The organism is Acinetobacter sp. IRS14, assembly GCF_034650275.1.
Taxonomy (GTDB): domain Bacteria; phylum Pseudomonadota; class Gammaproteobacteria; order Pseudomonadales; family Moraxellaceae; genus Acinetobacter; species Acinetobacter oleivorans.
Genome location: NZ_JAOVFN010000005.1, coordinates 200996 through 258666 on the forward strand (window position 1 = coordinate 200996; position 57671 = coordinate 258666).

Sequence of the window (57671 nt, forward strand, 5' to 3'; positions counted from 1 at the left end):
CTCAAAGCGGTGAATACATATTTTATAAAATAAGATATTCACTGCCCAAACGACCCAGCCTGTCCATAAGTTGTGGCTAAGGAAATGGGCGCCACGCATCATTTGTCCCCAGCCCATTAGAAAGCCTAAGATAATGCCAGCGATCAGATAAAAATAGGCGCGTTTAGGTTGCTCAAGGCGATAAACAAAAAAGCCTGTCATTAAAATAAAGCCTGCACTTGCGTGCCCCCCTGGAAAGCAATGACCATGCGTAGCGGTAAAGTCCCACACATAACTTAAAGCAGTCGGATGAACCATGTTCCAAGGGCAAGCGTGAGCAGATTGTGATTTTAATAGGCCAACTACACCACTACCAATCATGCTCACAAAAAACATATAGCCATATTGCCAGCGGGAAAGCTTCAATTTTTCTACTTTAAATGACGCAATCCACAGAAATAAAAAGATCACATAAACGGTGGTAATGATCTGTTTTACGATTTCATGGTTAACTCTGACAAGGTACCAATTGTCCCGATTAAAGAAATGACCCGTTGAATCCATCCAAGGCTGGATGAAATACATATCAATTTTCCCACCCACTGGAAATATAAATAAAAGCATAAAAAAACTAAGGGCAAGAAAAATAAGTTGAAGTTGAAAAAATTGTTTTTGTTGGTTCATTGCCATGCAACATCAATTTGAGTGTGAGTTGAAGGCATTACATAAAATAAAACTTAAATTGTTCTTAAACTAAACAAAATTTAATGTTGAAATAAAGTTGCGACTTAAAAAATAATATTGATGATTCATAGATATATATTATGTATTTAAAGAAATTTTTAATTAACTTGGGTAGTAAGGAATTTTAAGAAAATGATAAGCAGGACATTTTGGCCCTGCTTATCAGCTGTTGAGTTAGAACATACCTTCTTCAGAGTTTGCAGAAATTTTATGAATAGATAAATCTGCACCTCTAAACTCATCTTCTTGAGATAAACGAATGCCAATAGTTGCTTTGAGTAAGCCATAAACAATAAAGCCACCAGCGAGCGCAATCGCAATCGCAAGTACTGTACCAATGAGCTGTGAAGCAAAAGATACACCGCCTAAACCACCAAGCCATTTTTGACCAAATAAACCCACCGCAATACCACCAAAGGTGCCGCATACGCCGTGTAAAGGCCATACACCCAGCACATCATCCACTTTGAGCTTGTTTTGTGTGTAGGTAAATAGGTACACAAACATTGCACCAGCTGCACCACCAATAACCAGCGCACTGACTGGATGAACAATGTCAGAACCCGCACAGATTGCAACTAAGCCTGCAAGTGGACCGTTATGTAAGAAACCAGGGTCATTTTTCCCAATCGCATTTGCTGTAATGGTTCCACCGACCATAGCCATGAGTGAGTTAATGGCAACCAGACCTGAAATTGCATCAACACGTTGCGCGCTCATCACGTTAAAGCCAAACCAGCCTACAATTAAAATCCATGAACCGAGCGCTAAAAATGGAATAGAAGAAGGAGGGTGAGCACTTACGCGACCATCTTTCTTATAACGACCAGAACGTGCACCCAATAAAATCACGGCAGCAAGTGCAATCCAACCACCCATAGCATGTACCACGACCGAACCTGCAAAGTCGTGAAAGGCTGCACCAAAAGTTACTTCTAACCATTTTTGCAGACCGTAGTTACCATTCCAGACCATACCTTCGAAAAATGGATAAACCAGTGCAACTAAAGCGAGTGTCGCAATTGCTTGTGAACGCATTTTTGCACGTTCAGCAATACCACCCGAAATAATGGCAGGAATAGCCGCAGCAAACGTCAGTAAAAAGAAGCAACGCATTAAGTTGTAGCCATGATCACTTGCGAGGCTTGTACCATCATGGAAGAAGTGCTGACCATAGGAAATGTAATAGCCAACAAAGAAATATGCGATTGCAGAAAGGGCAAAGTCAGTCAGAATTTTACTTAGTGCGTTCACCTGATTTTTATGGCGAACTGTACCAAGTTCCAAGAATGCAAAACCTGCGTGCATGGCAAGAACCAAAACAGCACCAAGTAATAAGAAAAATAGATCTACATTTTGCATAGCATGCTCGAAAAAAGTGCTAAATTCCATTTTGGAACAAATCTGGGTCTGTAAATTGCACCAAAATAGATTTAAGGAATCTAAAAACCTAAGTTTGTCGAAACAAACTCAATTGCATAAAAGTGAATATGCAATAAGTGCACCAATTTGAATTGGAAAAGTGGTTTTTGGCGATAAATGGTGCGTTGATTTGGTTAAGATAGGGCAGTTATGGCGCTTTTTACGTTACAAGTCATCTAATGCGCTTATAAATTGACCTGAAAAAGTTCGTTATCAAATTCCTAAAAATTATTCGTAATCATTTAATGATTTGACCAAACCGATTGGGCAACTTCAATAAATGCTTTCACAGCGGGACTCATGTGCTTTTTATTTTTGACTGCGAGACCAATCGAACGTTTAAGGTTCGGTTTAAAAGGGCGTTTAACTACGTTTGGATAAAGTGAGAGTAATTCTTTGGTGATGACCATATCAGACACAATGGACACCCCTAATTGATTGTGTACCATGCTGACGATACTCAAAATTTGTGACACATAAAATTTGATGTCTGGTTTTACATTAAAGTTTTTTAAAATTAATTCGACCTGATATCGACTACCAGCCATTGTCATGATGAAAGGACAGTTTTCTAGCTGTGCTGGATCAATATAGAGTTGTTGTGCAAGTGGAAATTGATTGGGAATTAAGGCAACAAAACGATCTTCAATTAAAGGGAATGTATCGAATCGCTCATCTGGCATAATCAAAAAACCAACTTCTATGCGCCGTTCCAATAACCACTGAGCAACTTCTTTATCTTCACCTTCATCAATATAAATTTCGATTTTAGGATAGCGCTGCCGAAAGCTTTCTAAAATTTCAGGTAATAGATAAATAGAAGATGAAGCACCAAAAGAACCAATACGTAATGTTCCTTCATTTAAACCGTGGATGGCAGCCACTTCTTTTTCTAAGGTATTGGCAATACTCAATAGTTCCTTTACATGAGTCAATAACTGCTGACCTGTCGTGGTGAGCTCAATATCACTTTGATTTCTTGAAATCAGGTTAATGCCCCATTGTTGTTCTAATGATTTAAGCGCATGGGAAACTGCCGACTGTGAAATTCCCAGCTTTTCTGCTGTAGCAGTAAAGCTTTTTAGTTCAGCAATGAGTGCGAAAATTTCAAGCTGGGTAAATGTCATATTGTACTTATTATGAGTAAAAACTCATTTTATCATGAGTTTTCATTATCTTTAATATATGAGTAAGCCAAGGTAGTTGCCAAACAGCAAACCTCAACAAAACTCGAGTAAAGAAATGAATAGCATTGTTTTATCTCTTTTTCCCTTAGTTGCATTAATTGCATCGGGATACTTATTTAAAAAATATCGTTTTTTTAGTGATGAGTTTTGGGCTGGGGCAGAGAAGCTCAATTACTATATTTTATTTCCTGCTTTGCTTTTTAGTACGCTATCGACTGCAAAAATTAACTTACAAAGCTTGAGTACAGCCATCATTGCAATGTTGATTGTGGTCTTAGCTGTGACTATCTTTTTATACATACTCCGAATGTTTTGGCACATACCGCCTGCGCGTTTTGGTGTGCACGTACAAAGTATGGTTCGCTTTAATACCTATATTGGTTTGGCCTTAGTGACTTCGCTTTTTAAAAGTGAAGGAATGGCAATACTGGCAATTTTATTGGCGCTTTGCATTCCGCTCGTGAATGTTATTTCGGTGCTTGCTCTAACCTCTAAAGAACATATGGCAATTAAACCTGTTTTGATTGCACTCCTTAAAAATCCTTTAATTGCATCGTGTGTAGTCGGGGCAGCAGTCAATGCGCTTCATATCCCAATTTGGGAAGGCTTTACCCAGTTTATTAAGCTTTTTTCAGTGTCGAGTTTGCCACTAGGTTTGTTATGTGTTGGCGCAGCTTTACAGTTTATGCAAATTAAAAAGGACATTGTGGTATTGGCAGCAGACACGTTTGCTCGACTTTTAGCAGTGCCTGCCTTGGCTTACGCTGTCTGCATGTGGTTTGGTTTACCAAGTTTACAAACACAAATTTTAGTTATTTTCTTTGCGTTACCGACTGCTTCCGCATCATATATTTTAACTAAAGTTTTGGGTGGCGATAGTCAGCTCATGGCAGCCGTGATTAGCTTTCAAACTCTATGTGCCGCAGTAACCTTGCCATTAGTGATTTGGTGGATTTCTTAAGATATAAATCTTTAGGTTGAATCGTATTTAAAGAATGCTTTGCTACCTTCCTCATCTGATTATTGCTACACTTTTTTCTTTTTCGGGTGGATGAGTATGTCCTTTGATCTCAAAGTCAGCTTGCAGCAAAGGTCTGAGCCGTCTGCACAGCAGAAAAAACTGAATCACCTGATTGATAAAATAGAGCAGCAAAAAGTTAGCCTGAGCACATGGCAAAATGCACAAGCTGAGATTCAACAGCACATACGGCAAAAACTAATGCCTGTGTATAGCGATTTGCACGAATTGTTATTTCAACAGTTAGAGCAACTTTGGAATATGTTGCATAGCCATGAGTTTTCTAAAGCAGACATGCAACAACTCGATGAAAAAAATGCCCAGCTTGCACACATGTTGAAGCGCTCCAAAATGCTATCTGCTGAGCAGTTAGAGTTAGTGAAGGAAATCGATACCTTTTATCAGCAACATACACAAGAGTCGGTAAAAAAGAATAGAAAAGCTCATTCAATAAAATTTGAATACGAAGTAAGTGCTGAGCAAAGTGCAGAATTTGAAGAAGACTTTGAACAGTACGCTGCCGAGCAACAACAAGCGAGAGAGCAAGCCAAACAGCAAAGGCAGCAACAGAAACGTGAACAAGCCGAGCAAATGGCAGCCCAGTCACTCAAAACAGTTTATTTAAAAATTGCTGCAATGATTCACCCAGACCGTGAGCAAGATGAAACTAAAAAATTAGAAAAAACCGAGCTGTTTCAACAGGCAAGTCAGGCCTACGAAAAGCAGGATTTGTTTTATTTACTCAAACTCCAGTTACAGCTTGAACAGAATAAAGGGCTAGGCGCTAAAGAGTTATCTGCCGAGCAATTGCGGTTTTATAAGTTGGCTTTAGATGCACAAAGTCAGCAGCTTGAAAGCCAAATTGCTGAGATTTTGGATTCTTTTCAGTTAGCAAAAAACGTAAAAGTAGAGCATGTGCATATTAATGATGTTTATAAAGCTATAGATGCCGACTGTGCTGAATTAAAGCAGCAGACAAAGTGGGAAAAGGAACGTTTAAAGCATATGAAAAAGGTGAGTGGGGTAGAGATGCTGTTGGAGCATGGGGTGTTGTAAGTTTCCCTCACCCTCCTGAGAGGAGGAGGGAATTAGGGTATCAAGCAACAGTTAAAAGCAGAAAAGTATAGACTGATATATATGGGGAAAGAGAGAGGATTGAGAATATTATTTGAGCATGAAGTGCTTTAATTTTTTATATTTAAAAAATAGTACTTTGAAAATAATAAAGAATTAATTAGAATTCTGTTGCCTCTAGTAGTTGTTTTACTAGTGGTTTGCTTGTCAGAATATAGTCATATATTGCTGAGAAGGTTGTAGATGTAAACCTCGATATTAATGAATAGTTCGAACTATTCATCAATATCTCGATGATTGTTGTTATGTCGATGTTGATCCCACTGCTTTGATACAGCATGAGAGTGAAACTGATTAGTAGCATTCTACACATACTCCTTTGAAATGTTTAGACTGTACCGAAAAAGGAGGAAGGCATAGACAGGCTTGAGTTTATGTCTTCAGTAGACTTTGGGGGATGTCCTTTTGAAGGATACAGATAACAGTCGTCTAATCTCCCAAAGTTGGCAAAATGCAAAATATAAATACCAAATTTTTTGAAAAAAGAAATAAATTTCGTAATTACCTACATTTTGATAAAAAAATAAGTAATCAAAAAATTTTTGAGTATGTTGTGGATAAAGAGAAAATATCAGTGCATTCTTTTTTTCCAATGATTTCTTATAAACTTAATGATGAAAAAATTTGTAGAAAAATAAAAAAAAGAATTAAAACTGTAACCTTAGAAGGTAAGGTTAATAAGAGAAAAACTGAAATATCGAAGCTGGATTTTAAAGAAAAAGAACGACTTATTAATTTCCCTAGTCATATTGATGGTAATATTTATGCTTATTACGCACATTTATTATCTTTAAAATATGAAGATTTCTTAAACCATAATAATTTATCAAATAATATTATTGCATTTAGAAAAGTTAGTTGCAAAGATAATTATTTTAAAAAAATATCTATGTGTAATATACATTTTGCAAAACAAGTTTTTGATTATATACATGAAAAGAAAAATTGTTCTGTTTTGTGTTTAGATATTTCAGGTTTTTTTGATAATTTGAACCATGAGTTATTAAAAAAAATGTGGTTAGAGGTGCTTGGTGAATCACGATTACCTAAAGATCATTATCAAGTTTTTAAATCTTTAACTAATTTTGCTTATGTAAATAAAGAAGATTTATATAAAAATTTAAATTTATCATTAAACTCTCGAACTTTACATAAGCGTATGGATAGATTGTGTGATATTCAAACTTTCCGTAATGTAGTTAGAAAAAATCAGCTAATTAAAAGAAATCTAAAAGTTAAAGGAATTCCTCAAGGTTCTCCAATGAGTGGGATGTTATCAAATATTTATATGATGAATTTTGATAAGAATATGAAAAACAAAATAATAGGGATTAATGGGGAGTATTTTCGATATTGTGATGATATGATTTTTATTGTTGATAATGAACATATTGATGAGATTAAAAGTTTTATCTTTCAAGAAATTGATGCTTTGAAATTAAAGATTAATGATAAAAAAACTCAGTGTGTTGTTTTTGAAGATGGGCTGGTTAAGAAAAATGGCGTGCCAAGTTTTAATTATCCACATAAGCTACAATATTTAGGTTTATTATATGATGGGCAAGAAGTTTTCTTACGCGAAACTGGGTTGTCAAAATTTCATTATAAATTAAGAAAAGCTATTAGAATGAGAACTGCTCATTATAATAGGTTGCAAAGAACTAATTCACATAATAATCATAATATGTATATGAGAACTTTATATACTAGATTTACATATATAGGTAAGAGAAATTATGTGAGTTACGCTTACCGCGTTGCTGGTGAGTTTGATTCAAAAAACATCAAAAGACAAATTAAGGGACATTTTAACGTCTTTACAAATTATTTAGAAAAATGGAAATAAAAAATCCCCTCATTTGAGGGGATTTTTTGAATCAAATGACTGCATTAAAGCGCAGCAATCTGCTCCATATTCGCTTTAACTTTTTCTAACTGAGCAGCAAACTCAGCAAGCTTCGCTTTTTCACCTTCAACAACTGCTGCTGGTGCTTTAGATACAAAGCCTTCGTTTGCAAGTTTGCCCGCGATTTGGTCGTGTTGCTTTTGGATTTTATCCAAGTCTTTTTGCAAACGAGCAAGCTCAGCTTTAGGGTCAATTAAACCTTTCATTGGTACAAATACCGATGCATGACTTACAACGCTAGAGCAAGACAATGGTGGCTCTTGGTCTTTATTCAAGAATTCAATGCTTTCAACTTTAGCCAATGCTTTGAACAATGCTTCAATACGAATAATTTGTTCACGTTCAGCATCAGAAGTGTTTTGAAGTAATACTGGCAACAAGCGCGCATTACCTAAGCCTAACTCACCACGGATGTTACGTACCGCACCAATCAAACCTTGAAGCCATTGCATATCTGCTTCAGCTTGTTCATTGATTTTTGCTTGCTCAGGAATCGGGTATTGAGCAGTCATAATCGTTGGGCCGCCTTGACCAAGCATTGGTGCAAGAGTCTGCCAGATTTCTTCTGTCAAATACGGCATTAACGGATGAGCCAAACGTAAAGAAGCTTCCATGACTGCAAGCAATACACGGCGTACTTCAGCTTTACGCTCTTCTGAAACTTCTGCGTCGTTTAGAACCGGTTTAGTTAACTCAACATACCAGTCACAGTATTCATTCCAGATAAAGTCGTAAATTGCTTGAGCAGCAAGGTCTAAACGATATGTTGCAAACGCTTGATGTACAGCAGCTTCTGCTTTTTGCAGACGGCTGATAATCCATTGTTCTGGAAGCTCCCAAAGATCAGGGCGGGCCTCTTGACCAACAGTTTGACCTTCAACATTCATCAGAACGAAGCGAGTTGCGTTCCAGATTTTGTTACAGAAGTTACGGTAGCCTTCAACACGTTTTAAGTCGAACTTGATGTCACGACCCGTGTTTGCAAGTGCACAGAACGTGAAACGAACTGCGTCAGTACCATAAGCATTGATACCTTCTGGGAACTCTTTACGCGTTGATTTTTCAATCTTCGCTGCATCTTTAGGGTTCATGAGGCCAGTTGTACGTTTCGCAACTAAGCTTTCTAAATCAATACCGTCAATCAAGTCTAATGGGTCAAGTACGTTACCTTTAGACTTCGACATTTTTTGACCTTCACCATCACGTACCAAGCCGTGAACGTAAACAGTCTTAAATGGAACTTGAGATGAACCATCTTCATTTTTCATGAAGTGCAGAGTCATCATGATCATACGGGCAACCCAGAAGAAAATGATGTCAAAACCAGTCACCAATACATCTGTTGGGTGGAAAGTTTTTAAGAAATCATTCGCTGCATCTTTTTGTGCGTCGCCAGTCCAACCTAAAGTTGAGAATGTCCAAAGTGCAGATGAGAACCATGTATCAAGAACGTCTTCGTCTTGTTTAAGTTCAACGTCAGCAGCGATGTTATTTTTCGCGCGTACTTCTTCTTCGTTACGGCCAACATAGATGTTGCCATTTGCATCGTACCAAGCTGGAATACGGTGCCCCCACCAAAGCTGACGTGAAATACACCAGTCCTGAATGTCACGCATCCATGCCATGTACATGTTGCTGTACTGTTCTGGAACAAACTTAATGCGACCATCTTGAACTGCTTCAATTGCAGGCTCAGCAAGCGGGGCAATTTTTACGTACCATTGGTCAGTCAGTAATGGCTCAATGATTACGCCTGAACGGTCACCGCGTGGAGCTTTTAAGTCATATGGTTGGATTTGATCTAACCAGCCTTCAGCTTCAGCTTGAGCAACTAATTTTTTACGTGCTTCAAAACGCTCTAAACCAGCATATTCCGCAGGTGCAGTAATCGTTTTAGAAATTTGTTCGCCAGCTTTTGCAATATATTCAAACTCACCTAAAACTTCGGCGTTTTTGTTGAAGATATTAATGATTGGCAAGCTATTGCGTTTACCTAGATCATAGTCATTGAAGTCATGAGCAGGCGTGATTTTTACACAGCCAGTACCGAAGTCTTTTTCAACGTAGTCGTCAGCAACGATCGGGATTAAACGACCAGTAATTGGCAATACAATATTTTTACCAACAAGGTGTGCATAACGCTCATCTTCTGGGTGAACAGCTACAGCCGTATCGCCCAGTAATGTTTCAGGACGAGTCGTTGCAACGACTAAATAGTCTTTGCCATCTTGAGTTTTAACTGATTTGTCTTCAAAGAAATATTTAAAGTGCCAAAGTGAGCCTTTTTCTTCTTTGCTTTCAACTTCAAGGTCAGAAAGTGCTGTTTGAAGTTTAGGATCCCAGTTTACAAGACGCTTACCACGGTAAATTAAACCGTCTTCGTGCAAACGAACGAATACTTCTTTAACTGCGTTTGATAAACCTTCGTCCATTGTGAAGCGTTCACGTGACCAGTCTACAGATGAACCTAAGCGACGAATTTGTTTCGTAATTGTGCCGCCAGATTGTTCTTTCCATTCCCAAACTTTTTCGATGAACTTATCACGGCCTAAGTCATGACGAGTCACACCTTGTAAACCAAGTTGACGCTCAACAACCATTTGAGTTGCAATACCAGCGTGGTCAGTACCCGGTTGCCACAAAGTGTTTTTACCCATCATACGGTTATAACGGGTGAGGGCATCCATAATGGCATTGTTAAAGCCATGGCCCATGTGCAAACTACCTGTGACGTTTGGTGGTGGAATCATGATACAGAATGATTCACCGTGACCAGAAGGTTTGAAGTAACCTTGTTCTTCCCACGTTTGGTACCACTTCTTTTCGATCTCGGTTGGATCGTATGTGGTCGCAATATTTTGAGCGGTTTGAGCGTCAGTCATAGTAGCTTAGATCGAATATGCATAAAAAATTGCACCTATTGTAGCAAAAAAATGCCTCGAAATTAATGTGCTGAAAACAGATAAACGGTTTTGTATTTTTTTCAAAAAACGGTAGATTTATGAAAGATGGATCACAATTTAATCGTGTAGACACACGGCACAAAAATTACAAACGAATTGAAAAAGGATGTTGCTCATGAGTTATGAAGTTTTTTTGAAAATTTCCGATTCAACTTATACCCAATTCGAGACCATTCGGCAGAAACTGCATGATGGGGTAAGTCAAAGTCAGGCAAAACCTTTAGGCGATGTACTCTCTGATCTTTCTTGTGAAATTATTGAACAGGTTTTTTCTGTGCTTTTACAGTCAGGAAGTACAACCATGTCTCCAAAACAACAAGCTGAGTCTGAAAAAGTGGTTCAGCAAGTTTTAGAGACTTTTCGAAAATATATGCCTTGGTCAGTTTCATTCTTTGGAAATGAGCGTCTTTTGCCTTTAGTCGATTACATGACATCTCTGATGAAAGAACAGGGGCAACAAGTTTATATTACCTACCCAGTTACCCTGCAACTCGTACAACAAGCTCAAAACCTTACGCAGCAAATTCGTGACGGTAATATGCAAAGTATTACAGCGGCTTTTGAAACCTTAATACAAATTGTAGATTTAGGCGTAACAAGCCTAGTACGTGAGCCTAAAAAGCGTTTAAAATTTAATTTAGTTGTCGATAAAACTCTTAACGGAGTGATCAACATGACGACGCATTTGGGCTATAAACGTTTGGAAAAGTTAGGTACACAGGTTGATCAGACCACAGCAACTCATTATATCAACCACTTTTTGGCCTTCATGCATCAAGCAGCATAATTTAAAAAGATAATAGGAACATAAAGCATGGCCAAACTTGATACTTTACAAAATAAAGTGGTATGGATTACGGGAGCATCTTCTGGTTTGGGCAAGGCCTTAGCAGGGGAGTTGGCTTTGCAAGGGGCAGAAGTAATTTTGACTTCGCGTCGTTTTGAAGAATTAGAAGAGGTTCGAGTTGGTTTATTAAAACCAGAGCATCATTTGTCTGTAGTTGCCGATATTACTGATGAAAAACAAGTAGAAGAAGCTTACCAGCAGATTTTAAAAGCCAAAGGGCGAATTGACTGGCTCATTAATAATGCGGGCTTAAGCCAACGTGCTTTAATTGAAGACACAACAATGGCAACCGAACGGGCCATTATGGAAGTCGACTATTTCTCTCAAGTGGCATTAACCAAAACTGTGCTGCCGACCATGCTAAAACAAAAGTCTGGCCGAGTTGTATTTGTGTCGAGTGTGGCAGGTTTATTAGGAACTCAGTACCGCGCAAGCTACTCTGCTGCTAAAGCTGCAATTCACATGTGGGCAAATAGTTTACGTGCTGAGGTCTCAGATCAAGGTGTTGAAGTTTCTGTTATTTTCCCGGGCTTTGTAAAAACAAATGTGTCCTTTAATGCGTTAAATGGTGCTGGGCAACCTCAAGGTCATCAAGATGAAGCCATTGAGAATGGTTTAGAGGCAAACGTATTTGCTCAGCAATCAGTTAAAGCCTTAATGCATGGTCAAGAATATATTGTTATTGGGGGAAGCAAAGAAAAACTAGGCGTTATGGTTTCTCGGATGTCACCAAAACTTCTCTATAAAATGATTCGGAAAACAAAAGTAAAATAAAAAAGTGATTTCGCCGTGCTAAATTGATGGAAAACCCGCATAGAAGGTTCACCATGGATCAAGATTATCACCGTATTTTAGACGTCATTACGCGTTTTCAATTGGTCTTTGACCAGAAAAATTGGGACGCTTTTGATGATTTATTGGCAGATCAACTTGAGGTGGACTATTTCCAGTTTAGGGGAGAGCCTTTATGTGTCGTGTCTTGTCATGAATATAAAGGTTCTCGGCAACAAGCTTTATCGCATTTACGACTACAGCATAACCTAAGTAATCCACTTATCCGTATTGAACAAGATCAAGCATGGTTAGAATGTAATTATCAAATTTATCGTTTTTCGGAAAATGATTATTTTCATTCGTTTGGTCGTTATTATTTTACTTTGGCAAAACAACAAGAGAGTTGGAAAATTACCGGAATTTGCCAACACTTAACTAAAAATATTGGCAATCCGCGTATACATTTTTCTGCTATGGGGCAGTGCTAGTCTTTTACTGCTGTACCATAAGCAAATACTTCAACCATGCCACCTTGCATACCAAGTTCGGTTGTACTCAGCCGAACTCCCATAATATGGTTAGCTCCTGCGGTATGGGCTTGTTGTTTTAAACGAACAATGGCTTCACGGCGAGCACGCTCAACTACACTTTCATAACTGGTAAGTCTTCCACCTAAAACATTCTTAATGGATGCCAATACGTATTTAAAGTAGTCATGAGAAATCACGACATTACTACTAATAAAATGACCTAGCTGATCACTCGTTGCAAAACGATTGGTATCAATTCTGATATGGGCAAATTGCTGTTCTTTTTCTTGAAGTTCTTTCAAATGTTTTTGTTCAATATGGCGGCCAAAACCCCAACCAATACTGAAAAGAATCAGAAAAATAACAAGCTGAAAAATAAGATTGTCCATTTTCTACCTATGCACTAAATGGATCTGGTAGATGGGGCGCTTGAGGTTGAACAAACACAGCCGTACCATATACGAATAATTCAGAAGCACCTTGGGCAATATTTGAAGTTGAAAACCGAATACCAACAATTGCATTCGCACCAAGTTGCTGAGCTTTGACAATCATACGATCCATGGCTTCTTGGCGGGATTCTTCTAATAATTCGGTATAGCCTGTAAGTTCACCACCTACAATATTTTTTAAACTTGCCATCAAATCACGGCCAACATGTTTACTACGGACGGTACTTCCATAAACAACATCAAGTTGCTTTACAATCTGGTGGCCCGGAACACTTTCTAAATTACTCAGTAACATTGTTTTTTATCAATCTAAATTCTTAAGGTTTCAAGATAAAAAATATTCACATCAGATGCAATAAAAAAGCCCACCGAAGTGAGCTTTTATAAATTAAGTTATTTAAAACTTATTGCTTTTTAAGTTCAGCACTTGATGGTTGATTAACCACTGTATCTGAAGTATTTGCTTTTAAACCACCGCCTAGAGTTTTATATAACTCGATTTGGTTATTTAAGTTAGCTTGTTGAAGCAACAATAAACCTTGTTCTGCTGAATAAGATGAACGCTGTGCATCAAGAACTGTCAAGTAACTGTCAATACCAGCACGGAAGCGGGCATTTGACAGTGTGTAGTTGCGGTTAGTTGCTTCTACTAGACGTTGTTGAGCTGTTAAACGCTCACCAATATTGGCACGAGTTGCAAGCGCATCATTAACTTCGCGGAACGCAGACTGAACTGATTTTTCATAATCAGACAATGCAATTTTCTGATCGGTTTCAGAAATTTTCACATTGGCTTTACGTGTACCCCAGTCAAAGATTGGTAAGTCTAAGCTTGGACCAATTGACCAAACAAAACCACCAGACTTAAATAGATCACTTAAGTCAGTTGATGCATAACCTGCAGAACCCGTTAAGCTAATTGTTGGGAATAAACGTGCTTTTGCAGCACCAATATTCGCACCAGCAGCGCTTAAGTTATATTCAGCAGCTTTCACATCTGGACGGTTGTTAAGCAAGTCACTCGGTAAACCAGCTGTATATACATTTTGTTGAGTAATGCGTTTTACAGGTTGGTTTGGCAACAAGTTTTGTGGAACTGATTGGCCCACTAACAAGTTCAACAAGTTTTGTGCTTGAGCAATCTGTGTTTTGTAGTTCGCTACATCATTACGCGCAGTTTCTACAGAAATCTGTGCCTGACGTAGTGGAACTTCACTGTCGATGCCCACATCAAAACGTTTTTTGTTGAGATTGTAAGAGTCTTGTTGTGCTTTAAGCGTTTGCTCTGCAAGTCTTAAATTCGCTGTTGCGAAAGAATAGTTTAACCATGCTTGAGCAACTTGGCTGATCAGACTGATTTGAGTCGAATCACGTGCACTTTGCGTTGAAAGATAACTATCTAGTGCAGCATCTTTTAAGCTACGTACACGGCCCCAAAAATCGAGTTCATAGGCAGTTACACCCAAACCTACTTGATAAGTAGAGTAGGGATTATTCGGATCACGGCTTTGAGAAACCTGACGAATTGCACTACCACTTGCTCCGATTGTTGGAAGCTGGTTGTTTTGCGTAATTCGATATTGCTGTTGGGCACGTTCAATATTGAGCGTTGCTGTACGTAAGTCGCGGTTGTTGGCAAGCGCCAAATCAATCACTCCGAGCAAACGAGAGTCAGCAAAGAACTGTTTGTAACCCTGTTCAGCAATAGACGTACCAGAAGCGCTGTTATATGCATAGCTTTCTGGAATATCGGTTTTCACGACTGGTTCTGGGCCGCGCATGCTTTGACAAGCTGACAAAGCAAGCGCAAGTGCAGATACCGCAATGCTACGACCTGAAATAGACCATACTTTTTGCATCACGATTTATGCTCCTGAGTGTTTATGGTTTTTGGTTTGTACTTAAAGATACTACGAATCCATACATAGAATACAGGGATAAAGAAGATACCTAAGAACGTTGCACTGAGTACGCCACCGAGTACACCGAAACCGACTGAGTGCTGACTTCCTGCACCGGCACCTGTTGAAAGGGCAAGTGGAAGTACACCGAAACCGAAGGCAAGGGTAGTCATGATAATTGGACGTAAACGCATTTTTGAAGCATGTAAAGTTGCCTCAAGTAGGTCTTCACCTTTTTCCTGCAACTCTTTTGCGAACTCAACAATCAAGATCGCATTTTTTGCAGAAAGACCAATGACCGCGATCATTGCTACTTGGAAGTAAATGTTATTTGAGAGATTTGGATCTCCTTTAATAATCATACCCAAGTAAGTCAATACGATTGCACCAATAATACCAAGTGGTACTACAAGTAAAACCGAAAACGGAATAGACCAGCTTTCATATAATGCAGCTAAGCAAAGGAAAACGATTAACAATGAAAGCGCATATAAGAATGGAGCTTGAGCACCAGACTCACGTTCTTCAAGTGATAAACCTGTCCATTCATAGTCGAAACCTTGTAAGCCCATAGATGGTAACTTAGCAATAATTTCTTCCATGGCTTTCATAGAGTCACCAGAGCTCACGCCAGGTGCAGGTGTACCTTGAATGTTAACCGATGATACGCCGTTATAACGTTCAAGACGAGGAGAACCATATGTCCATTTGCCTGTAGCAAATGCAGAGAACGGTACCATTTCGCCTTTGCTATTACGTACATACCACTTGTTTAAGTCCTCAGGCATCATACGGCTATCCGAATCACCTTGAACATAAACTTTTTTCACACGACCACGGTCAACGAAGTCGTTAATGTATGAGCCACCCCATGCAATACGCATAGTGTTGTTAATGTCAGCAATGCTAACGCCCATAGCACCAGCTTGAGCCTGATCTACATCAATTTGATACTGAGGTGTATCTTCTTGACCATTAGGACGTACCCCTACAAGACGTTTATCTTGTGAAGCCAAACCTAAGATCGTATTACGTGCTGCAATAAGTTTCTCATGGCCTTGACCACTTGAATCTTTAAGTTGCAAGTTAAATCCAGCTGTTACACCAAGTTCAGGCATTGCAGGAAGCTGTAATGGCATGATGTAAGATGCGTCTTTGACGATCATGTTTAATGCCATACCGCGCTGAATTAAAGCACCGATTTGAGACTCTGGTGAAGTACGTTCACTCCAGTCTTTCAACTTAACGAAGCCAATACCAGCATTTTGACCAACACCCGTGAATGAGAAGCCTGAAACGGTGAAAATAGATTCCACAGTATCTTTTTCATTCATGAAGAAGTTTGTCATGGTGTCAATCACTTTACCCGTACGGTCAAGCGTTGCGTTTGGTGGTAATTGAACAAGTGTCATAACCACACCCTGATCTTCTTCTGGTAAGAATGAAGATGGGAGTTTTTGGAACAAGAACACTAGTAGGCCAATCACTACAGCGTAAAGTACCCCAGAGAAGATTTTGCCTTTAAGCATGCGGCTAACACCATTTTGGTAGCTATGCGACATGCGGTCAAAGCCGTTGTTAAATCCTCTGAAGAAACGAGCAAAAATATTATTGCTTGGTTCTTTGTTAGGATCATGCTGTTTTAAAATGGTTGCACAAAGTGCAGGGGTAAAGGTTAACGCTACAATTAACGATAGAACCATTGCTGTTACAAGGGTAATCGAGAATTGACGGTAAATTACACCTGTTGTACCACCAAAGAATGCCATTGGTACGAATACCGCTGTCAATACGCTTGTGATACCAATTAACGCACCAGAAATCTGTTGCATTGATCGTGAAGTCGCCGTGACCGGATCGGTATGCTCTTCACTCATCACACGCTCAACGTTTTCCACTACAACAATGGCGTCATCGACCAGAAGACCAATTGCCAATACCATAGCGAACATGGTTAAGGTGTTAATTGAGAAACCAAAGATATTAATAACAGCAAATGTACCTAATACAACAACAGGTACAGCAAGTGTTGGAATAATCGTTGCACGCCAGTTCTGCAAGAACAAGAACATAACAATGAACACTAAAATTACCGCTTCAATTAATGTGTGTACAACACTTTCAATTGAAAGACGAATAAATGGAGTCGTGTCATAAGCCAGTTTATCTGCAAGGCCTGTTGGATAGTTCTTACGTAATTCTGCTAAACGGTGTTCAACAGCGTCAGCGGTGTCAAGTGCGTTAGCACCAGTTGCAATTTTAATTGCAAGACCACCAGCAGGTTTACCATTAAACTTCGAATCGAACTGGTAGTTATCAGAACCTAACTCTACACGAGCAACATCTTTTAAACGAACCTCAGCACCTGATGCTGTGTTCTTTAAGAAGATATTTTTAAATTGTTCAGGTGTCTGTAACAAGCTTTGCGCATTTACTGTTGCGTTAAGCACTTGACCTTGAACCGCTGGTGCACCACCTAACTGACCTACAGCAACTTGTGAGTTTTGCGCTTGTAAAGCAGTCGCAATATCACTTGGTGTTAACTGATAGTTAGTAAGTTTTGCAGGGTCGAGCCAGATACGCATTGCGTATGAACCACCAAAGACTTGTACCTCACCAACACCAGCAACACGGCTAAGTGGTTCTTTAATTGACGAGTTTACGTAATCTTTAATGTCTGAGTCTGACAGAGTATTGTCTGGTGAATAGAATGCAATAACTTGCAAGAAGCTTGCACCAGATTTAGTAACCGTCACACCTTGGCGTTGAACGTCTTCAGGCAAAAGAGCAGTTGCAGATTGCAGTTTGTTTTGAACCTGAACCTGTGCAATATCCGGATCAATACCTTGTTCAAAGTTTAATTGAATAGAAGCTTGACCGTTACCCGCACTGTTAGATGAAATATAACGTAAACCATCTAGACCATTCATTTGTTGTTCAATGATCTGGGTTACAGTATTTTCAACAGTCTCAGCCGATGCACCAGGATAAGTTGCAGCAATTGTAACTGTCGGTGGTGCAATCGTCGGATACTGTGCAATAGGCATTTTAGTTAGCGTGAGAATACCCGCCAACATAATGACTAATGCAATCACCCACGCAAAAATGGGGCGATGAATAAAAAATTGTGCCATTCAATCTACCCCTTATGCATTAGATGCTTTCTGTTCTGCTTGAGGTTTACCTGATTGAGCCGGTTTTGTAGCATTTGGAGCTGCACCTTGAGGATTCGCTGGTTGAGCTTGGTAAGGTTTTGCTGAAACTTCTTGCCCTTCTTTAACTTTGGCAACACCATCAACAATCACTTTTTCACCAGCTTTGAGACCATTAGTCACAATCCAGTTTTGTCCTTGAACACCAGAGGTTTCAACAGGACGACTCTCAACAGCGCCTTTAGCATTAACAAGCATTGCTACAGCTTGACCTGTCGGTAAACGCGTAATTGCGGCTTGAGGAATCAGATAAGCATTTGGAACTACACCTTGAACAATCTGCGCAGTTGTATACATACCTGGAAGTAACAGATGGTTCGGGTTTGAGAATACGGCACGTAAAGTAATCGTTCCTGTATCCTGATTTACAGAAGCATCAGAGAAAGCAAGTTGTCCTTCGATTGGATAAGTCGAACCATCTTCAAGCTTCAACTTCACTTTCGTGTTGTTACTGTTGTTTAAACTGCCTTTGCTGAGTTGTTGGCGTAAACGTAATAACTCGGCACTAGACTGGTTAATATCAACATAGATTGGATCTAACTGTTGAATCGTCACTAAAGGATCAGTTTGATTTGCCGTAACTAAAGCACCAGCTGTTACAGAAGAACGTCCAGATTGACCAGAAATTGGTGAGCGGATTGTAGAATAACCAAGATCTACATTTGCATTCGTTACTTGAGCTTTCGCAGCAGAAACTTGTGCTTCAGCAACATTAACCTGACCAAGTAAGTCGTCATATTCTTGTTTAGATACAGCATTACTCGAAACAAGTTGCTTATAACGGTTTAGCTTGGTACGTAGTGAAGCTAGATTTGCCTGTTGTTGTAAAAGAGATGCTTTTGCATTTTCAAGCGTTGCACGGTTTGTTCGAGAGTCCAGTTCATAAAGAGCCTGACCTTCACGTACATAACTTCCTTCAGCAAACAAGCGTTTTAAAATTACACCACTTGTTTGAGGACGAACTTCAGAAATTTGATATGCTGAAGTACGGCCAGAAAGCTCAACGCTTTGTTCAACACTTTGTGGTTGAGCAACAATAACACCTACCTCAGCAGGCGGCATTTTCTGAGCAGCAGCAGCTTGCTGTTTCTCATCGGAGCCTTTGCCACAACCAACAAGTGCGATACTTGTTGCTAATGCGCAAGCAGTAAGGGCAGGAGCCCAAAGCTTAGCCGACATCATTGTTCCACCTCGTTAGATAAAATCTAAAAATATATTTGTTTTTTACTTAACCTACTTTGTGTTTGTAATAACCAGAGCCAAAGCAGTGCAATCCAAATAAAACCTATGCCCCAACCGGCGAGTACATCTGTTGGAAAATGAACTCCAGCATATATTCTTGAAAGCCCCATGCAGATAAACCAAAGGCAAGAAATCAAAATGATATAAGGAGAGTTAATGTTGGGCTTATGGCATAACATTATCATTGCCAGACAAGCCAGTGTTGATGCATAAACACTGTGTGCACTTGGGAACGATGCACCGTAACTTTCGACAATATGATATACCTGTGGAGGTCTTGGGCGATCAACACACCACTTGAGCAGCCAACCCATGGTGATACTGCCAAGAACTCCCACGCTAATGAAAATAACAGTAATATATTTTTTATACCATGCCTGATATATACACACCAGAAAGGATAAAAAAAGTACAAAAGGCATACCACCTATCCGTGCTAGGAAGATCGTAATAGAGTTAAGATAATCTGAACGATATTCACTCAATATTTGAACGCTGAGAAGATCCAAAGACTGAAGTCTTGGTACAAACAAACCAAGAACACCTAATCCTAAAAAAATACAACCAATAAAAAGCAACAAATAGGGCATATAAATACCTTTGCTTATTCAAGCAGTGTCCACTACTGAAAGCCGTTAAAAGTGTACTTGCCAGTACACTTTTTTTCAAGCCTGATAGATCATCGTAAATTCATTTTGAAAAATTTTTAACATTTGGAAAAACAATCACAACAAAATTGACGGAATTCACATTTTGTGTACAAAGCAAAATTTTTAATGTTCTATCTTTTTTCCATTATTTGTAGTCGTATTTTCTTCAAGTTCTAGCGGCTGTTTTGGGGGCCAGAAAAAATCGCTTGGGCGAGTCAGAAAATGGGTCATAACGAGTTTGGCTAAAGGTTTCCATTGTTCGAAGCGAACACGACGTGCACGTAGAGCCACAATAATCGTTAAGGTGAAACTAACGAATAAGTTAGTGAGACCAATACATAACACACCTAGAAAGGACACGATAATCAGTCCGATGTCTGGACTGCCGTTAATGGTCATTAAACCTTGAATAAAGTTAGCCGAAGCAAAGGCAATATGACGGATATCTAAAGGTAAACCTAAAATAAACCCTATGGTACCCATACTTCCTAACATAATCCCAAATAAGAAGTTACCTGCTAACGCTCCTAAGTTACGTTCAATATACTCAGCAAAACGGTTAAGGCGATCTTGCCCAAACCAGTTTGCTAAGCGGTGATGCGCTCTTAGGCGTGGACCGACTTTTCGGTAAACAGCTAGGTTATCGAAGTATCCAGCAATGAGACCCGACAAAAATAAACACACTCCGGCAATCGCTGCATGTGGAACTGCTAATGAAGTGAAGGGGTTTAAGCTGTGCAACAAATACGTTGCTTTAGTATGAGTCAACAAGGGCTCATCAAGATAGAACTGCCAAGCAAAAGTAATGAGTGCGGCAGTAGGAATCGCAATTGAAATATTGCCTAAAATAGCAATGAATTGTGTTCGAATAATATTAATAATCAGGGCAGCTAACTCTGCAATTTGAGCTGTTTTAGAGCCTTTGCGCTGTTGTACAGTGGCTGCGAGGGCCGCAGCTGTCATTGCAGGTTGTTTGGTTGCAACTGTGAAATGCAGTACATGAATCAGAATGAATCCTAGAGAATAATTCATACTGAAAGTAAAGGCCTGCATGAGCGGAGCCATTGTCATTCTTGCTGCAAGAATTTTTAAAGATGCCATACAGGCAATAATGACGCCCGCTCCAGCAGCAGCTTTATACATGCCCCAAAAGCCTTTTGTATCAGTACTTACATAATGTTCACCTGTTCGGCTGGCATTTTCAGTCACTTGAAAGGCAATAAGTTCACTTGTTGTACTTAATAAAGAGCGAACACTTTTTTCACTATAGTGCGCTTTGGTTAAATCGGAAATCAGATGTCCTAAAGAGACATATTTTCCTTTAGTGTTATCTACAACCAAATAAAGCAGTAATTCAATTCGATCGAGGCACTGCTCAAGTAACGATAATAAATAAGTTAAGCTTAAGCTGACACCAATTCTTTTGGTGGCACGGCGAATCTTTAAAACCACATCTCGACACTGTTCCAGCATAACAAATGCTTGTGAAGCATCTGGAGGGGAGGTCACCGCAATTTCATGTTCAAAAAGTTCTTGTTTTTTGTATTTCTCGATAAATTCAACAATTTCACGGTTTTGAACTAAAAATGGTGATTCATATTCAGTTAATTCTGGTTGAGCATTAATAAATTCGGGGTAAAGACCAATTCCACTAATTCGATAAGATAAAACGGTAATTGCTTTAATCATTTCACTTTGAATGACAAGCTTTTCATTTACATTACTTTGGCTTTGTCCAATAAGACCAAATAGATTTGCCCAATCTTCCTCATCAATATTATTGAGCCAAATTTTGTCACTTTCTAAATAGAAAATTCTACCAATTAATATTTTGAGTTGGCTTGAATCTTCGATTAACGGTAAAAAATGTGCTCCGAGTCTTTGTCCTAGCTGGTTCCAAAAACCATCTAAAGACAAAATTCCGCTATCAGCATATAGGCTGACTTGTTTATAGCGATTAATTAGACGTAATAAAAAAGTTTGTAGCAGGAAGGGAGCTGTGGGTGTGCGTAATAGGCTTTCAATTAAAGCCTGAATTTTTTGCTTTATCTCATCCGTATTTTGAGGATCGGATGGACGAATTGCATTGACTAACTCAATGAGTAGATTTTCGTCAATGACAGCTTGAGAATCCTCAAGCTGTTTCTGTATTTTTAAAAAAAGATCTGAATAATTTATATGCATAGGCAAAATAATATCTATTGTATTCGATGTAACGCAAGCTGAGTTAAGTTAATCAAAGCCTGACGATACGGTGTATCAGGTAGGTTTGATAAAGCTTGCAGTGCTGCTTCTGTTTCTTCTTGGGCACGTTGGTGACAATAATCTAAAGCACCAGACTTCTGTACAATTTCTATGACCTGAGATAATTGGTCCACTCCACCAGTTGCAATGCTGCGACGAATAATCGCATGCTCTTCACCTGTTGAGTGTGCTAATGCAGAAATTAACGGTAAAGTTGGCTTACCTTCCATTAAATCATCACCAATATTTTTACCTAATGTTTCAGCATCTGAAGTGTAGTCTAAAATATCATCAATAATTTGGAATGCATTACCAAAATGACCGGCAAACAATCTTAAAGGTTCACGATATGCTTCTTGTCCAGCCAGAATAGCAGCGCCTTCTGTAGCCAACTCAAACAGGCGAGACGTTTTACCGTGAATAATTTTTAAATATGTTTCTTCTGTTGTATCGGGTTGATGCTGTGATTGAAGTTGTAATACTTCACCTTCAGCAATTTCACATGTACCTGTTGAAAAGTCTTTCAATAAAGTCATGTTATTTAAATCGACCAGCAAATCAAACGCACGGGCAATCAGGAAGTCACCGACTAATACAGCTGTTTGATTGTTCCATGTCGCATTTGCTGTAGGTCGACCACGACGAAGCCCAGATTCATCTACCACATCATCATGGACTAATGTCGCGGTATGCAACATTTCAATGATTGCAGCCAGACGTTGAGCATTTTGCATGTGGTCTAGACCACAAGCGCGAGCCGCCAGTAAACACATAATCGGACGCATACGCTTTCCGCCAGCTTCAACTACATGTTTGCTGACAGACATGACTAAACCGACTTTTGAGCTAATTCCTTCATTAATCAAGTGATCCATCGCAGCAAAGTCTGAGGCAACAGGCGCAAGAATGTCTTGCTTGAAATCGATGACCATATGAAGAAAAACCCCGTATTGGTAGATAAGTGGCGTTAGTGTAACAATTAAAGATGTGTTGCACAGGTAAACAAGTGGCTGATATTAATCATTTCTATTGTCTTTATGCGTTCTTTGTTCTTTATTTAAGCAAAACATGATATTTCCGGCAAAACAATAAATTTAATGACATCAGCATTAATACAACTTGTTCTTGTCGCAATTTGTGTTTGGAACTGTATTTTAATTTTCATTCAGAATCAATGAAAACTGCTAAATTCCACTCGAAGCTGTCTGTTGATTTTGTAAAAAGAGGGGAATAGGAGCCACTGATAAATAGAAAATACTTGTCGTTTGATCAAATTTCACTTAAAATCTGTCGCCTTATATAACCCCAGTGGCGAGCGTTTTAAGATCGATATATCCCTTATCGGCACGACGACACGGGCTAATTGGAGTACATTATGTACGCAGTAATCCAAAGCGGTGGTAAACAGCACCGTGTAGTTGAGGGTGAAACCCTTAAAGTTGAATTATTGAAAGCTGAATCTGGCGCGACTATTACATTTGATGATGTATTAATGGTTGTAAACGGTGACAGCATTCAAATCGGTGCTCCAGTTGTAGCTGGCGCTAAAGTAACTGCAGAAGTGGTTGGCCATGGTCGTCACGACAAAATCCGCATTATCAAAATGCGTCGTCGTAAACACTACCGTAAACAACAAGGTCACCGTCAATGGTTCACTGAGTTGAAAATTACTGGTATTTCAGGCTAATCACGAGGAGTAAGAGACATGGCAACTAAAAAAGCCGGTGGATCGACGAAGAACGGTCGTGATTCAAACCCAAAAATGTTAGGTGTTAAAGTTTACGGCGGTCAAGCTGTAACTGCTGGTAACATCATCGTTCGTCAACGTGGTACTGAGTTCCACGCTGGTGCAAATGTTGGTATGGGCCGTGACCATACTTTATTTGCTACTGCTGACGGCGTAGTAAAATTCGAAGTGAAAGGTCAATTTGGCCGTCGCTACGTAAAAGTTGAAACTGTATAAGTTTTAGCTTCAAAAAAAGCCCACATTTTGTGGGCTTTTTTTATGGAATTTAATCTAGTGTATCTTCATCATGATGAATGAAATTCTACAAACAACATGAATAACATAACAAAATATCTTATTTTCTCAATGATTAGCACAGAGTTTGTCGGTTAATATGAGTCTTGAATTAAGAGCTTGCTAAGTTTCATAACTTTGGAAGATGGCAAGTTGTCTTACAGCAACTAAAAAGGTGATGACATGAATATGCTTCGTAAAACTATGTGTGCTATTACACTCAGCGCGTCAGTGCTTGCTCCTGTAATGAGTACTACAGTGTTTGCTGCGCCTGTAGCAGCACCGGAGCAACAGGCAATTGGGAACCTGGTTAATCAGTTATCAGGATTACAGCGTTTGACTGCCGATTTTGAACAAACAACGAAAGCCAATACAAAAACTGTGGCACAGAAAAAGAGTTTAAGTGCACAGCATATGAACCAGACATTCAAAGGCTCAATGAAAGTTGAACGTCCGGGGAAATTTTATTGGGAAACAGTAAGTCCTGCTAAACAAACGATTGTAACGAGCGGGAAAACAGTTTGGATCTATGATCCAGATTTACAACAAGCGGTCCGCCAAAGCTTAGATGATCAGGTTGCAGACACACCCGCATTATTACTTTCTGGTAATACCAATCAAATCATGAAATCTTATCGTGTAACGCAACCCGATAAATCAAAACTTTATTTCACATTATTCCCTAAAAAAGAAGATGGCGCTTTCCAAAGCTTAACAATTAGTTTTGGAGCAAATAAAGCACCTACGCTTATGGTGTTACAAGACTCATTAGGTCAGACCACCTATGTGCGCTTTAAGAACGTGAAAGTAAATGCTTCAATTCCAGCATCTGTCTTTAACTTTACGCCACCAAAAGGCACAGATATTATTGACCAATAATTAAAGCCTCTTCAAAAAAGCTACCTTTCACGGTAGCTTTTTTTATATAAGAGAGATAGATACATTTTTTAACCCCACCTCGATCGGACGCTTTGTATAGTGATAGAGGTAAATTCATGGGGATTATTATGCGACTTTACGATAAAAAAATTATTTGTATTCTTCCATTAATGGCTGCAATGGCAATTGTGAGTGGTTGCCAACCAAAGTCGACAGCCAAAGAAGAGCAGGCTGCTTCGACTGCAAAAGTTAAAGAAACTAAAGAGGCTGGTGTTCCTGTAATTCAGGCAAAAGTAATCCCAGTAAAATTGCCAAAATCAAAAGTTTGTTTAGAAGATGGTTGTACTGAGTATGACTTTCAAACAGTACAAACCAATCAGAAGTGGATAAATGATTACTTCACTAATCGAATAAAGAAAGCAGATCCGAATGCTTTTGCAAATTTGGCTGATCAGCCACTCGAAGTGCCTGAAGGCGAGCCTCGTTCGAGTCAAAGTGCAATTTATGTTCGCTATTTAGGGCAAAATTATAATCTTGCAACCTTTGCATTACAGACCTATTCGTATTCTGTTGGTGCAGCACATGGCATGTCACATCAAGAGTTCGTGACTTTTGATTTATTAAATAAAAAACATATTACTGTTGCCGAACTCATTCAGCCAGATGTCGAAAAACAATTAGTTGATGCACTTTTTGATGCGAATACAAATTGGCTTCAAGAGCACAATATCAGCCGTGAAAAACTGCAATTAAGTGATAATTTCTACTATGGCGCAAATGGGATTGTTTTTGTCTATCCAATTTATGAGTTGGCTTCTTATGCCGAAGGAATGTCTGAATTAACGCTGCCATATTTTGAAGCGAGTAAATTCATTAAACCTGAGTATTTACCGAGTGTGCCAAAGTATAAGTTCTAAAATAGGTGATCTATTCTAACAATTGTGTGAAAGCTATTCGTTATGAAGATGATCACTATATTTTTTAGTGTGAAGGCCTTACACTATAGCCAGTTTTTTACCCATATTATGATTGATTATGATCGACCCTAAGTTACTCAGAAATAATATTGAAGCTGTTAATGCGGCTTTGGCAAAACGTGGTGTTCAATTAGATGTTCAAGAATGGGCTTCTTTAGAAACTCGCCGTAAAGACTTGCAATCAAAAACTGAAAAATTGCAGGCAGAACGTAATGCCGGTGCAAAACAAGTGGGTCAGATTAAAAAATCCGGTGGTGATGCTTCTGAAATCATGGCGCGTATGCAAGCGATTGGTGATGAAATCAAAGCTGCTGAAGTGGCTTTGTCAGAGCTCCAAAACGAGATTGAACAAAAAGCGCTTAGCATCCCTAACTTACCAGATGAGTCTGTTCCTGCTGGTAAAGATGAAGATGATAACGTTGAAATTTCAAAATGGGGTACGCCTCGTCAGTTTGATTTTGAAATCAAAGATCATACTGACTTAGGTGAGTGGATGGGCGGTTTAGAGTTTGAAACTGCGACTAAATTGACTGGTTCACGTTTTAGTGTGTTGAAAGGTTCTTTAGCGCGCCTACAACGTGCTTTAACTCAGTTCATGCTTGATACTCATACTTTAAAGAATGGTTATACAGAAGCTTATGTGCCTTATTTGGTAAATGCTGATTCACTTCGTGGTACGGGTCAGTTACCAAAATTTGAAGAAGATTTGTTCAAACTTCAAGGTGAAAAAGAATATTACCTTATCCCTACAGCAGAAGTTCCTGTTACTAACTTCGTTCGTGATGAGATTATTGATACCGAACGCTTGCCATTAAAATATGCAGCGCATACACCGTGTTTCCGTAGTGAAGCTGGTTCTTATGGTCGCGATACCCGTGGTTTAATTCGTCAGCATCAATTTGATAAAGTTGAGATGGTGCAAATCGTTAAACCTGAAACTTCTATGCAGGCACTTGAAGACCTTACTGCACATGCTGAGGGCATTTTGCAGGCACTTGGTTTGCCATACCGCAAAATTTTGCTCTGTGGTGGGGATATGGGTTTCGGTGCGACTAAAACTTACGACCTAGAAGTTTGGGTTCCAAGTCAAAATACTTACCGTGAAATCTCAAGCTGCTCTAATATGGGTGATTTTCAAGCACGCCGTATGAAAGCACGCTACAGAATGGATCAAAAGAAGACCGAATTGGTGCACACATTAAATGGTTCTGGTCTAGCAGTTGGACGTACTTTGCTTGCAGTAATGGAAAATTACCAACGTGAAGATGGTTCTATCGAGGTTCCAGAAGTATTACGCCCATATATGGGTGGTTTAACATTTATTGATTAAGCTTTGCATCTAAATTGTGCACGGTTTTTGCTTAAACATAATCAGATGATTAATGTAGAGGTTTAAGGTGGATATTTTTCCAATCTCTTTAAAGTTGCAAGAGCAACGTTGTCTGATTGTGGGTGGTGGGCATATTGCGTTGCGCAAAGCAAACTTATTAGCGAAAGCGGGAGCAGTAATTGATATTATTGCTCCTGCGATTGAAGAGCAGCTTTTACAGTTAGTCAAAACGACAGGTGGGCAGTATTTTGTCGAGTCCTTTGTCGAAAAAATATTAAATACCCCTTATCGCTTAGTGATCGCTGCGACTAATGATGCCCAAGTGAACAAAGCCGTTTTTGAACACTGTGAAGCGCGTAATTTGTTGGTTAATAGTGTAGATGATATTCCACACTGCCGTTTTATGGTTCCAGCGATTATTGACCGTTCTCCATTGATCATTTCTGTGGCTTCAAATGGTGCATCGCCAGTCTTATCTAGACAACTTCGTACTCAAATAGAAACAATAGTTCCACATGGTATGGGGAAACTCGCTGAGTTTTCAGGTCAATGGCGTAAGCAGGTAAAAGAAAAGATTACAAACCCCGATGAGCGCCGAATCTTTTGGGAAAACTTATATGCCAGTCCATTAAAAGAACAAGTTTTTAATGACAATCTGGACGTGGCAAATGATTTAATTCAGCAAGCCTTAACAGAATGGACCGCGCCTAAAGGTGAGGTTTACTTGGTAGGTGCTGGGCCGGGTGACCCTGAGCTACTGACATTAAAAGCATTACGTCTTATGCAACAAGCAGATGTTGTGATTTATGATCGTTTGGTGTCTGAACCCATCTTAGAACTTTGCCGCCGTGATGCGACTAAGATTTATGTCGGTAAAGCCCGTTCAAATCACTCGGTTCCACAAGACGGTATTAATGCTTTACTGGTTGAATATGCTCAACAGGGAAAACGTGTTTGTCGTTTGAAGGGTGGTGATCCGTTTATCTTTGGCCGTGGTGGTGAAGAGATTCAAGAGCTTGTTGAAGCAAATGTCACTTTCCAAGTAGTACCGGGCATAACAGCAGCATCAGGCTGTTCCGCTTATGCGGGTATTCCGCTAACACATCGTGACTATGCACAAAGTGTTCGTTTCTTAACTGGGCATTTAAAGGAAGGTTCACCTGAACTCCCTTGGAATGAACTGGTTTATGAAAATCAAACTTTAGTTTTATATATGGGATTGGTTGGATTGGAGCGTATTTGTGAGCAACTTATTGCTCATGGTCAACGTGCTGATATGCCAGTGGCTTTAATCTCTAAAGGAACCACACCAGAACAGAAAGTTATCGTTGGAACATTAGCCGATATTGCGACTAAAGTGTCTGAACATCATATCGTAGCGCCGACTTTAACCATTATTGGTGAAGTAGTGAGTTTACGTGAACAGTTAAAATGGCAATAAGTTCATCTGAATTTATTGTTTGTTATTAAAGTCGAGAAAATTTGTGATTCATGTTGTCCTATACGAGCCTGAAATTCCTGCCAATACAGGCAATATCATTCGTTTATGTGCTAATACGGGCGCACAGTTGCATTTAGTCAAACCCTTGGGTTTCGAGCTAGATGATAAAAAGCTCAAGCGTGCAGGATTGGACTATCATGAATGGGCGCGTATGCAGATTTGGGACAATATTGAACTATGTCTTGCAGACTTAAAAGCTAAAGGTGTTGAGCATGTTTTTCCGCTCACTACTAAAGGTTCTGCAACCCCGCATACAGTTGATTTAAATCGATCTGTGGCTTTATTGATGGGGCCGGAAACGCGTGGTTTGCCCGAGCATGTTCGCTTAATGTTTCCGCAAGAACAATGGATTCGATTGCCGATGGCTGAAAATTCAAGAAGTTTAAATTTGTCTAATGCCACAGCCGTCATTGTTTATGAAGCATGGCGTCAGCAAGGTTTCAAAAACTTAGGATAAATAACTAAGTTTTAAATAAAAATAAGGCCACAGTTGTGGCCTTATTTTTGTCTAAATCTATTTAAGCCTGTTCTAGTATTTTTTCATCATAAGTTATTTGGGCTGCTAAAACTTGCTCAATATTGGTTTCGGCCCATTCCTTTAATTGGAATGCCATTGAAGCAACATTTTGCCCTAAAGAAGTAAGTGAGTAATCAACACGAATTGGGGAGGTATTCTGAATTTTACGTTCGATGAAACCGTCTCTCTCCAACATTTTTAACTTCTGTGATAAGACTTTAGGAGAAATACCTTGAATATTCTTTTTGAGCAAATTGAAGTGTTGAGTTTCTTCCTCAAGAACATTTAAAATCAATAAAACCCATTTATCTGCAATTTTTTCAAAAAATAAACGAGCAGGGCAATGTTGTTGAAAAATATTATATTTTAGACATTCATTCATACCATTTACCTATAATTTTTTGAAAAATTACCCTAGTTACCAATTAGTAACTAATTGACACCTAGTTTCTAAAATATATCATAAAGTGGAATTTAATAAAACAAAGGTTTTCTCCCATGTCTAACTCTAATATCGCGGTTGTATATTTCTCTGGTTATGGCCATACAAAAGTAGTTGCTGAAACGTTTGCAAACGAGATTAATGCTCAGCTCGTTCAAATTGATCAGGAAGGTAATATTACTGATCAAGATTGGCAGACATTAAATGATGCAAAGGGGATTGTTTTTGGTGCGCCTACTTATATGGGAACAGCGCCATGGCAGTTTAAAAAGTTCGCTGATGCAACTTCAAAAGTATGGTTTACACGTGGTTGGCAAGATAAAGTATTTGCTGGCTTCACAAACAGCGCGAGCTTAAATGGGGATAAGCAAGTAACTCTTATCCAATTACAAACTTTAGCATCACAGCATGGTGGAATTTGGGTGAGCCTTGGTTTATCACCAGCAAATACGAAAGATGCAACACGTGAAGATGTAAACAACTTAGGTGGTTCAGTTGGGCTTTTAGTTCAATCACCTTCTGATGCAAGTGCGCAAGAGGTTCCAACGGGTGATCTCGAAACAGCAAAACTTTATGCTCAACGTGTACAAAGCATTGTGAATAAAATTTACGGTTAATTTGACCATAAAAAAGGCGCTTTAAGCGCCTTTTTTATTACTCATGCTCGTTATGTTGCGGAGCATTATATTTGAAGCCTTTAGTTTTATAGGCAAGATAACCTACACCAATAACGGCCCAAGCTAAGCCAATTTGTAAGGCAAGCTTATCAATCTCTAACCACATCATAAACACACTGGCAAAACCAAGCGTTGGTACAATAATATAATTAATGATGTCTTTAGGTGTTTTGTTTTTGCCATCTCTTAATGCATAGCGAGAAATCACAGAGAAGTTAACAAAACTAAAAGCAGTTAAAGCACCAAAACTAATTAAGTTAACAATATGCTCAAGATCTAAAAAGCCAGCAGATAAAGCAACCACACCAACAATAAGAATATTGTAAGTTGGAGTGTGCAGTTTTGGACTGATATGACCAAATAATTTCTTATTGATGACACCATCGCGTCCCATCACATACATTAAACGTGATACACCCGCATGGGCAGAAATACCTGATGCCATCACAGCGACTACAGCAAAATATAAAACCAAAGTTTTAAACATCAAGCTACCAATCGCAGCGACCATCACAGGTTGTGATTCATCTAAAGGATTAAAGTAAGTGTTTGGGTTACTTGGGAAATATAATTGGATGAAGTAAGTACTTACAATGAAAATAATACCTGCAAGTAATGCTGTAGAAAAGATAGCTTTTGGTAGCGTTTTTTCTGCATCTTTTGTTTCTTCAGCAAGAGAAGATAAAGCATCAAATCCGGTAAAAGAGAAGCAGAGTACAGTCGCGCCAGCAATTAAAGAACTGACAGACGTTATATCGTTCCAAAAAGGAGTTAATGACCACAATGCTGCTTTATCTGGATTTAAAGTTCCATCTGCATATACACCTTGAGTAAGTAAAGTATATACCTGATAAACAAAGTAAAAAATTACGCCAAGCTGAATAACAACAATCGTACTGTTAAAACGTGCAACGAACCGTGCACCAAATAAATTAATAACAGTCATGAGTGTTGTTAAACCAATCACCCATAACCAGTTATTTACTTCTGGAAAAAGAGCTCTTAGGTAAATATCTGCCAAGATAATATTAACAAGCGGTGACAGTAGATAGTCTAACCAAGAAGACCAACCCACCATAAAGCCAACATTAGGGTGAATTGATTTTTGAGCATACGTATAGGCCGACCCAGAAGAAGGGTAGCGCTTAATCATATGTCCATAACTGATCGATGTTAATAAGATTGCGACTAATGCAAAAATGTAGGAAGTTGGTACATGACCGCCACTTCGTTCTGACACTAAACCAAAAGTATCAAATAACGTTAATGGCTGAATGTAAGCTAAACCAATAATAACAATATGCCAAAGTACAAGATTCTTTTGAAGCTTGCCTGTTGGTTTAGTCCCAGATAAATTTGTCAACGGCGTTATCCTCATAATCGTTGATCAAGGATCAGCTTGGTGTTAAGGATCGTTTGAGACGAACGATCCCCCCTACAGAAAAAGATAAAGTGCGCCAATCTATCCTAAATTGATATAAATTGTCAGTACTTTCATCTATTTTTTAGCAAATTTTTTGCCACATATTTCAAATAAAATAATGAATAAAAATTCTTAGTCATAAAAAAGGTCTGATTTAATATATAAATCAGACCTTCATAAGATTTTTTGAGTTTAACTTATCGAATTACCAAGCTTTTTCTAAGATATCTCGGATATCTTTTAAGCTTGCTTCTTTCGGGTTATAAATAATTGAGCCATCATTTAGTGCTTTTTCTGCAACTTCATCAAGCTGTGCTTCAGTTACTTTACCTGTTTCACGTAGAGTGCGTGGTAGCTTTGTTAAAGTAAATAGGCGATCACGCATTGCTAAGATTGTCGTAATTGCTCTATCTGCGCGCTGGGTTGCAGGCGTTTGTGCGTAAATATCTGCACCAGCGAGTGGTAACAGTAACTCACCAATTTTCTGACCATTTACTTGTTTATTGTATTCAAGTACGTAAGGTAAGAATAAGTTCATGCATAAACCGTGAGGTAGGTGAGCAACAGCACCTAAAGCATGTCCTAAAGAGTGAACTAGGCCGACCATTGAATTAGAAAATGCGATACCCGCCATTGTGGAAGCTTGAGCTAACTCTAAACGGCCTTGCGAGTCATTTGGGTTTTCTAAGACATTAAAGAGATTTTCACTAATCTTTTTAATTCCTGCACTTGCATAAGCATCGCTCAATGGATTGGCAGCCAGACATGTATAGGCTTCAACACAATGTGTTAAGGCATCCATACCTGTCATTGCTGTTAAATGAGGAGGTAATGTAAGCGTCATGCGTGGATCTAAAATCGCTGCATGTGGCATTAAATAATAAGAAGCAAATGCTAACTTAACATTCTTTTGAGTATCTGAAACCACGGCAACCATTGTTACTTCAGAACCAGTGCCAGAGGTTGTTGGGATCACAAAAAATGGTTTTAATGGTTTCGGTAGGTTGTGAGCACCTGCATATTGCAATAAGTCATTTCCACCTTCAGACACTAAAATGTTAGTTGCTTTAGAAGTGTCTATGACTGAACCGCCACCTACAGCAATAATCGCATCACATTTGTTTGCGCGATAAGCTTCTGCTGCAAGACGGACGACTTCTAAACTTGAGTCGGGTGGTACATCGTCAAAAACATGACCAATAACAGCATCGGTTGTACTAAATGCAGCTTCAATCGGATTTAATAAGCCATTTGCGCGAACACCCTTGTCTGTAATGATAAGAGGGCGTTTTGCACCTAAAGTTGCAAGCTCAAATGGAATGTGTTCTAGCGCAGCATTACCAGCAATGACTTTTACAGGACAAAAGAATTCGTAATATGGTTTGGCCATGTTATGCGCTCCGCTTGAAATAGGACTTGGCTACTTTTAAGTAAATATTTGCAGCCTCGTTGAATTTTTCTTTTAGGGTAAGTTCGGTTGGGTATTCTTTGACTGCTAGTGAAGCAACCAATTTAGGTAAGATAAGAGATTCCATTTTATTTAGGCAGCGTACCAAGCGGATAGCAGCAGATACATCACCATCGGCAATCATTCGGTCATTGGCAAATGCCTGAGCGGTACTTTCTTGAAAAGAAAACACTAAAAAGGCATGAGTGACATGTTTGAAGGTAATCGTTAAGTCTGGTTTTTTTTCAGCTCTTTGAAGTAGTTCTAGCTGTTTGTCCTCTGTCACTCGAGCAAAAAATGCTGGTCCATTCGGGAAAACATTCATTGAAAGTACAAAGTGAACAGGAAATTTAGATACTTCCTCTTGTATTTCAGAGTCCACTTGACTTGCCATGACTAAGCCACGACCAATAACATCCATCATGAGCTTAACGTAGGCAAGCTGCAGCGTCGGCTTTACCGCTTTTGTCGAAATCACTCGCGTATCCCTTGTTAAAATTATGCGAAAGCAAATTTAGAGTAATTACTCTAATCCATTTTTATTTCATCGCAAAGCGATTTATTCATATTTGACTTTAGGGTCATTAAAGTACCCAGTGCTATTAATATACTCAATAAAGTCCTGACAAAGTTGACCAAATGATGGATAAGGAGTCACTAAATCTTGTATACGGACCATTTCCAAGCCTGCATAGCCGCAAGGATTGATGGTCTGGAATCCATCTAAGGCACAGTCCAGATTGAGTGCTAATCCATGGTAACTACGGCCACGGCGAATTTTAAAACCTAAGGAACCAATCTTGCGGCCATCTACATATACTCCAGGTGCATCTGGCTTGGCATAAGCTTCAATTCCATACTTTTTCAAAACATCTATCATAAATTGTTCAGCAAAACTGACCAAAGTACGTACGTTCCATTTTAACCGATTAAGATCAAACATAAAGTAAGCCACCAGTTGACCAGGTCCATGCCAAGTTACTTGCCCGCCACGGTCGGTTTGTACTACCGGAATGTCTGATGAAATTAAAATGTGCTCTGGTTTGCCAGCTTGGCCTTGTGTTAAGACATTATGATGTTGAAGTAACCATAACTCATCAGGCGTATCTTGATCACGCTCATTTGTTAAGAGTTTCATGGTTTCAAACTTGCTTTGATAATCTTGTAAATCGTTCCATTGGCGAATGATCAAGTTAGGTTTATCAAGGCTCATCACAATATATTCCTATAAGTTAGTTTATGCGGCCCGTTAATATCTGCAAGATAGAAGCCGAAAACCCTGTAATTTTAAAGGATTTTATAGTAGGAGTTCTAAATATTTGTATTGTTTTTTCATTGTTGAATGGCTTAAAAATTTCCAAAAAAATACCACAGTAAGAATGTCTAACTGTGGTATTGATTGAAGAACTTAAAATTAAAGCGCAGTTCTAATCTGCGGACAAGCAGCCAAGTCAGCATAAAGTGCATGAACTTGTTCTAATTCTTCAAAGCGCAATTGTGCTGTTAAAGAATGATACTTGCCGGTGCGAGATTCTTGAACTTTTAGTGTTGAGTGGTCGAAGTCTGGGAAATGTTTCACCAAAATATCAACTACAGCAACACGTAATTCTTCACCCGCATCGCCAATAAGTTTAATTGGATAATCCATCGGAAATACCCAAAGATGTTCTTGTAGTTCGCGAGATGGAGTGCGGTCTAACATAAGTTACCTCATGATTTGAAACGCCTGCATTATCGCAGGCGTTTATAGCTCTTTCTATTAAATGGGGCTTAGTTTTGAAATTTCAAGCCTTCAAAACTTAGTCATTTTCCAAGAAAGAACGTAAGTGTTCAGAACGAGAAGGGTGGCGTAATTTACGCAACGCTTTCGCTTCAATCTGACGAATACGTTCACGTGTTACGTCAAACTGCTTACCCACTTCTTCTAGTGTGTGATCGGTTGGCATATCAATACCAAAACGCATCTTCAATACTTTTGCTTCACGTTCAGTTAAGTTTTCAAGAACTTCACGTGTTGCTTCTTTTAAGCCTTCTGAAGTCGCAGCATCAATTGGAGAAGTGATGTTTTGATCTTCAATGAAATCACCGAGATGCGAATCTTCATCATCACCAATAGGTGTTTCCATTGAAATCGGTTCTTTGGCAATTTTAAGTACCTTACGAACCTTAACTTCGTCCATTTCTAAACGTTCACCTAATTCTTCAGGTGTCGGTTCACGGCCCATTTCTTGTAACAATTGACGAGATACACGGTTGATCTTGTTAATCGTTTCAATCATATGTACAGGAATACGAATTGTACGAGCCTGATCGGCAATCGAACGGGTAATCGCCTGACGAATCCACCAAGTTGCATAAGTCGAGAATTTATAACCACGACGATATTCAAACTTGTCTACAGCTTTCATCAAACCAATGTTCCCTTCTTGAATCAAGTCAAGGAACTGTAAACCACGGTTGGTGTATTTTTTCGCAATCGAAATTACCAAACGAAGGTTGGCTTCTACCATTTCTTTTTTAGCACGACGCGCTTTCGCTTCGCCAATCGCCATACGCTTAGAAATATCTTTAATTTCAGCAACGCTTAAATTAAGTTCTTTCTCAATATCTGCAATCTTTTGCTGGAATGCTAAAACATCCGGACGAACCTTTTCTAAATGCGCCTTGATTTCAGCAGGAGCTTTAGCAATCTGTTCATCTAACCAAGCTGGATTAGATTCTTGCTTAGGGAAAGATGTACGGAATTGAGTACGGTCCATACGGCCACGACGTACTGCATAACGCATGATTTCACGTTCATTGGCACGAATTTGTTCATGTGTGCCACGAATCATTTCAGAAATGATATCGAATAAACGTGGTGTAAATTTAAACATCATGAACACAGTAGCTAACGCTTCTAAAGCTTCGTCTGCTTCAGGGCTGTTACGGCCATGTTTCTCAATAATACCTTTTGTTTTAGTCCATGCAGATTCAAGTTCATTAAAACGAATCTTTGCAACTTCAGGGTCTGGACCAGACTCACCTTCAGAATCATCGTCGCTTTCTGACTCTTCATCTTCTTCGTCATCGTCAAGCTTAACTTCTTTTGCTGGTGTAGCTGGCGCATCATCTTCTTCAAGTTCAGTTTCTTCTTCTAGAACTTCAGGAATATCTTCGTCAGTTTCCGGATCAAGATAGCCAGATAAAATATCGGCAAGGCGACGTTCGCCAGTCAAGAAATCATTATATTCTTTTAATACAACTTCAACAGCATTTGGCCAGTACGCAATTGAGTTAAGGACATCACGGATCCCTTCTTCAATACGTTTTGCAATGCTGATTTCACCTTCACGGGTTAACAGTTCAACTGTACCCATTTCACGCATGTACATACGTACAGGATCTGTCGTACGTCCAGGCTCATTTTCAACCGATGCAAGTACGGCAGCAGCTTCTTCTTCAGCAACTTCATCGGCTGTGTCAGTTGACTCACCGAACATGGTATCGTCAGATTCAGGTGCACGCTCGTGTACAGGAATACCAACGTCTTGAAGCATTTGAATAATGTCTTCAATCTGTTCGCTTTCAGTAATCGAGTCCGGCAGATGATCGTTAACCTCAGCGTAAGTTAAGTAACCTTGTTCTTTGCCTCGGCTAATCAGAGCCGCTACTTGAGAAGTAGGGGAATGCATATCGCTCATCTTTGCTTACTCTTCGTTGAATCTGTGGCAGTGAAAAACCGTGCATGATAGCACAATTTGCTTGAAATGTTTTGGGTTTGATCGGTAACCGTTAAATAAAAAATATCTTTGAATTCACGTCTGTTTTTTGAATATTGGGCTAAAATCATTTTTTTCAAGCTTAAATCATCGAAAAGATCATAGAATTTTTTCTTGATCAAAAAAATAGTTGAGTTTTATAAATACACAATTTTTCGGGTGAAAAAAAGTACAAATATGCAGTTTAATGAAAAAAATATAAATAAAACTTGACATGATTCTGTAAGAGAGATAAATAGCGCCTAGACCCATTCACATTTTTTCATTAGAGGTAGTTTTAGTGTCTTCTACAGATTTTGAACTAGATGATAACTACGGTGATGATGATGATGTCGGTTTTGATGAGTCATCAGGCAAAATCACTGCGAAAGAATCATTAGAAAAACGTAGATTAATTGATGATCTATTGGCTCAACGCCGTTTAGAGCGTGAGTTGAAAGATTTTGATTACGATTTAGACGATGATGATCTTGATGATGAAGACTAATCAAATCTGAATAGGGCATCGTCAGCTTAAATGCTATGCTATCGTAGATTTCTTTTTTATAGTCAGGTAACACAATGAGTGCGTTAGATTTAGACCAATTAAGTGAATATCTAGATGGAGACCACAATGAGTATGGTCTAGATTTCGCTGCAACTCATGGTTTTCTGTGTGCAATTGCAGTAGGCCCTCAGTTTGACCGTTGGTTAGATGAGCTGTTTGATAATAACCATAAAAAGGTTCCTGCTGAAATTATTCAGCAAATCAAGGCGTGGTTAGAGTCAATTCGACAAGACTTAGCAAATGAGAATGGAATTGTATTTCCATTTGAAATTGAAGAAGCTGATGTTGAATCTAGCTTAGGCGACTGGAGTGTGGGATTTGTTGATGCAATGTTCTTAAATGAAGAGGCATGGTTTGCCCCTGAACATGAAGAACAATTAATTGATTTAACTTTACCAATGATGGTATTTAGTGGAATTGATGAAGAAGATCCGCAGATGGAATCTTTCCGTCGTAATGGACAGTTAATGGATGAACTGGCAGAAGAAATTCCAGATAATTTGAATGAATTATATTTGATGTACCATACTCCAAATTAATTTATTAGAAGAAATAATAAATAACGTCCTTCCTAGGGCGTTTTTTATTACCTGAATTTTTTAATAGGTAATTGAGTATAATAATATTTTTACATTAATTTTATTTATATATAATATTTATTGTTATTTTAATAATTATGCTTTTAATAGAGTTTAATTTACCTATCATCATGTATTAGTCCATGATCGATATAAAAATCTTTAGTGTTATAACAATGCGATTTAATATGAATATAATTTGTAAAATTAGTGGCTTGCTCTCAGTAATATTACTTACAGCTTGTGGTGGTGAAAATAGTAACAGTGTTAGTGAAGCGAAAATTTCACAATCTAATCAAAATGAAGTTACTTATAAATTAATCTCTGGTACAGCATTTTCAACTTCTGCTTTGAATGGTGCAAATGTAACAGCAATTTGTAAAGATGGGAACGGTTTTAAAAATACTGTAAATGTTAATACCCAAGGTAAATGGCAAGGTGAAGTAGACAATAGTAAGTTTCCTTGTCGTTTACAGGTAAAAGCTAATGGACAAAGCTACTATAGTTATGTTGAGCGTGAGGGTAATGTAAATATTAATCCGCTTACGGATATGGTCGTTGCGTATGCCAGTAACCAAGTTCCTGCAACGTGGTATCAATCTGGAACCATGGCTACAGAAAAGTTAAATTCTGCAAATTCTGCTTTGGTAACTGAACTTATTAAAAAGGGGTACGGTGTTAATAATGATGTGGATCTATTTAATGCTGAGATGAAAGCAAATAGCCCTATTCATCAAGCTATTCAAGATTTATTGGAAGCTATTAAGAATAATGAAAACATTAAAGACTATGATGCACTATTAATGTTAATTAAAGATGGAAATTTATCTCAATTACCTAAGAGAGTTGATATTTTGAATAGCTCAATACCAACGATTTTTAATTTTAATACGAATGCCTGTCAAATACTTCCTGCATTAGAGAATATGCAGCAATACAATAAATGTTCAGATAAGGTTATTAATAATTTCATTGAAAGTAATTTGGTGGCTGCTGACTCAGATGAAAAGTGTGTTTTGGTAAAACAAGGTAATAAAGTGAGTTTAACCAAAGGGAATCAAACAGTATCAGCATTATTAGATCAAGAACAAGAAGATGGAATGAGCTTTACTTTTGATGAGGGTGAGTTAGATATTGTAGATATTGTAATTAATACAGGACCTTATACAGATATTAATACCTATAGTCAGATTGGATTAGACTTTTCTAATGATGGGAAGTTAAGAGCTGTTGTTGGGAAATCTCCAACTGTTGCACCAATGAATTGCGTAAGTATGGAGTTTAAGAAAATTATGGAGCAGTATAAATAATATTGATTTTTAATAGATTCATTAGGTGGAAGAGGAGGATCATTTGATCCTCCTCTTTTTATTACAAGCGTTTACGCTTTGCAGCTGCAATTTGCGACTGGCGCATACGGAAACCAGCTTTTTGTTTTTCAGTTGTCTTGTCGATGCAATACACACATGAAACACCATGTTCATAACTCGTTAAAGCTGACTCTTCTGGAGTTAATGGCCAACCACAAGCATGACATTTAATATTTACGCCTTCCTCGACGCCATGAGTTACAGCAGTACGTCCGTCAAATACGAAACATTCGCCTTCCCATAAACTTTCATCAGCAGGGGTTTCTTCTAGGTATTTAAGGATACCGCCTTTGAGATGGTAAACCTCTTGGAAGCCTTCTTGAAGAAGTAAAGATGTTGATTTTTCACAGCGAATACCGCCTGTGCAGAACATCGCAATTTTCTTATCTTTATGTTGCTCTAGCTCTTTTTTGACATATTCTGGGAACTCACGGAATGTCTCAGTTTTCGGGTCGATTGCACCTTTGAAAGTACCCGCCTTATACTCATAGTCATTACGCGTATCAATTAAAATTACATCATCACGTGCGATTAAATCATTCCATTCTTTTGGATCAAGGTAGTGACCCACTAAGTCGCGAGGTTTAACCTCCACACCTAAAGTCACAATTTCTTCTTTAAGTTTAATTTTCATTTTACGGAAAGGTTTGTCAGAACTATGGGATTCTTTGTATTCCATAGAAGCAAAACCTTCATTAAGCAAAAATTGATAGAGACTATCAATTGCTACACGATCGCCCGCAACAGTACCATTAATTCCTTCACCTGCTACAATCAGAGTTCCACAAAGGTTAATTGTTTTCACTAAGTCTAATAGACGTTGCTGAAGATCTGCAGGATCTTGAACTTCTTTAAATTGATATAGTGCTGCAACAACCCAACCTGCGGTCGCTTGCTGTTCTACAGGTGCAAGCTGTTCTACAGTAGCGTTCATGGAAAACTCCAAATGTATTAAGATATAAATTTAAGGCGCATATTTTAGCGCGAAAATGTGTAATAAGCGAGAAAACCATAAAAAGTATATGGTTTATTTAAGGAGTTTGTTTTGAGTAATGATCATCGAATGCTCTCTCTCACCCCATGTGCAGGGCGTTGTTCAACAGTTTTTGGTGATCAGGTGTGCCGTGGTTGTCGCCGTTTTAACCATGAAGTGATTCAATGGAATACTTATACAGCAGAGCAACGCTTGGCTGTGTGGAAGCGCTTAGATGATCAGTTGAATCAAATCCTAGTACCTATGTTGCCTCATGCGAACTTGCAGCATGTAGAGGGATTTATTTTAAGTAAGCGTGTTCGGTTGATGGAAGGGGCGAGTAAAGGTCGCAAGCTTTATCATGCTTTGAAAATATGTGAAAAAAATAAGCATCTGGCAACAGAAAGTGGTTTGGGTATTTCAGAACCTCAAGTCAAAACAATATGGGTTGAATTTGAAAGACGTGTTCTAGCTTTGGCTAAAGCGAGTTATGAGTTGGCTTGGTTAAGAGCTAATGGAATTAGTCATCATTTATTAAGCGTGTTTGATGAAGAATAAGTTTTAAATTGAATTGAAAATACCCCAATAAAAAAGCTGCCAAAAGGCAGCTTTTTTATCATTAATTTTCTTTCGAATATTAACGTTTGATGTCGCGCTGAGTCGGGCCAGTGTAAAGCTGACGAGGACGACCGATTTTGTATGGTGCGCTGTGCATTTCTAACCAGTGGCTGATCCAACCCACTGTACGTGCAAGAGCAAAGATTACTGTAAACATTTCTGTTGGGATACCAATCGCTTTAAGGATGATACCTGAGTAGAAGTCTACGTTAGGGTAAAGTTTACGTTCAACAAAGTACGGGTCGTTCAATGCAATACGTTCAAGCTCCATAGCAAGCGCTAATTGAGGATCATTGATATTTAATGCTTCAAGAACTTCGTCACAAGTTTGTTTCATGACTTTAGCGCGTGGGTCGAAGTTTTTGTACACACGGTGACCGAAGCCCATGAGTTTAACTTCTTTACGTTTTACTTTTTCCATGAACTCAGCAACGTTTTCTACACTGCCGATTTCATCAAGCATCTTAAGAACAGCTTCGTTTGCACCACCGTGAGCAGGTCCCCAAAGCGCAGAAATACCTGAAGAGATACATGCGTATGGGTTTGCACCAGTAGAACCAGCAAGACGTACTGTAGATGTCGAAGCATTTTGTTCGTGATCAGCGTGAAGCGTGAAGATACGATCCATTGCACGAGCAAGAACAGGATTTACTTTGTAATCACGGTCAGCAGGAGTAGCAAACATCATGTGTAAGAAGTTTTCCGCGTAATTTAAGTCATTACGTGGATAGATGAATGGTTGACCTACTGTGTATTTGTAACTCCAAGCAGCAAGCGTTGGAATTTTTGCAATTAGACGAATCGCAGTGATTTCACGGTGATTGATGTCTTCAATGTCAAGGTTGTTGTGATAGAACGCAGATAATGCACCAACAACACCAACCATGATTGCCATAGGATGAGCATCACGACGGAAACCATTGAAGAAACGGCTAACTTGGTCGTGAACCATAGTGTGAGCACGAACTTTGGCATCAAATTCTGTTTTTTGTTCAGCAGTTGGGAGCTCGCCATTTAATAATAAATAACAAGTTTCAAGATAGTCTGCTTGAGTTGCTAACTGGTCGATTGGGTAACCGCGGTGTAATAAAATACCTTTGTCACCATCAATGAACGTAATTTTAGACTCGCATGCAGCTGTCGCCATAAAACCAGGATCGAAAGTAAAATGACCTTCTTTCAATATGCTGCTGACATCAATTACATCTGGACCTAAAGTGCCACTGTAGATTGGTAAACCAATTTCTTTGCCATCAAGATGTAATACGGCTTTTTTGCCATTTGCTTCAGACATTCAATAGATCTCCTGTCCTGGTGAATGTTGATCTGACTCGAAATCCTAATGTTCTCATGTGCGAATCAGACGGTGTCAAAATTTGCTATAAGATTAGTGAGTACTGAAATTTTGTCAATTATACTTATGGATAAAAAATAACGTTCTCACAGAGAGTTAGTCATCAAGACCCGAGCAAAAAAGTCAGTAAAATCACTGCATCGGGATGGTATAATAAGTCAATTCAACAACAACGTGCAGAAAAAAAATGAAGTATCAGTACAATTGTAAGCAAATTTTTAAATTAAGATTAGGAATGGTAAGTCGGTAGAAAATGCCAATCCAATTAAAAAAATCATAAAACTCATGGTCTAATTTAAAATTGCTAATCAAAAAAAACTCTATTTTTATTTACTTGTAACAAAGAATGTTGATGTTTTTTTAAGTTTAATTGTATAAAAAATAGCTAATTGAACAGCTTTAAAATAATTAAAAATTTTATTTCCAATAAAAATTGCTTTCTCAAATGTATTTTAGATTGACTGATTTGTATTGAATCCAACTAACTTCACTTAGTTGAATTGTAGCTTTTATTTAAAATATGAGCAGTTACTAACATTTTTCTATTTATATGATGAATTTATGACTTTATCTTTAGTCTAAAATTTGCTTATTTAAAAGAAATTGCAGAAAAAATGAAATTAAATAAAAAGTTATTTTAAACAATAACATGATGAAACTCTGCATGCCATTTTAATAGGGTTGATAGGGTGATATCATTGTTAATGATTCTTATTTAATTGTTTTTTGCTTAAATGGGAAAGTGGATTGTTTGTATTTTGATACTTCGCGTTTTATAATTCAGTGTCGTTTATAGGTTAGGCATGAGCTGTGCTTGCCTAACAATGCCAGCTTTCCTTGGAATTAATTCAACAAACTCCGGTCGGAGTTTCTACCTACAGGATGCCCGCTGTGAAAAGCAACAGACCTGTCAATTTGTCCATGGGTCAGGTGTTAGCGGTAAATTTACGCTCACCCGTGGCTATTGCATCAATTTTACACCGTTTATCAGGTGTCATCGTTTTCTTATTAGTACCAGTTCTATTATGGATTTTAGATAAATCATTATCTTCACCAGAAGGATTTGACTACGTTAAAAATGTCGTGTTTGGAAATATCCTTGTACGTTTTATCGTTTGGGTATTTGTAGCCGGCTTGTTATTCCACTTTATTGCTGGAGTAAAGCACTTACTTGCAGATTTAGGTTTTGCTGAAGAACTGCAAAGTGGTCGTATAGCAGCGACAATTTCATTGATCTTATCTGTGGTAGCTATTATCGCAGCCTTTATATGGATTATGTTCTAATGAAAAGTGCTACAGGTTTAACTGGTTCAGGTTCTCGTGATTGGTTTATCCAGCGTGTAAGTGCGGTTGTGCTTGCAGCCTATACTGTTGTTCTTTTGGGTTGGATTCTCTGCAAAGGTGGATTTGACTATCAACAATGGGCTGGTTTCATGATGACATTACCAATGAAGATTTTCTCTTTATTGGCAATTTTATCGCTTATCGCACACGCATGGATTGGTATGTGGCAAGTTTTTACTGACTATGTCACTACTCGTCAAATGGGTCCTTCAGCGAAAGGTTTACGCCTTGTACTGACGACGGCTGTCATTATTGCAGTGTTTGTGTACGCAATCTGGGGTATCCAGATTTTCTGGGCGAATTGATAGGAAGACATCATGGGCGCGATAACCCCTAAAGAAGATTATTCAAATATTCAAAACCTCACTTTCGATGCAGTTATCGTTGGTGGTGGTGGTTCTGGTATGCGTGCATCTTACCAACTTGCTCAAGCAGGTTTGAAAGTTGCAGTACTCACTAAAGTTTTCCCGACACGTTCGCACACTGTAGCTGCTCAAGGTGGTATCGGTGCGTCGTTAGGTAATATGCAAGAAGATAACTGGCATTTCCATTTTTACGATACAGTAAAAGGTTCTGACTGGTTAGGTGACCAAGACGCAATTGAATTTATGTGTCGTGAAGCACCAAAAGTTGTGTATGAACTTGAACACATGGGTATGCCGTTTGACCGTAACGCTGATGGTACAATTTACCAACGTCCGTTCGGTGGTCACTCTGCGAACTATGGTGATAAACCAGTTCCACGTGCTTGTGCAGCTGCGGACCGTACAGGTCATGCATTGTTGCACACGCTTTATCAAAGCAACGTGAAAATGGGTACTCAATTCTTCGTTGAGTGGATCGCTCTTGATTTGATTCGTAACGAAGCTGGTGATGTTCTTGGTGTAACAGCAATTGACCAAGAAACTGGTAACATTTCAGTATTCCAAGCAAAAGCGACATTATTTGCTACTGGTGGTGCTGGTCGTGTTTACCGTGCATCAACAAATGCTTATATCAACACTGGTGACGGTCTTGGTATGGCTGCTCGTGCTGGTATTCCATTACAAGATATGGAATTCTGGCAATTCCACCCAACGGGTGTTGCGGGCGCTGGTGTATTGTTGACTGAAGGTTGTCGTGGTGAGGGTGCAATCCTTCGTAATAAAGACGGCGAACCGTTCATGGAACGTTATGCACCGACTTTAAAAGATTTGGCTCCACGTGACTTCGTTTCACGTTCTATGGACCAAGAAATTAAAGAAGGTCGTGGTTGTGGTCCAAAAGGTGATTATATCTTACTTGATATGACTCACTTGGGTGCTGATACAATCATGAAGCGTTTACCATCTGTATTTGAGATTGGTAAAAAATTCGCGAACGTTGACATTACAAAAGAAGCGATTCCTGTAGTACCAACAATCCATTATCAAATGGGTGGTATTCCTACGAATATGCATGGTCAAGTGTGCTTACCTGAAGCGGGTACAGACAACTACACTAAACCTGTAAAAGGTTTCTATGCAATTGGCGAATGTTCTTGTGTATCAGTACATGGTGCAAACCGTTTAGGTACTAACTCACTTCTTGACTTGGTTGTATTTGGTAAAGCTGCTGGTGAGCACATTATCGATTACGTAACTAAGCATCATGGTGATGAATATGCACCTCTTCCAACAGATGTATTAGGGCAAACACTTGCTCGCGTACGTAAGTTGGATGACTCAACTTCTGGTGAAAATGCTCAAGAAGTTGCTGATGCAATTCGTGATATCGTTCAAGATCACGCTGGTGTATTCCGTACTCAAGCATTGCTTGATAAGGGTGTAAAAGAGATCCTTGCTCTTGAGCCACGTGTGCGTAATATCCACTTAAAAGATAAATCTAGAGTATTTAACACTGCACGTGTTGAAGCGCTTGAAGTTGAAAACTTGTATGAAGTTGCAAAAGCAACTCTAATTTCAGCTGCTGCGCGTAAAGAGTGTCGTGGTGCGCATACTGTAGTTGATTATGAATTACCAGCTGATCACCCAACTTATTCATACGGTCGCCGTGATGATGAGTGGATGAAACATACGTTATGGTATTCATCAGATAACCGTTTGGAATATAAGCCAGTGCGCTTCAAACCGTTGACTGTTGATGCAATTCCGCCAGCACCACGTACATTCTAATCGGGAGTATAAAGATGAGTAGAGGTACTCGTACATTCGAAATCTACCGCTATGATCCTGATAAGGATAAAGCGCCGTACATGCAAACTTTCAAGCTTGAATTGACTGACAAGCACCGTATGTTGCTTGATGCATTGCTTGCATTGAAAGTTCAAGACGAAACGTTAACATTCCGTCGCTCTTGCCGTGAAGGTATTTGTGGTTCGGATGGCGTGAATATCAATGGTAAAAATGGTTTGGCTTGTTTAGAAAACCTAAATGATTTACCAGAGAAAATCGTAATTCGTCCATTACCAGGTTTGCCGGTAGTTAAAGATTTGGTTGTTGATATGAACCAATTCTATGATCAATATGACAAGATTCAGCCATTTTTGATCAATAACCAACCAGCTCCACCTAAAGAGCGTTTACAATCTCCTGAAGAGCGTGAACACTTAAACGGTTTATATGAATGTATTCTTTGTGCATGTTGTTCAACTTCATGTCCATCATTCTGGTGGAACCCTGACAAGTTCTTGGGTCCTTCAGCATTGTTGAATGCATACCGTTTTATTATTGATTCTCGTGATACTGCTACTGCAGACCGTTTGTCTCGTCTTGACGATCCATTCAGTTTGTTCCGTTGTAAAGGTATCATGAACTGTGTGTCAGTATGTCCTAAAGGTCTAAACCCTACAAAAGCAATCGGTCACATCCGTAATATGCTATTAGATCAAGCGGGTTAATTCTGCACAAATAGAGAACGCACATCCTTGATGTGCGTTTTTTTTTAACTTTATAATGTAAACTTTAGACTTTGGTCGAAAAAGATGAGGTTTTTATATATTGCACCATATATTAAAAGATAAAATCGCATATGTATTTCGCCAATTTATAGGTGGTATGTGTCAAAAAAATCAATCGTTCGTTAAGAACATGATACGATTTGCCACAAAGTTATAGGTGAAAAAAGCGTATACTAGTGAAATTAATTTAAGTAGCACAATCTTAGATCTGTGCTTAATTTTTATGGTTAAAGTCATTTTAGAAAAGTTAATTTTAAAGTTAATTTTTCTAAAAAGATTTGCAAAAAATTGCTCGGTTTTAATCGAGTATAAGGTGAGTGATGATGCCATTGAGGGTGTTGTGATTCATTAATTACCTATGGAGTTTCCTCTCTAGGTAGTATGACGCCCCATGGTCTTAAAGACCTGTTGGGTAAGTAATGCCTTTTTTACCAATTTGGCATTATGCATCATGGGTGTGCTTAAAAGGCAGCCTGTAATATTTTTTGCAATAGGAAATGGGTCCACAAATGCAAGAAGTTGCTGACGCATTGCGTCTTGACACTGAACTTTCCGCTGATAGTGCAGCGTATATTGAAGAACTTTACGAGCAGTACCTGTCTTCCCCAACCTCTGTAGCTGAGGACTGGCGCCAATATTTCGATAAATATCCAAAGGGTGACCAACCACACGGCGCTGTGCGTGAGCAATTCCTATTACTAGGACGTAATGCTAATCGTGTTCAACCTGTTGTACAAAGTACGGTAAGTACTGAGCATGAACGTCGTCAAATTGGCGTTTTACAACTTATTGCTGCTTATCGTAATCGCGGACATCAAAAAGCTAAGTTAGATCCATTAGGTCTTGCTAAGCGTGAAGAGATTCCAGATTTAGAGCTTTCAGCTCACGGTTTAACCAAATCAGATCTAGACACAGTATTCAATACCGGTAATCTTGAGATCGGTAAGAGCGAAGCGACGCTTGCTGAAATGATTGAAGCAATGGAAGCAATCTATTGTGGTTCAATCGGTGTTGAATATATGCATATCGTGGACACAAAAGAAAAGCGTTGGATTCAACAACGTCTTGAAAGTGTTCGTGGTCAGCTTAATTTTACAAATGATCAAAAGAAAGGGTTCCTGGAGCGTTTAACCGCTGCAGAAGGACTTGAAAAATACCTAGGCAATAAATACGTTGGTGCTAAACGCTTTGGTGTAGAAGGTGGTGAATCTTTTATTCCTATGGTGAATGAAATCATTCAACGTGCTGGTGCTGTTGGTTGTAAAGAAGTTGTTATTGGTATGCCACACCGTGGCCGTTTAAACCTTCTTGTTAATATTATGGGTAAAAACCCTGCAGACTTGTTTGGCGAGTTTGAAGGTAAAGCTATTCATAAGAAAGGTTCTGGCGACGTTAAATACCATCAAGGTTTCTCAAGTAATGTAATGACTCCTGGTGGCGAAGTTCACTTGGCATTAGCATTTAACCCATCTCACTTGGAAATCGTTGGTCCTGTAGTTGAAGGTTCTGTGCGTGCACGTCAAGTGCGTCGTAGAGACATCGGCGGTGATGATGTATTACCAGTGATTGTTCATGGTGATGCTGCATTTGCAGGTCAAGGTGTGAACATGGAAACTTTCCAGATGTCACAAACTCGTGGCTATACGGTTGGTGGTACTGTACACATTATCGTGAACAACCAAGTTGGTTTTACAACTTCTGATCCACGTGATGCGCGTTCTACTGAATATTGTACTGACGTTGCAAAAATGATTCAGACGCCAATTTTCCATGTGAATGGCGATGATCCTGAAGCAGTAATCTTTGCTACTCAATTAGCACATGATTTCCGTCACGAATTCCGTAAAGACGTAGTACTTGACTTGTTCTGTTACCGTCGTCGTGGTCATAACGAAGCAGATGAGCCGTCTGGTACACAACCATTGATGTATCAAGTGATTGCTAAAAAAGCAACAACTCGTACACTCTATGCAGATCAACTTGTTCAAAACAAAGTAATTGATCGTGCTGAAGCAGACCAAATGGTTGAAGATTACCGTGCTGATTTAGAAGCCGGAAATCATGTAGCAAATGCTTTAGTGCTTGAACCAAATACAAAAATGTTTGTTGATTGGACACCTTATTTGGGCCATGACTATACAGACGATTGGGATACTTCATTTGACTTAAATCGCTTAAAAGAATTAGGCGAGGGCATGAGCAAACTTCCGGAAGGATTTGTTATGCAGCGTCAAGTGCAAAAAGTAATTGAAGACCGTGTGAAAATGCAAACTGGTGAAACTGCATTGAACTGGGGTGCTGCTGAAACTTTAGCTTACGCAACCTTGATCGATGAAGATTATCTTGTTCGTATTACTGGTGAAGACGTTGGGCGTGGTACATTCTCGCACCGTCATGCAAAATTGCATAATCAGGTAGATGGTTCAACGTATATTCCACTTTGTCACGTTAAAGAAAACCAGCCTCGTTTTGCAATTTACGATTCTTTATTATCTGAAGAAGCGGTTCTTGCATTTGAATATGGTTATGCAACTACAATTCCTAAGAGCTTAATTATTTGGGAAGCACAATTTGGTGACTTCGTAAACTGTGCTCAGGTTGTAATTGACCAGTTCATTGCTTCTGGCGAGACTAAGTGGGAACGAGTTTGTGGTTTAACAATGTTGTTACCACACGGTTTCGAAGGTCAAGGTCCAGAGCATTCATCAGCTCGTTTAGAACGTTTCTTACAGTTATGTGCTGAAGATAACATGCAAGTGATCACTCCAACGACACCTGCACAGATTTTCCATGCATTACGTCGTCAAGCTGTACGCCCAATTCGTAAGCCATTGATCGTAATGTCACCGAAATCTTTACTTCGTCATAAACTTGCGACTTCTACTTTAGAAGAGCTTGCAAATGGTTCATTCCAAACTGTAATTGACGAAATCGACCAAATTAACAAGTCGGATGTAACTCGTCTTGTACTTTGTGGCGGTAAAGTTTATTACGACTTACTCGAAAAACGTCGTGAACAAAACTTAAATAACGTCGCAATTGTACGTATTGAACAGTTATATCCATACCCAGAACAACGTCTTGCGGAAATCTTGGCTGCATATCCAAACGTGAAAGAACTTGTTTGGGCACAAGAAGAGCCGAAGAACCAAGGCGCTTGGTTATTTATCGCACCGCGTTTATACGACGATATCTTAAAATCTGGCAAACAAATCCGTATCAGTTTTGCAGGTCGTGAAGCTTCTGCTGCACCAGCTTGTGGCTCACCGTACTTGCATGCAAAACAACAAGCTCAGCTAATTAATGATGCATTGGCAATCGAAGCTGAACAATCAGGAGATTCTCAATAATGGCAACCGAAATTAAAGCACCGGTATTCCCAGAGTCTGTTGCAGATGGAACCATCGCAACTTGGCACAAAAAGGTGGGTGAACCTGTATCACGTGATGAAGTAATCTGTGATATTGAAACCGACAAAGTTGTTTTAGAAGTGGTTGCTCCTGCAGATGGTAGCTTAGTTGCAATCATTAAAGGTGAAGGCGATACAGTTCTTTCTGACGAAGTGATTGCTCAGTTTGAAGCTGGTGCTGGTGCAGCCGCTGCTCCTGCAGTAGAGCAAGCAGTTGCTCAAACTCAAGCTGGTGCAGCTCCTGTTGTTGAGCGTACTGAAGCTGTATCTGGTCAAGCTCCTGCAGTTCGTAAAGCTTTGTCTGAAACTGGTATTGCTGCTGCTGACGTACAAGGTACTGGTCGCGGTGGTCGTATCACTAAAGAAGATGTAGCAAACCATCAAGCTAAACCAGCTGCTAACGTTACTCCGTTAAGCGTAGCTGTTGGTGAGCGCATCGAAAAACGCGTTCCAATGACTCGTTTACGTAAGCGTGTAGCTGAGCGTCTTCTTTCTGCAACTCAAGAAACTGCAATGTTAACTACATTTAACGAAGTTAACATGAAGCCAATCATGGAATTGCGTAAGCAATATAAAGATGCGTTTGAAAAACGCCATGGCGCTCGTTTGGGCTTCATGTCATTCTTTGTTAAAGCTGTAACTGAAGCACTTAAACGCTATCCTGCGGTAAATGCGTCAATTGATGGCGACGATATTGTTTATCACGGTTACTATGACATCGGTGTTGCTGTATCTTCTGATCGTGGTCTTGTTGTTCCAGTATTACGTGATACTGATCGTATGAGCTATGCAGAAGTTGAAGCAGGTATTGGTGCTTATGCTGCTAAAGCACGTGACGGTAAATTATCTATCGAAGAAATGACTGGCGGTACTTTCACTATTACTAATGGTGGTACTTTCGGTTCATTACTTTCAACTCCAATTTTGAATCAGCCGCAAACTGGTATCTTGGGTATGCACAAAATCCAAGAGCGTCCTATGGCTGTAAATGGTCAAGTTGAAATCTTGCCAATGATGTATTTAGCGCTTTCTTATGACCACCGTATGATCGATGGTAAAGAAGCAGTAGGTTTCTTGGTAGCAATCAAAGAATTGTTAGAAGAGCCAGCTAAACTCATCCTTGATCTTTAATTTCTTCGAATAATATTACCGAGATAGAGTGATCCTCTATCTCGGACCATGGAGATAAACAATGTCTCAACAATTTGATCTTGTTGTTATTGGCGGTGGTCCTGGTGGTTATGAAGCTGCAATTCGTGCTGCTCAACTAGGTTTTAAAGTCGCTTGTATCGAAAAGCGTATTCACAATGGTAAGCCATCTTTAGGTGGTACATGCTTAAACGTAGGTTGTATCCCTTCTAAAGCATTACTTGACTCTTCACATCGTTATGAAGATACAGTGCATCATTTAGCTGATCACGGTATTACTACAGGTGAAGTGAATTTTGATCTTGCTAAGCTTCTTGCTCGTAAAGACAAAATTGTTGACCAATTAACTGGTGGTATCGATCAATTGCTTAAAGGCAATGGTATTGAGTGGTTAAAAGGTACTGGTAAATTACTTGCTGGTAAAAAAGTTGAGTTTGTTTCACACGAAGGTGAGACTCAAGTTTTAGAACCTAAATACGTAATTCTTGCGTCTGGTTCTGTACCTGTAAATATTCCGGTAGCTCCTGTAGATCAAGATATTATTGTTGATTCAACTGGCGCATTAAACTTCCCAGAAGTACCTAAACGTTTAGGTGTTATTGGTGCTGGTGTAATCGGTTTAGAACTTGGTTCTGTTTGGCGTCGTCTTGGTGCTGAAGTTGTTGTATTTGAAGCAATGGATGCATTTTTACCAATGGCTGATAAAGCTTTGGCAAAAGACTACCAAAAACTTTTAACTAAGCAAGGTCTTGATATTCGTATTGGCGCTAAAGTTGCTGGTACTGAAGTTAATGGTCGTGAAGTGACTGTTAAATACACTCAAGGTGGCGAAGAAAAAACTCAGACTTTTGACAAATTAATCGTTTGTGTAGGCCGTAAAGCTTATGCAGAAGGTTTATTAGCTGATGATTCAGGCATTAAATTGACTGAACGTGGTCTAGTTGAAGTAAACGATCACTGTGCAACTTCTGTAGAAGGTGTATATGCGATTGGTGACTTAGTTCGTGGTCCAATGCTTGCTCATAAAGCAATGGAAGAGGGTGTAATGGCTGTTGAACGTATCCACGGTCATGCAGCTCAAGTGAACTACGACACAATCATTTCTGTTATCTATACACATCCGGAAGCGGCATGGGTTGGTTTAACTGAAGAACAAGCTAAAGAAAAAGGTCATGAAGTTAAAACTGGTCAATTCGGTTTTGCTGTAAATGGTCGTGCTTTAGCGGCGGGTGAAGGTGCTGGTTTTGTTAAGTTTGTTGCTGATGCAAAAACTGACCGTTTATTAGGTATGCATGTCATTGGACCTGCTGCATCTGATATCGTACACCAAGGTATGATCGCTCTTGAATTTGTATCTTCTGTTGAAGATCTTCAGTTAATGACATTTGGTCATCCAACATTCTCTGAAGTTGTTCATGAAGCTGCACTTGCTGTAGATGGTCGTGCAATTCACGCGATTCAACGTAAGCGTAAATAAAATAAAGAGCGGTTCTCCGCTCTTTTTCACATTTGATGGTGTGATTAAAAAAACATCAAGGTGATAGAGGTAGACAGCAATTTGCATATACAACATGAGAATGTTGCGCAAATTGAAGACAACAAACAAAGTTAAGTAGGTAACTAAATGAACTTACATGAGTATCAAGCTAAAGCGTTATTGAAAGAATATGGTATGCCGGTACAAGAAGGTATCTTGGCAACCAATGCAGACGAAGCAGTTGCTGCATTCGAACAGCTTGGTGGTAAATTCGCGGTAATGAAAGCGCAAGTTCATGCTGGTGGTCGTGGTAAGGCTGGTGGCGTTAAAGTTGCAAAATCTAAAGAAGATGTTATCGAGTTTGCAAATAACATTATTGGTACTCGTCTTGTAACGTATCAAACAGATGCAAATGGTCAACCAGTAAACAGCATTATTGTTGCTGAAGACGTATACCCAGTTGAGCGTGAGCTTTACTTGGGCGCGGTTGTAGACCGTTCTAGCCGTCGTATTACTTTCATGGCTTCTACAGAAGGTGGTGTAGAAATCGAGAAAGTTGCAGAAGAAACTCCAGAAAAAATTATCAAAGTTGAAGTTGATCCATTAGTTGGCTTACAACCATTCCAAGCGCGCGAAGTTGCGTTTGCTTTAGGTTTGAAAGACAAGCAAATCAGCCAATTTGTTAAAATTATGGCTGCTGCTTACCAAGCATTTGTAGAAAATGACTTTGCATTATTCGAAATTAACCCACTTTCAGTTCGTGAAAATGGCGATATTTTATGTGTAGATGCAAAAGTTGGTATCGACTCTAACGCGCTTTACCGTTTACCTAAAGTTGCTGCTTTACGTGACAAATCTCAAGAGAATGAGCGTGAATTAAAAGCATCTGAATTTGATCTTAACTATGTTGCTTTAGAAGGTAACATTGGTTGTATGGTTAACGGTGCTGGTCTTGCAATGGCAACTATGGACATCATTAAACTTTATGGTGGTCAGCCTGCAAACTTCCTTGACGTTGGTGGCGGTGCAACTAAAGAGCGCGTAATCGAAGCGTTCAAAATCATCCTTGCTGATACATCTGTACAAGGTGTTTTAATTAACATCTTCGGTGGTATCGTACGTTGTGACATGATTGCTGAAGCGATTATTGCAGCGGTTCAAGAAGTAAACGTAACTGTTCCAGTTGTTGTTCGTTTAGAAGGTAACAACGCTGAGTTAGGTGCTAAATTACTTGATGAATCTGGTTTGAAATTAATTTCTGCGAACGGCTTGTCTGATGCCGCAGAAAAAGTTGTAGCTGCAGTTAAAGCGTAAGGGGAGTATCAATCATGAGCGTATTAATTAATAAAGACACTAAAGTATTGGTACAAGGTTTTACTGGTAAAAACGGTACTTTCCACTCTGCACAAGCTTTAGACTACGGTACAAAAGTTGTTGGTGGTGTTACTCCAGGTAAAGGTGGTACTACTCACCTTGACCTACCAGTATTCAACACAATGAAAGAAGCTGTACGTGAAACAAATGCAGATGCATCTGTAATTTATGTACCAGCTCCATTCGTTTTAGATTCTATCGTTGAAGCGGTTGATTCAGGTGTTGGCCTAATCGTTGTGATCACTGAAGGTGTTCCAACAATCGACATGCTTAAAGCAAAACGCTACTTAGAAACTAACGGTAACGGTACTCGTTTAGTTGGTCCTAACTGCCCAGGCGTGATCACTCCAGGCGAATGTAAGATTGGTATTATGCCTGGTCACATTCACCAACCAGGTCGTATTGGTATCATCTCACGTTCAGGTACATTGACTTATGAAGCTGTTGCTCAAACAACTAAGCTTGGTTTAGGTCAGTCTACTTGTATCGGTATTGGTGGTGACCCAATCCCAGGTATGAACCAAATCGAAGCTCTTCAATTGTTCCAAGACGATCCAGATACTGATGCAATCATCATGATCGGTGAGATCGGTGGTACAGCTGAAGAAGAAGCTGCTGAATTCATCAAATCTAACGTGACTAAGCCTGTAGTAGGTTACATTGCTGGTGTAACTGCACCTAAAGGTAAGCGTATGGGTCACGCTGGTGCGATCATTTCTGGTGGTCAAGGTACTGCTGAAGAGAAATTCGCTGCATTTGAACGCGCGGGAATGGCTTACACTCGTAGCCCAGCTGAGCTTGGTTCAACAATGTTGCAAGTTTTAAAAGAGAAAGGTTTAGCTTAATCGCTTTATCCTGAATCTTAAAAAACACCGCATCTGAAAATGATGCGGTGTTTTTTTTATCTATTAAAAAATAAGTAATCAAGAAAATAAAATTTCTAAAGAAAACAAAATATTTAAGCAAAAAAATACGCAATGATTGGGGTGATCATTGCGTAGAACAACGAATCTGTAAAAACAGTTTCGGTTTAAGGAGAAATGTCGTGAGGTTCATATAATGTAACCTACATGATGAATAATAGAGATAGTTAAGAAATTCTTCATCGCTATTAGCGTTAATAAGTGTTACTTCACGTTAATAGGGTAAAAGCATGTGAATAGTCGTCAATAGATTAATAATTCTAAAAAATTATGCTATGAATAAAATAAGCAAAAAAAAAGCCCCGAAGGGCTTTTAGTTTTTAAAGGAATTAGAATTTAAATAATCCTAAACCATCTTTAACTTCATCTAAGGTTTGTTGAGTAATAAGACGACACTTATCTGTACCTTGACGTAAAACATCCATAATGTAGTCAGGATCTTTAGCAAGTTCTTCACGACGTTCACGAATAGGTGTAATTAACTCTTTTAACACACCTTCAAGGCGTTTTTTAACAGTTCCATCACCTAAACCACCACGACGATAGTGTGCTTTTAACTCTTCAACTTCTTCTTTATTTGGATCAAATGCATCTAAGTAAGTAAATACAATATTTCCTTCAACCTGACCTGGATCTTCAATGCGAAGATGATTTGGGTCGGTATACATCGCATTTACAGCTTTTTTAATATCTTTATCAGAAGCATTTAAAACAATGGTATTACCTAATGATTTAGACATTTTTGCCTTGCCATCAAAACCAGGTAAGCGTGCCATATTTGAAAGCAAAGCTATACATTCAGGTAAAAGGTCTTGGCCAATCTGACGGTTTACTCGACGTACGATTTCATTGGTTTGTTCAATCATTGGAATTTGATCTTCACCCACTGGAACCACAGTCGCTTTAAAAGCGGTAATGTCTGCCGCTTGTGCAACAGGGTAGCAGAGGAAACCAGCCGGAATGTCACGCTCAAAACCGCGCATTTGAATCTCAGACTTAATGGTCGGATTACGCTCTAAGCGTGCAACCGTCACGAAGTTAAGATAGAGCATAGTAAGCTCATTCAGTGCTGGTAAGCATGATTGTACGCAAATCGTGGTTTTTGTTGGATCAATGCCTACAGCTAAATAATCTAGAGCAACTTCCAAAATATTGCGACGGACTTTATCTGGGTTATCTGCATTGTCTGTTAAGGCTTGTGCATCTGCTAACAAGAGATGTTGATGATGGCTATCCTGTAAACCTACACGAGAACGCAAAGAACCGACAAAATGCCCAAGATGAAGTTGTCCGGTTGGGCGGTCGCCTGTCAAAATAATTGGACGCTGATCAACATTACTCATTATTTATTCCACTGTCTTATTGGCTTAATCAGGGGTAGTAAGCCCTGCAATATAAAAGATTGGCATTATTGTACGGGAAATAAAAAAAATTCGTCAGCGATTGGTTAAACTTTTCTTAAAATAATATTGTGAATTTATTCAGTAAAATTACAGAAATTGAAAAAAATCATCTTACAATAGCCTAATAAATACAAACTTGGATAAGAAATGGCAAGTGGCTTACTTTTATTACTAGATGATATTGCAACAATTTTAGATGATGTTGCTTTAATGAGCAAAATGGCAGCAAAGAAAACTGCTGGTGTTTTAGGCGATGATTTAGCTTTAAATGCGCAACAAGTTACAGGTGTGCGTGCAGATCGCGAAATACCTATTGTTTGGAAAGTGGCTAAAGGTTCATTTGTTAATAAACTTATTTTAGTTCCTTTAGCATTGTTGATTAGTGTGGTTGCGCCTTGGCTGATTAATCCACTCTTAATGTTGGGAGGTTTATTTTTGTGTTATGAAGGAGTGGAGAAAGTTCTTCATACCATTATGCATAAAAAGCCCTCTACATCTGAAGAAGCAAAAGCAGAATTTGATAGTGAAGAATTAGATTTAGCAAATTTTGAAAAAGAAAAAGTAAAGGGAGCCGTTCGAACAGATTTTATTTTATCGGCTGAAATTGTTGTTATTTCTTTAGGTACCGTGGCTACAGCTAGTTTAATGACTAAGGTAAGCGTACTTAGTATTATTGCTATTGTTATGACAATTGGTGTTTATGGCTTAGTTGGCATGATTGTTAAGATTGATGATTTGGGATTATATTTAACTAAGCAAACTGCTTCATTTAAGCAAACTATAGGTCGAGGTTTATTAGCTTTTGCACCTATTTTAATGAAACTACTTTCAATCGTAGGCACCATTGCAATGTTCTTAGTTGGTGGCGGGATTATTAATCATACGATTCCACTCCTTCATCATTTAACTGAAAACACAGTGGACCATGTGGAAACAATACCAGCGGTAGGCAATATTATTGGTGCTTTAACACCGACGCTAATTAACTTTGGAATAGGATTGGTTGCGGGTGCAATTGTTCTATTAATTGTAAGC

At 39.0% G+C, this 57671-nt stretch carries 50 protein-coding genes and 2 pseudogenes (2 of these 52 running past the window's edge); 29 read left to right on the forward strand and 23 right to left on the reverse strand.

Annotated elements, in window-relative coordinates; genetic code table 11:
• The 3 genes and pseudogenes from ODQ17_RS07310 to ODQ17_RS07320 all read right to left on the reverse strand — a co-directional run.
• A pseudogene (locus ODQ17_RS07310) lies at nucleotides 1-676 on the reverse strand (phosphatase PAP2 family protein); it reaches 33 nt to the left of the window's first position.
• 221 nt (nucleotides 677-897) lie between these two features.
• Nucleotides 898-2085: an ammonium transporter gene (locus tag ODQ17_RS07315; protein WP_322902708.1), complete on the reverse strand. Its 1188-nt coding sequence runs from the start codon at nucleotides 2083-2085 to the stop codon at nucleotides 898-900.
• 302 nt (nucleotides 2086-2387) lie between these two features.
• The gene (locus tag ODQ17_RS07320) at nucleotides 2388-3272 is read right to left on the reverse strand and encodes a LysR family transcriptional regulator (protein ID WP_322902710.1); all 885 of its coding nucleotides are present in this window, start codon (nucleotides 3270-3272) and stop codon (nucleotides 2388-2390) included.
• A 115-nt stretch (nucleotides 3273-3387) separates the two neighbouring features.
• Here ODQ17_RS07320 and ODQ17_RS07325 point away from each other — a divergent pair, with 115 nt between their 5' ends.
• The 3 genes from ODQ17_RS07325 to drt2 all read left to right on the forward strand — a co-directional run bounded on the left by ODQ17_RS07325 (nucleotide 3388) and on the right by drt2 (nucleotide 7330).
• Nucleotides 3388-4293 (forward strand): AEC family transporter, encoded by a 906-nt coding sequence (locus ODQ17_RS07325; RefSeq protein WP_322902712.1) that lies wholly within the window; start codon nucleotides 3388-3390, stop codon nucleotides 4291-4293.
• A 96-nt stretch (nucleotides 4294-4389) separates the two neighbouring features.
• Entirely contained in the window at nucleotides 4390-5406 is a 1017-nt protein-coding gene (locus ODQ17_RS07330) for a molecular chaperone DnaJ (protein ID WP_322902714.1), read from the forward strand.
• Between the two features lie 529 nt (nucleotides 5407-5935).
• The gene (drt2, locus tag ODQ17_RS07335; RefSeq protein ID WP_322902716.1) at nucleotides 5936-7330 is read left to right on the forward strand and encodes an antiviral reverse transcriptase Drt2; all 1395 of its coding nucleotides are present in this window, start codon (nucleotides 5936-5938) and stop codon (nucleotides 7328-7330) included.
• A 44-nt stretch (nucleotides 7331-7374) separates the two neighbouring features.
• Here drt2 and ODQ17_RS07340 read toward each other — a convergent pair whose 3' ends face one another.
• Nucleotides 7375-10272, reverse strand: coding sequence for a valine--tRNA ligase (locus ODQ17_RS07340; protein WP_322902718.1), 2898 nt, complete (start codon nucleotides 10270-10272; stop codon nucleotides 7375-7377).
• 196 nt (nucleotides 10273-10468) lie between these two features.
• Between ODQ17_RS07340 and ODQ17_RS07345 the strand changes: the two genes are divergently transcribed.
• Genes ODQ17_RS07345 through ODQ17_RS07355 form a run of 3 tightly spaced genes read left to right on the forward strand, consistent with a single transcriptional unit; the run spans nucleotide 10469 to nucleotide 12462 of the window.
• The gene (locus tag ODQ17_RS07345) at nucleotides 10469-11140 is read left to right on the forward strand and encodes a hypothetical protein (RefSeq protein ID WP_199945388.1); all 672 of its coding nucleotides are present in this window, start codon (nucleotides 10469-10471) and stop codon (nucleotides 11138-11140) included.
• 27 nt (nucleotides 11141-11167) lie between these two features.
• Nucleotides 11168-11974: an SDR family NAD(P)-dependent oxidoreductase gene (locus ODQ17_RS07350; protein WP_252612134.1), complete on the forward strand. Its 807-nt coding sequence runs from the start codon at nucleotides 11168-11170 to the stop codon at nucleotides 11972-11974.
• 53 nt (nucleotides 11975-12027) lie between these two features.
• The gene (locus ODQ17_RS07355; protein ID WP_322902722.1) at nucleotides 12028-12462 is read left to right on the forward strand and encodes a nuclear transport factor 2 family protein; all 435 of its coding nucleotides are present in this window, start codon (nucleotides 12028-12030) and stop codon (nucleotides 12460-12462) included.
• Here the strand turns inward: ODQ17_RS07355 and ODQ17_RS07360 are convergent.
• From ODQ17_RS07360 to sdsA, 8 genes are all read right to left on the reverse strand, one after another.
• Entirely contained in the window at nucleotides 12459-12893 is a 435-nt protein-coding gene (locus ODQ17_RS07360; RefSeq protein WP_322902723.1) for a YbjQ family protein, read from the reverse strand. The two genes, ODQ17_RS07355 and ODQ17_RS07360, sit on opposite strands and share 4 nt — an antisense overlap.
• A 7-nt stretch (nucleotides 12894-12900) precedes the next feature.
• On the reverse strand, nucleotides 12901-13251 hold the full coding sequence (locus ODQ17_RS07365) for a YbjQ family protein (RefSeq protein WP_322902726.1): 351 nt from the start codon (nucleotides 13249-13251) through the stop codon (nucleotides 12901-12903).
• Nucleotides 13252-13360: 109 nt separating this feature from the next.
• The gene (gene adeK, locus ODQ17_RS07370; RefSeq protein ID WP_049838025.1) at nucleotides 13361-14815 is read right to left on the reverse strand and encodes a multidrug efflux RND transporter outer membrane channel subunit AdeK; all 1455 of its coding nucleotides are present in this window, start codon (nucleotides 14813-14815) and stop codon (nucleotides 13361-13363) included.
• Nucleotides 14815-17991 (reverse strand): multidrug efflux RND transporter permease subunit AdeJ, encoded by a 3177-nt coding sequence (gene adeJ / locus ODQ17_RS07375; RefSeq protein WP_005309992.1) that lies wholly within the window; start codon nucleotides 17989-17991, stop codon nucleotides 14815-14817. The genes adeK and adeJ overlap by 1 nt, the downstream gene beginning before the upstream one ends.
• 12 nt (nucleotides 17992-18003) lie before the next feature.
• Nucleotides 18004-19251, reverse strand: coding sequence for a multidrug efflux RND transporter periplasmic adaptor subunit AdeI (gene adeI, locus ODQ17_RS07380; RefSeq protein ID WP_004789373.1), 1248 nt, complete (start codon nucleotides 19249-19251; stop codon nucleotides 18004-18006).
• 23 nt (nucleotides 19252-19274) lie between these two features.
• A complete protein-coding gene (locus ODQ17_RS07385; RefSeq protein ID WP_004789375.1) occupies nucleotides 19275-19901 on the reverse strand; it encodes a phosphatase PAP2 family protein in 627 nt (208 codons plus the stop codon).
• A gap of 183 nt (nucleotides 19902-20084) precedes the next feature.
• A complete protein-coding gene (locus ODQ17_RS07390) occupies nucleotides 20085-22145 on the reverse strand; it encodes a site-specific recombinase (RefSeq protein ID WP_322902759.1) in 2061 nt (686 codons plus the stop codon).
• A gap of 14 nt (nucleotides 22146-22159) precedes the next feature.
• Nucleotides 22160-23137, reverse strand: a complete 978-nt coding sequence (gene sdsA, locus ODQ17_RS07395) for an All-trans-nonaprenyl-diphosphate synthase (protein ID WP_192455360.1) — start codon at nucleotides 23135-23137, stop codon at nucleotides 22160-22162.
• Between the two features lie 443 nt (nucleotides 23138-23580).
• On the opposite strand from sdsA, the gene rplU reads away from it, so the two are divergent.
• The 7 genes from rplU (at nucleotide 23581) to ODQ17_RS07430 (ending at nucleotide 29369) form a co-directional block, all read left to right on the forward strand.
• The gene (gene rplU, locus ODQ17_RS07400; RefSeq protein WP_004639133.1) at nucleotides 23581-23892 is read left to right on the forward strand and encodes a 50S ribosomal protein L21; all 312 of its coding nucleotides are present in this window, start codon (nucleotides 23581-23583) and stop codon (nucleotides 23890-23892) included.
• Between the two features lie 18 nt (nucleotides 23893-23910).
• Nucleotides 23911-24168, forward strand: coding sequence for a 50S ribosomal protein L27 (rpmA, locus tag ODQ17_RS07405; protein ID WP_002116037.1), 258 nt, complete (start codon nucleotides 23911-23913; stop codon nucleotides 24166-24168).
• Nucleotides 24169-24408: 240 nt separating this feature from the next.
• Nucleotides 24409-25104 carry an outer membrane lipoprotein chaperone LolA gene (lolA, locus tag ODQ17_RS07410; RefSeq protein ID WP_005310008.1) on the forward strand — a complete coding sequence of 232 codons (696 nt, stop codon included), beginning with the start codon at nucleotides 24409-24411 and terminating at the stop codon, nucleotides 25102-25104.
• A gap of 116 nt (nucleotides 25105-25220) precedes the next feature.
• A complete protein-coding gene (locus ODQ17_RS07415; RefSeq protein WP_322902729.1) occupies nucleotides 25221-26021 on the forward strand; it encodes an RsiV family protein in 801 nt (266 codons plus the stop codon).
• Nucleotides 26022-26139: 118 nt separating this feature from the next.
• Nucleotides 26140-27411, forward strand: coding sequence for a serine--tRNA ligase (serS, locus tag ODQ17_RS07420; protein ID WP_322902730.1), 1272 nt, complete (start codon nucleotides 26140-26142; stop codon nucleotides 27409-27411).
• A gap of 67 nt (nucleotides 27412-27478) precedes the next feature.
• Entirely contained in the window at nucleotides 27479-28852 is a 1374-nt protein-coding gene (gene cysG, locus ODQ17_RS07425; protein ID WP_322902732.1) for a siroheme synthase CysG, read from the forward strand.
• A 43-nt stretch (nucleotides 28853-28895) separates the two neighbouring features.
• Nucleotides 28896-29369 carry a tRNA (cytidine(34)-2'-O)-methyltransferase gene (locus ODQ17_RS07430; protein WP_125739283.1) on the forward strand — a complete coding sequence of 158 codons (474 nt, stop codon included), beginning with the start codon at nucleotides 28896-28898 and terminating at the stop codon, nucleotides 29367-29369.
• Between the two features lie 61 nt (nucleotides 29370-29430).
• Here ODQ17_RS07430 and ODQ17_RS07435 read toward each other — a convergent pair whose 3' ends face one another.
• On the reverse strand, nucleotides 29431-29811 hold the full coding sequence (locus ODQ17_RS07435; protein WP_016137053.1) for a winged helix-turn-helix transcriptional regulator: 381 nt from the start codon (nucleotides 29809-29811) through the stop codon (nucleotides 29431-29433).
• A gap of 116 nt (nucleotides 29812-29927) precedes the next feature.
• On the opposite strand from ODQ17_RS07435, the gene ODQ17_RS07440 reads away from it, so the two are divergent.
• The gene (locus ODQ17_RS07440) at nucleotides 29928-30488 is read left to right on the forward strand and encodes a flavodoxin family protein (protein ID WP_322902734.1); all 561 of its coding nucleotides are present in this window, start codon (nucleotides 29928-29930) and stop codon (nucleotides 30486-30488) included.
• Nucleotides 30489-30525: 37 nt separating this feature from the next.
• Here ODQ17_RS07440 and ODQ17_RS07445 read toward each other — a convergent pair whose 3' ends face one another.
• The 6 genes from ODQ17_RS07445 to rpoD all read right to left on the reverse strand — a co-directional run bounded on the left by ODQ17_RS07445 (nucleotide 30526) and on the right by rpoD (nucleotide 37101).
• On the reverse strand, nucleotides 30526-31911 hold the full coding sequence (locus tag ODQ17_RS07445; protein ID WP_322902736.1) for an APC family permease: 1386 nt from the start codon (nucleotides 31909-31911) through the stop codon (nucleotides 30526-30528).
• Between the two features lie 265 nt (nucleotides 31912-32176).
• Nucleotides 32177-33361, reverse strand: a complete 1185-nt coding sequence (locus ODQ17_RS07450) for an iron-containing alcohol dehydrogenase (RefSeq protein WP_322902739.1) — start codon at nucleotides 33359-33361, stop codon at nucleotides 32177-32179.
• Between the two features lies 1 nt (nucleotide 33362).
• Nucleotides 33363-33896, reverse strand: a complete 534-nt coding sequence (locus ODQ17_RS07455; protein ID WP_016137049.1) for a hypothetical protein — start codon at nucleotides 33894-33896, stop codon at nucleotides 33363-33365.
• Between the two features lie 81 nt (nucleotides 33897-33977).
• On the reverse strand, nucleotides 33978-34631 hold the full coding sequence (lipB, locus tag ODQ17_RS07460) for a lipoyl(octanoyl) transferase LipB (RefSeq protein ID WP_005310047.1): 654 nt from the start codon (nucleotides 34629-34631) through the stop codon (nucleotides 33978-33980).
• Between the two features lie 201 nt (nucleotides 34632-34832).
• Nucleotides 34833-35120: a YbeD family protein gene (locus ODQ17_RS07465; protein ID WP_002116017.1), complete on the reverse strand. Its 288-nt coding sequence runs from the start codon at nucleotides 35118-35120 to the stop codon at nucleotides 34833-34835.
• 97 nt (nucleotides 35121-35217) lie between these two features.
• A complete protein-coding gene (rpoD, locus tag ODQ17_RS07470) occupies nucleotides 35218-37101 on the reverse strand; it encodes an RNA polymerase sigma factor RpoD (RefSeq protein ID WP_322902743.1) in 1884 nt (627 codons plus the stop codon).
• 358 nt (nucleotides 37102-37459) lie between these two features.
• On the opposite strand from rpoD, the gene ODQ17_RS07475 reads away from it, so the two are divergent.
• The 3 genes from ODQ17_RS07475 (at nucleotide 37460) to ODQ17_RS07485 (ending at nucleotide 39614) form a co-directional block, all read left to right on the forward strand.
• Nucleotides 37460-37666 (forward strand): PA3496 family putative envelope integrity protein, encoded by a 207-nt coding sequence (locus ODQ17_RS07475; protein WP_002116495.1) that lies wholly within the window; start codon nucleotides 37460-37462, stop codon nucleotides 37664-37666.
• 74 nt (nucleotides 37667-37740) lie between these two features.
• Nucleotides 37741-38265: a YecA/YgfB family protein gene (locus ODQ17_RS07480; RefSeq protein ID WP_004789407.1), complete on the forward strand. Its 525-nt coding sequence runs from the start codon at nucleotides 37741-37743 to the stop codon at nucleotides 38263-38265.
• Between the two features lie 227 nt (nucleotides 38266-38492).
• The gene (locus ODQ17_RS07485; protein WP_322902746.1) at nucleotides 38493-39614 is read left to right on the forward strand and encodes a hypothetical protein; all 1122 of its coding nucleotides are present in this window, start codon (nucleotides 38493-38495) and stop codon (nucleotides 39612-39614) included.
• 61 nt (nucleotides 39615-39675) lie between these two features.
• Here ODQ17_RS07485 and trhO read toward each other — a convergent pair whose 3' ends face one another.
• A complete protein-coding gene (gene trhO / locus ODQ17_RS07490) occupies nucleotides 39676-40608 on the reverse strand; it encodes an oxygen-dependent tRNA uridine(34) hydroxylase TrhO (protein ID WP_049838014.1) in 933 nt (310 codons plus the stop codon).
• A 111-nt stretch (nucleotides 40609-40719) separates the two neighbouring features.
• On the opposite strand from trhO, the gene ODQ17_RS07495 reads away from it, so the two are divergent.
• Nucleotides 40720-41205 (forward strand): DUF1289 domain-containing protein, encoded by a 486-nt coding sequence (locus ODQ17_RS07495; protein WP_322902749.1) that lies wholly within the window; start codon nucleotides 40720-40722, stop codon nucleotides 41203-41205.
• A gap of 79 nt (nucleotides 41206-41284) precedes the next feature.
• Here the strand turns inward: ODQ17_RS07495 and gltA are convergent, their stop codons facing one another.
• Together gltA and ODQ17_RS19210 are read right to left on the reverse strand one after the other, a co-directional pair.
• Complete coding sequence (gltA, locus tag ODQ17_RS07500) at nucleotides 41285-42559, reverse strand: citrate synthase (protein ID WP_004789414.1); 1275 nt, start codon at nucleotides 42557-42559, stop codon at nucleotides 41285-41287.
• 364 nt (nucleotides 42560-42923) lie between these two features.
• Nucleotides 42924-43004: pseudogene (locus ODQ17_RS19210) on the reverse strand (hypothetical protein); the annotation flags it as partial.
• A 497-nt stretch (nucleotides 43005-43501) separates the two neighbouring features.
• On the opposite strand from ODQ17_RS19210, the gene sdhC reads away from it, so the two are divergent.
• The 10 genes from sdhC (at nucleotide 43502) to sucD (ending at nucleotide 55155) form a co-directional block, all read left to right on the forward strand.
• The gene (sdhC, locus tag ODQ17_RS07505) at nucleotides 43502-43903 is read left to right on the forward strand and encodes a succinate dehydrogenase, cytochrome b556 subunit (RefSeq protein ID WP_081399112.1); all 402 of its coding nucleotides are present in this window, start codon (nucleotides 43502-43504) and stop codon (nucleotides 43901-43903) included.
• Nucleotides 43903-44268, forward strand: a complete 366-nt coding sequence (gene sdhD, locus ODQ17_RS07510) for a succinate dehydrogenase, hydrophobic membrane anchor protein (protein WP_003655454.1) — start codon at nucleotides 43903-43905, stop codon at nucleotides 44266-44268. Before sdhC ends, sdhD begins: the two co-directional genes overlap by 1 nt.
• A 12-nt stretch (nucleotides 44269-44280) precedes the next feature.
• Entirely contained in the window at nucleotides 44281-46116 is a 1836-nt protein-coding gene (gene sdhA / locus ODQ17_RS07515; RefSeq protein ID WP_144734960.1) for a succinate dehydrogenase flavoprotein subunit, read from the forward strand.
• A 14-nt stretch (nucleotides 46117-46130) separates the two neighbouring features.
• A complete protein-coding gene (locus ODQ17_RS07520) occupies nucleotides 46131-46841 on the forward strand; it encodes a succinate dehydrogenase iron-sulfur subunit (RefSeq protein WP_003655458.1) in 711 nt (236 codons plus the stop codon).
• A 283-nt stretch (nucleotides 46842-47124) separates the two neighbouring features.
• Nucleotides 47125-47253: a hypothetical protein gene (locus ODQ17_RS07525; protein ID WP_002116082.1), complete on the forward strand. Its 129-nt coding sequence runs from the start codon at nucleotides 47125-47127 to the stop codon at nucleotides 47251-47253.
• A 157-nt stretch (nucleotides 47254-47410) separates the two neighbouring features.
• Complete coding sequence (locus tag ODQ17_RS07535) at nucleotides 47411-50251, forward strand: 2-oxoglutarate dehydrogenase E1 component (protein WP_322902752.1); 2841 nt, start codon at nucleotides 47411-47413, stop codon at nucleotides 50249-50251.
• Entirely contained in the window at nucleotides 50251-51441 is a 1191-nt protein-coding gene (odhB, locus tag ODQ17_RS07540) for a 2-oxoglutarate dehydrogenase complex dihydrolipoyllysine-residue succinyltransferase (RefSeq protein ID WP_005310070.1), read from the forward strand. The genes ODQ17_RS07535 and odhB overlap by 1 nt, the downstream gene beginning before the upstream one ends.
• 61 nt (nucleotides 51442-51502) lie before the next feature.
• Nucleotides 51503-52936, forward strand: a complete 1434-nt coding sequence (gene lpdA / locus ODQ17_RS07545; protein WP_004775161.1) for a dihydrolipoyl dehydrogenase — start codon at nucleotides 51503-51505, stop codon at nucleotides 52934-52936.
• Between the two features lie 147 nt (nucleotides 52937-53083).
• Entirely contained in the window at nucleotides 53084-54250 is a 1167-nt protein-coding gene (sucC, locus tag ODQ17_RS07550) for an ADP-forming succinate--CoA ligase subunit beta (protein WP_003655470.1), read from the forward strand.
• 14 nt (nucleotides 54251-54264) lie between these two features.
• Entirely contained in the window at nucleotides 54265-55155 is an 891-nt protein-coding gene (gene sucD, locus ODQ17_RS07555) for a succinate--CoA ligase subunit alpha (RefSeq protein ID WP_003655479.1), read from the forward strand.
• 407 nt (nucleotides 55156-55562) lie between these two features.
• Here sucD and trpS read toward each other — a convergent pair whose 3' ends face one another.
• Nucleotides 55563-56576: a tryptophan--tRNA ligase gene (trpS, locus tag ODQ17_RS07560; RefSeq protein WP_322902753.1), complete on the reverse strand. Its 1014-nt coding sequence runs from the start codon at nucleotides 56574-56576 to the stop codon at nucleotides 55563-55565.
• A 207-nt stretch (nucleotides 56577-56783) separates the two neighbouring features.
• Here trpS and ODQ17_RS07565 point away from each other — a divergent pair, with 207 nt between their 5' ends.
• A protein-coding gene (locus ODQ17_RS07565) for a DUF808 domain-containing protein (protein WP_151768824.1) crosses the window boundary here: on the forward strand, nucleotides 56784-57671 show its 5' portion. It continues 42 nt past the right edge of the window; only the first 888 of its 930 coding nucleotides appear in the window; it begins with the start codon at nucleotides 56784-56786; its stop codon lies beyond the right edge, outside the window.

What these genes read in the sequence shown, in the direction of transcription:
- ODQ17_RS07485 (WP_322902746.1), top strand. Translation starts at nt 38,493, where the DNA reads ATGAATATAATTTGTAAAATTAGTGGCTTGCTCTCAGTAATATTACTT.
- sdhC (WP_081399112.1), top strand. Translation starts at nt 43,502, where the DNA reads ATGCCCGCTGTGAAAAGCAACAGACCTGTCAATTTGTCCATGGGTCAG.
- lipB (WP_005310047.1), bottom strand. Translation starts at nt 34,631, where the DNA reads ATGAGCCTTGATAAACCTAACTTGATCATTCGCCAATGGAACGATTTA.
- ODQ17_RS07415 (WP_322902729.1), top strand. Translation starts at nt 25,221, where the DNA reads ATGGGGATTATTATGCGACTTTACGATAAAAAAATTATTTGTATTCTT.
- sdhA (WP_144734960.1), top strand. Translation starts at nt 44,281, where the DNA reads ATGGGCGCGATAACCCCTAAAGAAGATTATTCAAATATTCAAAACCTC.
- ODQ17_RS07525 (WP_002116082.1), top strand. Translation starts at nt 47,125, where the DNA reads ATGGTTAAAGTCATTTTAGAAAAGTTAATTTTAAAGTTAATTTTTCTA.
- ODQ17_RS07360 (WP_322902723.1), bottom strand. Translation starts at nt 12,893, where the DNA reads ATGGACAATCTTATTTTTCAGCTTGTTATTTTTCTGATTCTTTTCAGT.
- ODQ17_RS07320 (WP_322902710.1), bottom strand. Translation starts at nt 3,272, where the DNA reads ATGACATTTACCCAGCTTGAAATTTTCGCACTCATTGCTGAACTAAAA.
- ODQ17_RS07345 (WP_199945388.1), top strand. Translation starts at nt 10,469, where the DNA reads ATGAGTTATGAAGTTTTTTTGAAAATTTCCGATTCAACTTATACCCAA.
- odhB (WP_005310070.1), top strand. Translation starts at nt 50,251, where the DNA reads ATGGCAACCGAAATTAAAGCACCGGTATTCCCAGAGTCTGTTGCAGAT.
- ODQ17_RS07480 (WP_004789407.1), top strand. Translation starts at nt 37,741, where the DNA reads ATGAGTGCGTTAGATTTAGACCAATTAAGTGAATATCTAGATGGAGAC.
- sdhD (WP_003655454.1), top strand. Translation starts at nt 43,903, where the DNA reads ATGAAAAGTGCTACAGGTTTAACTGGTTCAGGTTCTCGTGATTGGTTT.
- ODQ17_RS07315 (WP_322902708.1), bottom strand. Translation starts at nt 2,085, where the DNA reads ATGCAAAATGTAGATCTATTTTTCTTATTACTTGGTGCTGTTTTGGTT.
- rpoD (WP_322902743.1), bottom strand. Translation starts at nt 37,101, where the DNA reads ATGAGCGATATGCATTCCCCTACTTCTCAAGTAGCGGCTCTGATTAGC.
- adeK (WP_049838025.1), bottom strand. Translation starts at nt 14,815, where the DNA reads ATGCAAAAAGTATGGTCTATTTCAGGTCGTAGCATTGCGGTATCTGCA.
- sucD (WP_003655479.1), top strand. Translation starts at nt 54,265, where the DNA reads ATGAGCGTATTAATTAATAAAGACACTAAAGTATTGGTACAAGGTTTT.
- ODQ17_RS07325 (WP_322902712.1), top strand. Translation starts at nt 3,388, where the DNA reads ATGAATAGCATTGTTTTATCTCTTTTTCCCTTAGTTGCATTAATTGCA.
- rplU (WP_004639133.1), top strand. Translation starts at nt 23,581, where the DNA reads ATGTACGCAGTAATCCAAAGCGGTGGTAAACAGCACCGTGTAGTTGAG.
- ODQ17_RS07435 (WP_016137053.1), bottom strand. Translation starts at nt 29,811, where the DNA reads ATGAATGAATGTCTAAAATATAATATTTTTCAACAACATTGCCCTGCT.
- adeI (WP_004789373.1), bottom strand. Translation starts at nt 19,251, where the DNA reads ATGATGTCGGCTAAGCTTTGGGCTCCTGCCCTTACTGCTTGCGCATTA.
- ODQ17_RS07355 (WP_322902722.1), top strand. Translation starts at nt 12,028, where the DNA reads ATGGATCAAGATTATCACCGTATTTTAGACGTCATTACGCGTTTTCAA.
- sucC (WP_003655470.1), top strand. Translation starts at nt 53,084, where the DNA reads ATGAACTTACATGAGTATCAAGCTAAAGCGTTATTGAAAGAATATGGT.
- trpS (WP_322902753.1), bottom strand. Translation starts at nt 56,576, where the DNA reads ATGAGTAATGTTGATCAGCGTCCAATTATTTTGACAGGCGACCGCCCA.
- trhO (WP_049838014.1), bottom strand. Translation starts at nt 40,608, where the DNA reads ATGAACGCTACTGTAGAACAGCTTGCACCTGTAGAACAGCAAGCGACC.
- ODQ17_RS07520 (WP_003655458.1), top strand. Translation starts at nt 46,131, where the DNA reads ATGAGTAGAGGTACTCGTACATTCGAAATCTACCGCTATGATCCTGAT.
- lpdA (WP_004775161.1), top strand. Translation starts at nt 51,503, where the DNA reads ATGTCTCAACAATTTGATCTTGTTGTTATTGGCGGTGGTCCTGGTGGT.
- rpmA (WP_002116037.1), top strand. Translation starts at nt 23,911, where the DNA reads ATGGCAACTAAAAAAGCCGGTGGATCGACGAAGAACGGTCGTGATTCA.
- ODQ17_RS07450 (WP_322902739.1), bottom strand. Translation starts at nt 33,361, where the DNA reads ATGGCCAAACCATATTACGAATTCTTTTGTCCTGTAAAAGTCATTGCT.
- serS (WP_322902730.1), top strand. Translation starts at nt 26,140, where the DNA reads ATGATCGACCCTAAGTTACTCAGAAATAATATTGAAGCTGTTAATGCG.
- ODQ17_RS07440 (WP_322902734.1), top strand. Translation starts at nt 29,928, where the DNA reads ATGTCTAACTCTAATATCGCGGTTGTATATTTCTCTGGTTATGGCCAT.
- lolA (WP_005310008.1), top strand. Translation starts at nt 24,409, where the DNA reads ATGAATATGCTTCGTAAAACTATGTGTGCTATTACACTCAGCGCGTCA.
- ODQ17_RS07365 (WP_322902726.1), bottom strand. Translation starts at nt 13,251, where the DNA reads ATGTTACTGAGTAATTTAGAAAGTGTTCCGGGCCACCAGATTGTAAAG.
- gltA (WP_004789414.1), bottom strand. Translation starts at nt 42,559, where the DNA reads ATGTCTGAAGCAAATGGCAAAAAAGCCGTATTACATCTTGATGGCAAA.
- ODQ17_RS07340 (WP_322902718.1), bottom strand. Translation starts at nt 10,272, where the DNA reads ATGACTGACGCTCAAACCGCTCAAAATATTGCGACCACATACGATCCA.
- ODQ17_RS07465 (WP_002116017.1), bottom strand. Translation starts at nt 35,120, where the DNA reads ATGTTAGACCGCACTCCATCTCGCGAACTACAAGAACATCTTTGGGTA.
- ODQ17_RS07350 (WP_252612134.1), top strand. Translation starts at nt 11,168, where the DNA reads ATGGCCAAACTTGATACTTTACAAAATAAAGTGGTATGGATTACGGGA.
- sdsA (WP_192455360.1), bottom strand. Translation starts at nt 23,137, where the DNA reads ATGGTCATCGATTTCAAGCAAGACATTCTTGCGCCTGTTGCCTCAGAC.
- ODQ17_RS07390 (WP_322902759.1), bottom strand. Translation starts at nt 22,145, where the DNA reads ATGCATATAAATTATTCAGATCTTTTTTTAAAAATACAGAAACAGCTT.
- ODQ17_RS07330 (WP_322902714.1), top strand. Translation starts at nt 4,390, where the DNA reads ATGTCCTTTGATCTCAAAGTCAGCTTGCAGCAAAGGTCTGAGCCGTCT.
- ODQ17_RS07535 (WP_322902752.1), top strand. Translation starts at nt 47,411, where the DNA reads ATGCAAGAAGTTGCTGACGCATTGCGTCTTGACACTGAACTTTCCGCT.
- ODQ17_RS07385 (WP_004789375.1), bottom strand. Translation starts at nt 19,901, where the DNA reads ATGCCCTATTTGTTGCTTTTTATTGGTTGTATTTTTTTAGGATTAGGT.
- drt2 (WP_322902716.1), top strand. Translation starts at nt 5,936, where the DNA reads ATGCAAAATATAAATACCAAATTTTTTGAAAAAAGAAATAAATTTCGT.
- adeJ (WP_005309992.1), bottom strand. Translation starts at nt 17,991, where the DNA reads ATGGCACAATTTTTTATTCATCGCCCCATTTTTGCGTGGGTGATTGCA.